A 56,530-nucleotide genomic window follows, 5' to 3' on the forward strand; every position below is an offset into this window, starting at 1 on the left:
CGCGCCGTGGCGTCTCCTCGGACGCCGAACGTTCGGGTACTGCGTTGTTCCTTCGGGCTTGTTGCGTTCGGCGCCCTGCGGGGAGCGCCCCGGCACGTCCCCTCCTGGCACCGTGTTTCGCGTCGCGGGGCTGGGGTCGTCGAGTGCCCCTGTCGGGTGGGCGGGGGCGTCCGTCATGCCCTCTCCTCGGACGGCGCCAGGGCCCACCACGCGGCCAGGCCCAGGATGATTCCGGTGAGGACGGTCGAGGGGCCGCCGATGTCGGCGTAGAGGAAGTCGACCGTCTGCCAGGTTGCGAGGCCTACTGCCGCCAGGCCGCAGTCCGCTGCTGTTGTGGAGGATTTGGTCAGTCTGCGTAGAGCCGCCAGGAGGATCGCCGCCCAGCCGGCCAGGAATGCGGTGAGGCCGATCAGGCCCTGTTCGCTGAGGATCAGGAGATACATGTTGTGCGGGGAGAGCAGGGCTTGTTTGTGGAAGGTCTGGCCCGCTCCCGCGGTGTCGCTGCCTGAGGAGAGAGCGATCGACGCGTGAGCGTCACGGTGGGCGGGGAAGCCCTTGATGCCTACTCCGGTGGCGGGGCGCTCCTGCCACATGCTCACCGCGGCGGTCCACATCGTGTAGCGGTCGGTGACCGAACGGTCGGGCGCTTCGGTCACCTCCGTGATGCTGGTGAGGCGTTTGGAGATCATCTCGGAGCCGATGCCGAAGCCGCCTACGAGGATGACCGAGGCTGCTGTGAGGGTGGTCAGGGCTCGTACTGCCTGGCGCCGGCCCGTGAGGAAGATCATGGCAAAGGCTGCGGCGAGGGTGGCGATCCAGGCTCCTCGGCTGAAGGAGAGCGCCAGGGGGATGGTCAGCGCTGCTGCTGTGGCGATCGCGCAGGGGCGCAGGCATGGGTGAGCGTTCTCGGGTGGGCGCAGTGCGAGGGCCAGGGCCGCCAGGAGGCCGTAGGAGACCACCGTGGCCATTCCCATGACGTCGGTGGCGCCGAAGGTGCCTACTGCTCTGATGTCCTCGCCCATGTACGACGCGCCTGTGTTGGTCGCGTACTGGTAGACCCCTGTGGCTCCTTGGGTTACGGCGAGGGCGATCAGCGCTGTGGTGATGATGCGGAAGTGGTTGGGGGTGCGGAGGAGGAGGACCACCGCTGTGGGGACCAGGACGAAGACCTGGAGGTAGCGGACGAATCCGGTGAGGGCGGCTGTGGGGTCCGTGGCTGTTGCCGTCGCCACGGCGATGGCAACGGCGGGCAGGCCCAGGACCAGCGCGGCGGCGGGGGTCAGTGGGCGTCGGCGTCTGTGCAGCACCTGGGCGAGGGCTGTGAGCACCAGGGCGCAGGAGGCGAGGTCCGCCGGTGTGACGTTCGCGGAGGTGTCTGCTCCTGCGGTTTGGATCGGCGCTGCCAGCAGCAGCACCGTCGCGATCAGGGGCAGGAGGGGCAGTCGGTCGACGCGCAGGTGCGGTAGCGGTGTGGTCCACACGGCCGTCATGCTCAGCTGCCTCCGAGCCGGAACAGGGAAGCGGCGGTGCGCATGAGGATGCACACGTCCTGCCAGAGCGACCAGGTCTCGATGTAGAGGTTGTCGAAGCGGGCGCGGTCCTCGATCGAGGTGTCGCCGCGCAGTCCGTTCACCTGGGCCAGGCCGGTGATGCCCACGGGCATGCGGTGGCGGGCCTGGTAGCCGGGGTAGGCGTGGCTGAATTTCGACACGAAGTACGGGCGTTCCGGGCGGGGGCCCACCAGGCTCATGTCGCCGCGCAGGACGTTCCAGAGCTGGGGAAGTTCGTCCAGAGACGTACGGCGGAGGATGTTGCCCGTGGCGCTCATACGGCGGTCCATGGCCACGCTCCAGCGCGTGGCGGACTCGTGCTCGTCGGCCGGGCTGAGCGTACGGAATTTGAGCAGCGTGAAGGGGCGGCCGTCGCGGCCGATGCGCTCCTGGCGGAAGATGACGCCGGGCCCGTCGGAGAGACGTACGGCCAGGGCGCAGGCCGCCATCACCGGCGCTGCCGCGAGCAGGGCCACCACGGCGACAAAGGCGTCCATCGCTCTCTTGGCCGCGTGTGCCACTGGTCTGTGGAGTCGGGTGTGGAGCGGTTGTACGGCGAAACCCCAGAGGTGGTCGGGGTGGTGCGGCGGGGTATGGCCGTCCACCCGCCAGAGGCGGCAGTCGTGCTCAGTGAGGAGCGCGACGAGCGCTGTCGCGTCGGGGACCTGCTCGGGCGGGTGGGTGAAGACGGCGTGGCGTACGGAGTTCTGGATGACCGCGCGGCTGACGTCCTCAAGGGTGGCGAGGACAGGGAGTGTTTCGGTACGGGTGGCGTCCGTGGGTGAGGCGTCGATTCTGCCGACCGGGCGCAGTCCGTACTCGGGCCGGTCGTGCAGGGCCGCCGTGACCTGCTGGGCCACCGGGTTGTGGCCGACGATCAGTGCCGTCTGCGGGCGGCGGGCCGCCGTCCTTCGGCGGGTCCGGTAGACCAGGGCGCGGGAGGTACAGGTGAGGGTTGTCTGTGTGGCGGTCGCGAGGGCGATCGTTGCATAGGTGACTGTGTGCTCCGGGGCGTACGCGTCGAGGGCCTCTGCTGTGGCGTACCACTGGATCAGGGCGAGGACGAGGAGTGGGGGGAGTTCGGTCAGCGCTGACGGGGACAGACGTGCGCCGTAAAGGCCGCGGTACGTGTGCAGCGCCAGCATGAGTGTCGCGAGCGGGGCGAACACCATGGCCGGCCACGGCATCAGGGCCAGGGTGAGCGCCAACGCGAGGGCATCGGCGGCAAGGAGGCCCGCGACGGGGCCGCGCCGGCGGATGCTCCGTGGGGCGAGGGGTACGGGGCGGCGGCCGGTGGCGGTGCGTGGCGGGTGGACGGATGGAGCCGTGAGCGGTACGGCCGTGGCCTGGGCGGTGTTGGGCGCGAACGCACTCTCCGTCGTCATCGCTCGGTGCCCCTCCTCGTCATGGGTCGGTGCAGGCTGAGAAGTTCCCGATAGAGGCCACAGACAGCTGCGGCGGTATCCCGTACGTCGCGGGTCGACCGGGTGTGGCTTTGCGCCGCACGGCCCAGGGCGTCCCGGAGACCGGGGTTGTTCAGCAGCTGGGTGAGCGCCGCCCCCAGGGCCGCCGGGTCCTCGGGCGGTACGAGGCAGTGGGCTTCGTGGCCGGGCGGCAGGCTCTCTCTGGCTCCGGCGACGTCGGTGAGCACGACCGGCCTGCCGCAGGCCATGGCTTCGAGCGGAGCAAGGGCCATGCCTTCCCAGCGGGACGGGAGGACCACGATGTCGGCCGCGTGGAACCAGGGGCGGGGGTCGCGGATCGCGCCGGCGAAGAGCACGCCCGGGGGCGGGTTCGACATCAGCCGGTCGCGGTCCGGGCCGTCGCCGACCAGGACCAGCGTGGCGCCGGGTACCGCCGGGGCGACCTGTTGCCAGGCCCGCAGCAGAATGTCCTGGCCCTTCTGGCGGCACAGGCGGCCTACGCAGAGCACCAGCGGGGTTCCGGCGGCCATCCCGGTCAGCAGGGGCAGGGCGGCGCGGGCGGGGGCCCGGCTCGCGCCTTCGTCGGGGCGGAAGTGGCGGAGGTCGATGCCGTTGCGGATCACCGACCAGCGGGCGGCGATGCCGGCCTCCTCGCCTGTTTTGCGTTCGGTCTCGCTGACGCACAGGGTCCTTGAGCTCCAACGGGTCCCGTACTGCTCCCATTTGAGGGCGAGTGCCGCCTCGCGGCCCTGAACGGCTTCGAAGGACCAGGCGTGCGGCTGGAACACCGTCGGCACCCGGCCGCGTACGGCAAGCCTGCCCGCGAGCCCGGCCTTGGCGCTGTGGGCGTGCACGACATGAGGGCGGCTCTGGCGGATCAGCCTTGCCGCGGTCATGACTTCGCCGGCCAGGGTGGGACCGGGAGCGCGTACGGCAGGCCAGGTGTGTACGTACGCTCCCGCCTCGGCAGCCTCAGTGGCCAGCGCTCCGCCCGGCGGGCAGGCGACAACGGTTCGAAGGCCCTCGCGCGTCTGCGCTCTGACGAGATCGGTGACAACGCGCGCGACTCCCCCTTCCACCGGTTGAACAAGGTGAAAAACCGTCAGTTGGCTCTGCCCGGCCCAACTTCTTTGCAGCACGTGCGGCTCCTGACCGAGAAAGCAACCGCGGATTTCGGCTGTGAAACAACGCGACAAAAGCAGGAGTGAATTTTGTCAGACAGCCAGTTGGAAAATCACGCTTGGACTCGCCTATTGGGCCGTTTGGAGCCTTTGCGACGGGGCAGTCCTTCGGCGGCATTGACTTGCATGACGGGCCTTCTCCGCTTTTGCGGAAATAACCCATCGGGTGATCGCGCCGCAGAATTACTCTCCGGTAATTCGCTGCTGGCCTCAGGCCCTAGGCGACGTCGCTGAGGCCCACCAGACGCAGCAGCATCAGCAGGTCCTGGCGGGCGCCGCACAGCCGCAGCCGGCAGCCGGCCCTGCGGGCGGTGAGCCGCAGGCGGGCCAGGGCCTCGACGGCGGTGAGATCCGGGTGGGTCAGACCGGTGACGTCACAGATGACCTCGGTGGCCCCGGAGTCGTACAGCAGGTTGTCGAGTTCGTCGCACAGACGAGGGACGTCGGCAGGGTTCACCCGGCCGACGACGACGAGAACGGTCGGCATCGTGGCATCCACATCAGGGAGACCGGGGCCACGGGCGTAACTCATCGGTGGACGACGTGACGAGAAGAGCGGGACCGGTCCCGCTCTTCTCGTTCACGTCCTTACGTGTCAGGCGATACGGCCCAGCACGATCGGGTTCGGGGTGAACTCGGTGCCATCGGGGGCCGTGAGGACCCCGCCGTTCAGTGCTTCGAGGGCGTACTCGAACTTCTCCGGGGTGTCCGTGTGCAGGGTCATCAGGCGCTGGCCCGCGGTGACCTTGTCGCCCGGCTTGGCGTGGAGTTCGATGCCCGCGCCCGCCTGGACCTGGTCCTCCTTGCGCGCGCGGCCGGCGCCGAGGCGCCAGGCGGCGACGCCCACGGCGTACGCGTCGAGGGTGGTGAGGACGCCGGACTCCGAGGCGTGGACCACGTGCTGCTCGCGGGCGACCGGGAGGGCCGCGTCCGGGTCGCCGCCCTGGGCCGCGATCATGCGGCGCCAGACGTCCATCGCGGAGCCGTCGGCGAGTGCCTTGGCCGGGTCGGCGTCCTTCAGGCCGGCCGCGTCGAGCATCTCGCGGGCGAGCGCCAGGGTGAGCTCGACGACGTCGGACGGGCCGCCGCCGGCGAGGACCTCGACCGACTCGCGGACTTCGAGGGCGTTGCCCGCGGTGAGGCCCAGCGGGGTGGCCATGTCGGTGAGCAGGGCCACCGTGCGTACGCCGTGGTCGGTGCCCAGGCCGACCATGGTGGCGGCGAGCTCGCGGGCGTCCTCGATGTTCTTCATGAAGGCCCCGGAGCCGACCTTCACGTCCAGGACGAGCGAGCCCGTACCCTCGGCGATCTTCTTCGACATGATGGAGGAGGCGATCAGGGGGATCGCCTCGACCGTGCCGGTGACGTCCCGGAGTGCGTACAGCTTCTTGTCGGCCGGGGCCAGGCCGTCGCCCGCCGCGCAGATGACCGCGCCGGTGGATTCGAGGACGTTCAGCATCTCCTCGTTGGAGAGCAGCGCGCGCCAGCCGGGGATCGACTCCAGCTTGTCGAGCGTGCCGCCGGTGTGGCCAAGGCCCCGGCCCGAGAGCTGCGGCACGGCCGCGCCGCAGGCGGCGACCAGGGGTGCCAGGGGCAGCGTGATCTTGTCGCCCACACCGCCGGTGGAGTGCTTGTCGGCGGTGGGGCGAGAGAGCTGGGCGAAGTTCATGCGCTCGCCCGAGTTGATCATCGCTGCGGTCCAGCGGGCGATCTCAACACGGTTCATGCCGTTGAGCAGGATCGCCATCGCGAGCGCTGACATCTGCTCGTCGGCGACCTCACCGCGCGTGTAGGCGTCGATGACCCAGTCGATCTGCTCGGGGCTCAGTTCGCCCTTGTCGCGCTTGGTCCGGATGACGGAGATGACGTCCATGGGGTTATCGGGTTCCTTCCGGGGTGCCGGGCGCCAGGCGCTGGGGGCCGAAGGCGTCGGGGAGCATGTCGGCGAGCGTGCGGATGCCGGCCGATGTGTCGAGCAGAAGCGTGGGGCCCCCGAATTCGTACAGCAGCTGGCGGCAGCGGCCGCACGGCATCAGGTTCTCGCCCCGGCCGTCGACGCAGGTGAAGTGCGTCAGGCGGCCGCCACCGGTCGCGTTGAGCTGCGAGACGAGGCCGCATTCGGCGCAGAGGGAGAGGCCGTACGAGGCGTTCTCCACGTTGCAGCCGGTGACGATGCGGCCGGTGTCGACGAAGGCCGCGGCGCCGACCGGGAAGCCCGAATACGGGGCGTACGCACGGGACATGGCCTCGCGCGCCGCCTCCCGCAGGGCTTCCCAGTCGGCTGGAACCGCGGCGTCCGTCATTTGCCCTGGCCCTTCCGGTACGGCATGCCGTTCGCCTTGGGCATGCGCAGCCGCTGCGCGGAGAGCGCCAGGACGAGCAGCGTAGTGATGTACGGCGCGGCGTCCACGAACTGGCTCGGGACCTCGTCGGTGAGCGCGTACCAGGCGAAGAGGAGCACGGCGGCCACGGCGGAGATCGCCGCGGGCAGGTACTTCTTCTTGTACACCTGCCAGAACACGACGAGCAGCAGCAGGATCGCCAGCAGGAGCAGCATCGCGTGGACGTTCTCGGCGCCGCCGCGCAGCTTGAGGCTGTCGGTGAAGCCGAAGAGGCCCGCGCCGAGCGCCATTCCGCCCGGCATCCAGTTGCCGAAGATCATCGCGGCGAGACCGATGTAGCCGCGGCCGCCGGTCTGGCCCTCCTGGTAGATGCCGGTCGCGACGATGGCGAGGAAGGCGCCCGCGAGGCCGGCCAGGCCGCCGGAGACGACGACGGCGATGTACTTGTACTTGTAGACGTTCACGCCGAGGGACTCCGCGGCCATCGGGTTCTCACCGCAGGAGCGCAACCGCAGGCCGAACGCCGTACGCCACAGGATCCAGATGGTCGCCGGGATCAGGAGCAGCGCGAAGATGGTCAGCAGGGAGAGGTTCGTGAGCAGACCGCCGAGGACGCCGGCGACGTCCGAGATGAAGAACCAGTGTTTGCCCTGGATGTCCTGTAGCCAGTCGGACAGCCCTGGGATGGTGACCTTGGTGATCTCGTCGATGCGCGGGGACTGCTTGGAGGAGCCGCCCTCGACCTTGTCGAAGGTGAAGTTCGAGAGATAGCGGGTGGCGCCCACGGCCAGGATGTTGATGGCCACACCGGAGACGATGTGGTTCACGCCGAAGGTGACCGTGATGATCGCGTGCAGCAGACCGCCGATCGCGCCGCCGAGGATGCCGAAGGCGACACCCGTCCACGGGCCCCACTGGTAGCCGGCGTACGCGCCGAACCAGGTTCCCAGGATCATCATGCCTTCGAGGCCGATGTTGACGACGCCCGCGCGCTCGGCCCACAGGCCGCCGAGACCGGCGAGGCCGATCGGGATGGCGAGCTGGAGCGCGCCGGAGACCTGGCCGACCGAGGTCAGGTCGTCGGCGCCACTGATGATGCGGACCAGCGAGACCAGGGCGAGACCGCCCGCGATGATCAGCAGGACGACGGGTACGGACAGTTTGCGGCGGGCGCTCTTCTTCGGCGCCGCGCTCACGGCGGAGACAGTGCTGGTACTCATTACGCCGCCACCTCCTCACGGTTCTTGCGGGCGGCTGCGGCGAGCTCCTCGCCCACCTTCTGCTGCTGGCGGCGGAGCCCGTAGCGGCGGACGAGTTCGTAACTGACGACGACCGCGATCACGATCAGGCCCTGCATGATCGTGGCGATCTCCTTCTCGTAGCCGTACTGGTCGAGCGCGGCGGACGCCTTGTCCAGGAACGCGATCAGCAGTGCGCTGAAGAAGATGCCGACCGGGTTGTTGCGGCCGAGCAGGGCGATGGTGATGCCCGTGAAGCCGATTCCGGTCGGGAAGCTGAGGCTGTACGTGTGGGTGTCGCCCAGCAGCGTCGGCATACCGGCGAGACCGGCGACGCCGCCCGAGATCAGCATCGCGGTGAGGATCATCTTCTTGGCGTCGACACCGGAGGCCGCCGCGGCGCTCTCGCTGGCGCCGGTGGCGCGCAGGTCGAAGCCGAAGCGGGTGCGGTTGAGGATGAACCAGTAGACGACGCCGAGTGCGAAGGCGACGAACGTGAAGCCGTAGATCTCGCCGCCGTCACCCATGCTGACGCTCGGGAACCAGCCGGACTCCGCGATCTCACCCGTGGTGAGGTCGTTGGAACCCGGGAGCTGCACACCGAAGTTGTCGGTGAGGATGAGCCAGGCGATGAGGCTGGTGGCGATCGCGTTGAGCATGATCGTGGAGACGACCTCGCTCACCCCGCGCAGCGTCTTGAGCACACCCGCGATACCGGCCCAGAAGGCACCGGTCAGCATCGCGACGATCACGATCAACGCGATGTGCAGCGGACCCGGCAGCTCGACGGCGGCCCCGGCCAGGGCCGCCATCATCGCGGCGAGCCGGTACTGGCCGTCGACGCCGATGTTGAACAGGTTCATCCGGAAGCCGATGGCTACGGCGAGCGCCGCCAGGTAGTACGTGCCGGCCTGGTTCAGGATGAGCACCTGGATGTCGGCGTACTGCGCGCTCTCGACCATCAGCGTGTACGGCTCGAACGGGTCGCGGCCCGAGGCGAGCAGCACCACCGAGGTGAGCGCGATGGCGACGACCAGCGCGAGCACTGGGCCGGCGAGGCCCAGAATCAGCCGGTCCTTGTCGAATTTCTTCATCAGGCCTCGTCCTCCGGGGCGTGCTCCAGATGACCGCTGGCGGCGCCGGTCATGGCCGAGCCCAGCTCCTCCGGGGTGATGGTGGCCGGGTCGGCGTCCGCGACCAGGCGGCCGCGGTACATGACCCGCAGGGTGTCGGAGAGCCCGATGAGCTCGTCCAGGTCGGCGGAGATCAGCAGTACGGCCAGTCCCTCGCGGCGTGCCTCGCGGATCTGGTCCCAGATCTGCGCCTGCGCGCCGACGTCCACGCCGCGCGTGGGGTGCGCGGCGATGAGCAGCTTGGGGGCGTGGCTCATCTCGCGGCCGACGATCAGCTTCTGCTGGTTGCCGCCGGACAGGGAGGCCGCGGTGACCTCGATACCGGGCGTACGGACGTCGTACTCGCGCACGATCCGCTCGGTGTCGGTGCGGGCCGCCTTCAGGTCGAGCAGCCCGCGCTTGGAGTTGGGCTCCTCGGTGACGTGGCCGAGGATGCGGTTCTCCCACAGCGGTGCTTCGAGCAGCAGGCCGTGCCGGTGGCGGTCCTCGGGGATGTAGCCGATGCCGCGCTCGCGGCGCTTGCGGGTGGGCGCGCGCGAGATGTCGGTGTCGTCGAGGGTGATGACACCGCCGTCGGGGGTGCGCAGACCCATGATCGTCTCGACGAGCTCCGCCTGGCCGTTGCCCTCGACACCCGCGATGCCGAGGACTTCGCCCTTGTGGATGGTGAAGTCGATCCCGGCCAGCACCTCGCGTACGGCGCCGTCGGGGTCGATGGCGTTCAGGTGGAGGTCCTGGATGCGGAGCATCGGTACGTCGGTGACCGTCGACTCGCGGGTCTCGGGCGACGGGAGCTCACTGCCGACCATCAGCTCGGCGAGCTGCTTGGTGGTGGTGTTCGCCGGGTCGGCGGTGCCCACGGTGGTGCCGCGCCTGATGACGGTGATGTCGTCGGCGACCGACAGGACCTCGCCCAGCTTGTGCGAGATGAAGATGACCGTCAGGCCCTCGGACTTGAGCTCGCGGAGGTTGGCGAAGAGCGCGTCGACCTCCTGCGGGACCAGCACGGCGGTCGGCTCGTCGAGGATGAGGATGCGGGCGCCGCGGTAGAGGACCTTGAGGATCTCCACGCGCTGGCGGTCGGCCACGCCCAGGTTCTCGACCAGGGCGTCGGGGCGCACGTTCAGTCCGTACGCCTCCGAGATCTCCTTGATCTTGTTGCGGGCCTTGTTGCCGATGCCGTACAGCTTCTCGCCGCCGAGAACGACGTTCTCCAGGACGGTGAGGTTGTCGGCGAGCATGAAGTGCTGGTGCACCATGCCGATGCCGCGTGCGATGGCGTCGGCGGGGCTGTGGAAGGTGGCCTGCTCCCCGTCGATGGTGATGGTGCCCTCGTCCGGCTTCTGCATGCCGTAGAGGATCTTCATCAGGGTCGACTTTCCGGCACCGTTCTCACCGACGAGGGCGTGCACGGTGCCCTTGCGGATGGTGATGTCGATGTCGTGGTTGGCGACGACGCCGGGGAAGCGCTTGGTGATGCCGTGCAGTTCTACGGCGGGGGGCGGGCTGGACGCGTTGATGACGCACTCTCCTTGGCGGAAAGGAGCGGGAGGCAGGGAGGCTGGGGGCGCGGCGAAACTATCGTGCTGCGAGAGTGTCTACGCGCGTAGCACTGCCGAATATCAAAAAGACAGGGTTATACGGGGGCTATTTCGGATGCGGCCCGGGGGGCCGGAGAGGCGATGGAAACCGCCTCCCGGTCCCCCGGGTCTCGCGTCGTCGTGGCCGGCCGGCCTTACGGCGCGGTCTTGACCTTGATCTTGCCGGCGATGATGTCGGCCTTCGCCTTGTCCACGGCGGCGATGAGGTCCGTCATCTTCTTGTACTCCGGGTTGGAGTCGGACAGGCCGACGCCGCCCTCTTCGAGGCCGTAACGGATCTCACCGGACTGCGGCTTGCCGTCCTTGACCGACTTGATCAGGTTGTAGACCGCGTCGGAGACGTCCTTGGTGACCGAGGTCAGGATCTTGTCCTTGTACTTCGCCAGACCGGCCTGGGTGTACTGGTCCGAGTCGACGCCGATGGCCCACTTGCCCTTGGTGGCGGCCGCCTCGATGGAGCCGGAGCCCGCGAGGCCCGCGGCGTGGTAGATCACGTCGGCGCCCTTGTCGAGCTGGCCCTGGGCGGCGGCCTTGCCGAGGTCGGGCTTGGAGAAGCCGTCGAAGTTCGGCGGCTGCGTCAGGTACTGCTTGAGCACCTGGACCTTGGGGTCGGTGTCCTTGACGCCCTGGGCGAAGCCCGCCTCGAACTTCTTGATCAGCGGGACCTCGACACCACCGATGAAGCCGACCTTGTCGGTCTTGGTGGCCTTGGCGGCGGCGACGCCGGCGAGGTACGAACCCTGCTCCTCGTTGAAGACCATGTTCGCGATGTTCTTACCGGTCACCGAGGTGTCGTCGATGATGCCGAAGGTGATCTTCGGGAACTTCGGCGCGACCTTCTTGATGGCCGGGGCGTAGGCGAAGCCGACACCGATGACCGGGTTGTTCCCGGTACGGGCCAGCTCGGTGAGGCGCTGGACCTTGTCGGCGTCCGACTCGCCCTCGGAGGGCTCCTGGTCGTTGCCCTTGATGTCCAGGTCCTTCTCGGCCTTCGACAGACCGGCGTAGGCCGCGTCGTTGAAGGACTGGTCACCACGGCCGCCGATGTCGTACGCGATGGCGGCGCTGGGGTCCTTCGAGTCGGAGCCGGAGTCCGACGTCTTGCCACACGCGGTGGCGGAAAACGCGAGGGCTGTGGACGCGATGGCCACAGTGGCAATCCTGGTTACGCGGCGCAAGGGAGGGCTCCTTCGACCTGACCGAAGCGCCTCTTCCGGCGCTGGTTTCGCGGCGATCGTAACGCGCGTAGATGCCGGATAAGCGACCGTACGACAGCTGTTATCGGATCGTCGTGAACGGAAGGCGCTGTGGCTGATTACGAACGGTGTCCGTCAAGCAGCACGGCGGCGGTGAAGAGTTCGACTCCGGCCTCGATCGCGGCCTCATCCACGTCGAAATCACCACGATGCAGGTCACGCCGGGCCGTGTCACCCGGAGTGCGTACGCCGAGACGGGCCATCGCGCCGGGAACCTGCTCCAGGTACCAGGAGAAGTCCTCGCCGCCCAGGCTCTGCTCGGTGTCCTCGATTGCGTGCAATCCGCGCCTGGCGGTCATGGCGGCGACGAGCAGCTCGGTGACGTCGTGCTCGTTCACGACCGGCGGGACGCCGCGCACGTAGTTGATCACCGACTTGGCGCCGTGCAGGCTCGCGACCTCGTCGACGGCGGCATGGACCAGGTCCGGCGCCTCGTGCCAGGCCTGGAGGTCCAGGCAGCGGACGGTGCCGGCGAGGACGGCGCGCTGCGGGATGACGTTGCAGGCGTGGCCGGACTCGATGCGGCCCCAGGTCACCGCGAGGCCCGCGCGCGCGTCGACGCGACGGGCGATCAGCGCCGGGGCATCGGTGGCGACCCTGGCGACAGCCGTGACCAGGTCGGTGGTGAGGTGCGGGCGGGCGGTGTGGCCGCCGGGCCCGTCCAGCGTGATCTCGATCCGGTCGCAGGCCGAGGTGATCGGGCCCGTACGCAGACCGATGCGGCCCGCGTCGACCTTGGGGTCGCAGTGCACCGCGATGATCCTGCCGATGCCGTCGAGCCCACCGGCTTCGATCACACCGAGCGCGCCGCCGGGCATCATTTCCTCGGCCGGCTGGAAGATCAGCCGTACCGGATGCGTCAGCACGCCCTGGCGGTCCAGCTCGGCGAGGACCAGGCCGGTGCCGAGCACCACCGTGGTGTGTACGTCGTGGCCGCACGCGTGCGCGCGGTCCGGGACGGTGGAGCGGTACGGAATGTCCGTCTTGGTGTCCGGGATGGGGAGAGCGTCGATGTCGGCGCGCAGGGCCAGCATCGGGCGCACGCCGTCCCAGCCGGCCGCGCCGGTGCCGATGTCGCAGATGAGTCCAGTGCCGGAGGGCAGCACGCGCGGCGTGAGGCCTGCCTGCTCGAGGCGGGCCTTGATCGCGGCGGTGGTGCGGAATTCCTGGTTGCCGAGCTCCGGGTGCATGTGCAGGTCGCGACGGAAGGCGATCAGCTCACGGCGCAGGCTCTCGTGCAGCGTGCCGGGGAGCTGGGGCGGCGCCACCGGCAGTGCTGCTTCTTCGGACTCGCAGATCAGCTGGCTCATCCCTGAAAGAGTAGGCGTCTTATGGGGGTAACTAACCAGCGATCAACGAAATTTCAGCCGCATAGGGGAAAAGAAACGGGTTCCAAGGCGCATAACCGTCCCTCGGGGCGGGTAAGCTGCGCCGCCCCTCGCCCCCGTGCCGGCCTGGCGTTTTGCCCTCCAGCGGGTCCGTTCCGGGGCGCGCTCGGGCGCTGCCCGGGCGTGGGATTCGCGTGGGCAAGGTCACATACGTGACTAAGTAGACATTTGGCCCAGCGCGGGCAGGCGCTGGACGTCGCGCGCCGTGGTCGTGACGCCCGACAGGAAGCCCTGGGCGCGCGGCGAAGCCGTTTCCCGCAGCCACAGCGGGTTCACGTCGCAGACGGCGACCCGTACGCCCGTGCCCGCGAGGGCGAGGGGAAGGGTGTGTACGACGGTTGACGGGAAGCTGAGGATCAAGCGGCCGATCGGGCCGCGCCGGGCGATCAGCTCCAGCGGCAGGTCGGGGCGGACGATCTCCAGGCCCGTCTCGACGGCGAGGCGGTGCAGCTTGTCCGCGCTCTCGCGGCGGTGGGCGAAGTAGCGGGTGGCCCCGTGCGCGCGGGCCAGTGCGGTGACCGCCTCGACGTACCGGTCCGGGTCGACGACGCCGGTCTCGACCAGCGACGTACCGACGAGGTCGGCGCCGCGCGAGATGCGGGGCGGGCCGAAGCGGGCGCGCGTCCAGCCGAAGTCGTTGGCGGTGACGGTGATCCCCGGGGCCTCCCCCAGGGGCATCGCGGTAAAGACCTCTACGGTGCGGGTGCGGGTGCGGGTGCGAGTGGGCGTGCTCGACGGCGTGAGGCGGCGGCGCGCGATCGCCGAAACCGGCCCGAAGACCAGGTCGCGCGGCCCCCGGCGGCCCCCGCGCCGGTGCCAGCGCTCCAGGCGCTCGCCGCCGGTGAGCTGGGCGACGAACTCCATGGTGGCCGTGCCGTCGTCGACGACGACCAGGTCACGGGCGCTCGTGATCGTCAGCAGCAGCTGTACGTACCGCGAGAACGGGTCGCCGATCACTACGCGGCGCGCCCGGCGCAGGGCGGACGCCAGCCCGCCGATGGTCTGGAACGGCGCCCCCGCCCCGCCCCGGGCCTCCTCCCACCGCACCCGCATGCCTTCGTGGCGCGCGAGCTCCGCCATGCGCCGCAGCTGGCCGCGGGTCATGGGGTCGGTGGGTGACAGGACGACGACCGTGAGGTCGTTCGTCTTTGGATCAGCCTTCGCGTGGGCCCACTCCAGAACGTTCAGGAGCTGGACCGGGCTCTCCACGAAGGCGAGCGTCTCGGAGGCCTCGGTGGCGGGGGCGGCGGGGGTGCCGTTCACGGCGACTACGACCGTTCGTCCGTCGGGTCTGTCCGTCAGACCGCGACGGGCTCGCGGTCCGCGCCCTCGGCGACGACGCCCGCGACCCGGCGCAGCTTCTTCATCGGGCCGAGCTCGGACTCGTACACCTTCTTGACGCCGTCACCGAGCGAGGCCTCGATGGTGCGGATGTCACGGACCAGGCGGGTCAGGCCGCCCGGCTCGACGGAGGCGGCCTGGTCGGAGCCCCACATGGCGCGGTCGAGGGTGATGTGGCGCTCGACGAACGCGGCGCCGAGGGCGACGGCGGCCAGCGTCGTCTGGAGGCCGGTCTCGTGGCCGCTGTAGCCGATCGGGACGTTGGGGTACTCGGCCTGGAGCGTGTTGATCACGCGGAGGTTGAGCTCCTCGGCCTTGGCCGGGTACGTCGAAGTGGCGTGGCAGAGCAGGATGTTGCTGCTGCCCAGCACCTCCACGGCGTGGCGGATCTGCTGCGGCGTCGACATGCCGGTGGAGAGGATGACCGTGCGGCCGGTGGCACGCAGCGAGCGCAGCAGCTCGTCGTCCGTGAGGGACGCGGAGGCGACCTTGTGGGCCGGTACGTCGAACTTCTCCAGGAAGGCGACGGCCTCGGTGTCCCACGGGGAGGCGAACCAGTCGATGCCGCGCTTCTTGCAGTACTCGTCGATGGCGCGGTACTCGTCCTCGCCGAACTCGACGCGGTGGCGGTAGTCGATGTACGTCATCCGGCCCCACGGGGTGTCGCGCTCGATGTCCCACTGGTCGCGCGGCGTGCAGATCTCCGGGGTGCGCTTCTGGAACTTGACCGCGTCGCAGCCGGCGTCGGCGGCGGCGTCGATGAGCGCGAAGGCGTTCTCGATGTCGCCGTTGTGGTTGATGCCGATCTCGCCGGTGACGTAGACGGGGTGGCCGGGGCCCGCGGTCTTGGAACCGAGGGTGCGCAGACGGGAGTTGGTGCTCATGTGGTTCTTTTCCTTAGGGGGGAGGGGAGTTACGGGGTGGGGGTAAGGGAAGGGCCGGTAAGGGAGGGGCCGAGGATCCAGGCGGCGATCTCGCGGATCGCTCCGTCGCCGCCGGGGATGGTCGTGACGGCGCGGGCGGCGCCGCGGACCGTGTCGTGGGCGTTGGCGACCGCCACCGGCCAGCCCACGAGGGCCAGGCAGGAGAGGTCGTTGACGTCGTTGCCGGCGTAGAGCACCCGCTCGGGCGAGACGCCCTGCTCCTCGCACCACTGCTTGAGGGCGAGGTCCTTGCGGTCGATGCCGTGGAGCACGGGGATGCGCAGCTTGCGGGCCCGTGCGGCGACGACCGCGTTCTGTTCCGTGGACAGGATCAGCAGCTTGAGCCCCGCGTTGCGCAGGGCCGCGATGCCGAGCCCGTCGCCGCGGTGCACGGCGACGAGTTCGCGTCCTTCGGAGTCGATCAGCACCCGGTCGTCGGTCTGGGTACCGTCGAAGTCGATGACGACGGCGTCGATGTCGTCGCGGGTCGGAAGGTCGGTGGCCCGAAAATCCAGCAGCGGCGCGAGGGCGCGGGCGCGGGCCAGGTCGTGCGGGTCGTCGATCTCCAGGACACGGGCCGGGTCCGTGACGACGAGCGCGGTCCGCCCGAAGAAGCGGTGCCCGGCCTTCCGGAACCCGGCGGCGTCCATGGCGTACGCCGCCCCGGTCTCCAGGAAGTCCTGCGGCCGGTCCTGACGGCGGGGCCGGAAGCTCTTGTCGTGGTTGACACCAGCGGCTGTGTCCTCGGCGTCCCCTTCCCGCCACACGAAGCCGTGGAAGGGGGCCACCGTGTGGGCCGTGTCGGCGCCGTCCTCGACAACCGCCGCGCAGACGCCGTCGACGTCCTCGCTCGTCAGGAACGGGCTTGTGCACTGCACCAGCAGCACCACGTCCACCACCGCGCCGTGCAGCGCCTCGTGTGCGTCCAGGGCGTGCAGTACGGCCGCCTCGCTGGTCGCCGTGTCCCCCGCGATGTCCGCCGGGCGCAGCGCCACCTCGGCTCCCGCGGCGCGCGCCGCCGCCGCGATGGCGGGGTCGTCCGTGGAGACCACGACATCCGTGACCCGGCCGGCGCCCAGGCACGCCCGTACGGCGCGCGCCACCAGCGGCACGCCCCCGACCGGGGCGAGGTTCTTCGCCGGTACGCCCTTGGATCCGCCTCGGGCGGGGATCACGGCCAGTACGCGGCGTACGGGCTCGGTGTCGGTGTGGGTCTGCGGCCGGCTGCTCATAGTTCTCCCATGCGGCGGATTACGGGCGCCACGCGCTGCACGCCGTGGCGGTACGCCCCGCGTGCCGCCTCCCGTACGGCGTCGCGCAGGACGCGGCGTACGCCGGTGACGTCGGCGGTGGTCTGCGTGCCGTCGAGGCGGTGGCGGGCGAGGATGCCGGGGAGGTAGCCCGGCGCGGTGGCGGAGGTGTAGTAGGGGGCGATCGGCGGCAGGCCGGGGCGCTCCAGGAGTGCGGTGACCCGTTTGCGTACGGCGTCGAAGGCCGTCTCGTACGAGCCGTCCGCGGCCACGCCCTGCCTCGCCAGCCACTCCTCGTCCGCCCGCGGCCGGTGACCGGCGTCCAGCTGCTCCCAGGAGGCGAGGCACCCGGAGCCGAGGAAGTGGTGGTTGCCGAGGACCTCGCGCACGCCCAGGTCGGTGAGGACGGCGGTCGGGATGCGGCGGTGCAGGGACTCCAGGGCGGCGGTCGAGCTGACCGTGACGAGGAGGTCTGTGCGGTCCAGGACCTCGCCCATGTGCCCGTAGACGAGGCGGAAGTTGGGGGGCGGGCCGCCGTCGATACGGGCGGCCAGCTTCTGGTAGGGCAGTTCCTCGATGTGGGTGGTGTGCTCGCCCGGCTTGCTGCGGAGCTTGAGCAGCACCTCGCGGCCGGGGTGCACCCGGGCGTGCTGGACGAGGCGGCGCAGCAGGTACGAGCGGTCTGCGCGGGACTGCGGCACGGAGGGCTGGGCGGCGAAGACGACGGTGCGCGTGTCCGTCCCCGTGTAGCTGTCGCCGCCCAGGAACGGCAGCGCGGCCTCCGTAACCGCCGACGCGTCCGCGCCCACTCCCTCGTACACCGCGCGGAAACGTTCCGCGTCGTGCCGGGAGTTCGCGATGACGATGTCCGCGCCGTGGCGCAGCAGCAGCCCGTCGGCGAGCTTCTCGTAAACGACACCGACGTAACCGGTGCCGATGACGGGCCGGCGGTCGGTGTCCGGCCACAGCGGCGCGAGGCCGTGCAGCATCGCCTGTACGGCTCCCCCGACGAGAGCGAGCAGCACGACGTCATACGCCTCGTGCTCGATCTCGCCGATGAATTCCGCGGCGGTCACCTCGCGCACACCGTCGACCGGCACGCCGACCTCGGCGAGCTGGCGCGGTGTGGGGGTGGCCCGGCCGCGCAGCAGGAATCCGCCGATTTCGGCTTCCGGCGCGATACGGCGGGCGGTGAGGGCGCCCCATTTCCATCGCGTATCGGAATCGGCGATCACGGCGATCCGCAGGGCTTTGCTGGTACTTGCTGGCACATCGACGAAACTAGGGAGGCATTCCGATTGACGGCCCAACTCAGCCGCAACAAACGGTTAACAGCACATCGACGATCGGCGTCGGAGCCCGGAAAGCAGACGGGTTAACTATTCCGCCATTCTTCGTTCACCCGCCATCTCTCCGGCGGTCGCAACGAATGCCGCACTGCGCCCTAGCGTCACGCAGGTGGTCAAGCTCTCTGTCGTCGTGCCGTTCTTCAACGTGCAGACATACGCCCCAGACACCCTTCGAAGCCTCCGCGCGAACGCCCGCGAGGACTTCGAATTCATCCTCGTCGACGACTGTTCGACCGACGGAACGCCGGAGATCCTCCAGCGCGCCGAGCGCGAGCTCCCGGGGGCGGTCCTGGTCAGACACGAGACCAACGGCGGCCTGGCCACCGCCCGCAACACCGGACTCGACGCGGCGAGCGGCGAGTACCTGACGTTCCTGGACGGCGACGACTGGCTGGCCCCCGGCCACTACGCGCGCCTCCTGGCCACCATGGAGGAGCTGGGCTGCGACTTCGTCCGTACGGACCACGTGCAGTGCACCGGACGTACGCGTGCGGTCCACCGCGTCCCGCACGGCAAGCGCGGCGTCGTCATGTCACCGCGCGAGGCGATCCTGCCCGCCACCCGCTCCACCTCCGTCGACTACCCGTTCGCCTGGGCCGGCATGTACCACCGCAGGCTCGCGGACCGGGGGCTGCTGCACTTCACCGACGGCCTGCGCACAGCGGAGGACCGGCCGTGGATCTGGCGGCTGCACCGGGAGGCCGAGAGCTTCGCGGCGGTCGGCGCGCTCGGGGTCTTCTACCGGCGGGGTGTCGCGTCCTCGCTGACGCAGATCGGCGACGTACGTCAGCTCGATTTCATCCGGGCCTTCGATCAGGTCATCGAGGAAACGGCGAAGGATCCGGACGCGGACCGGCTTCTGCCGAAAGCGGTGCGTACGTACTGCGCCATCATTTCCCACCACTTGGGAAGTATTGAAAGGTTCGAACCGGCCGTGGCACGGAAATTGCGGACGATGAGTACGGCGGCCCTCAAGCGGATGCCGCAGGATTTCCTCAAGGACGCGCTGGATTCGATGGACATGGAGCGTTCGGGGCGGCTGCGCCGGCTGCGCCGCCGTCCCGTGGCCCCCGGCACGACCGCCGCGCCGGAGGTCGCTGCCTGATGCCCACGACTCAGATCTTCTTCGCCTCCACGCTGTACGGCGCCGCGACGCTCGCCGCCGCGATCGACAGCGACTGCTTCTCGCCGGCCGGCCGGCGGCTGCTCCTCGTCAGCAACAACACCACGACACCCGAGACGACGCCCGCCCTCGACGAGATGCCGGGCTTCGAGCGGCTGCGCGGCCGCTTCGACCGCGTGCTGTCCTGGAACGAGACCATCGCCCCCTTCCATCCCGGCGCCTGGTCGCCGCGCGTGGACGACATCCCGCTGTGGGAACGCCACTTGCGGCTGCTGTGGGGTCTGGGCGACGACACGGTGGAGCTGTTCGTCGAGTCCATCCAGGTCAACCCGGCGCTGGCACTCGCCCAGCTGTTCACGGACGCGCCGGTCGAGGTGTACGCCGACGGGCTGATGAGCTACGGCCCGACCCGCAACAAGATCGACCCGCTGATCGGCACGCGCGTACGCCGCCTCCTCCACCTGGACCTCGTGCCCGGCCTGACCCCGCTACTGCTGGGGGAATTCGACGTACCGCCGGAGCTCGTACCGACGGAGGCGTTCCTGAAGGTCCTTACGGAACTGTCCGACGGGGAGGAGGCGTTGGCGGTCCCCGCCGACTCGGCTCTCCTTCTCGGCCAGTACCTGTCCGCGCTGTCGATCCTCACCGCCGAGGAGGAGGAGAACCTCCACGTCACGATGTTGCGCGGGGCGGTCGAGCGGGGCCACCGGCAGATCGTCTTCAAGCCGCACCCCACGGCGCCGGTCCGCTGGTCACGCATGCTGGAGCGCGAGGCGCGGACGCTGGGGGTCGAACTCACCGTCCTGGACAGCCCGGTGCTGGCCGAGGTGCTGTATCAGCGGTTCCGGCCGGCGCTGGTGGTCGGGTGCTTCTCGACGGCGTTGCTGACGGCGAGCACGTTCTATGAGATCCCGGTGGCCCGCACCGGCACGGACGTTCTGCTGGAACGCCTCTCGCCGTACCAGAACAGCAACCGCGTCCCCGTCACGATCGTCGACGCGCTGGTCCCCGACCTGGCGGAGGACCGCACACGGACGCAGCCGGCCGACCTGGTGGGCCTCCTCCTGGCGGTCGGCTTCGCGATGCAGCCGCAGATCCGGGCCGACCTGCGGCCGGCGGCCGAGCGCTTTCTTTCCCGGCACCTGGACGGCCACACCTGGCGCTACTTCAAGCGCCGCCGCCTGACGACGCTCGCGCTGCCGGGCGCGATCCCGAAGCAGTTCGCGTTCATTCCGCGCAGTGCGGGGCTGCGGCGGGTGGTGCGCAGGGCGCGGTCCTTGAAGCGGGCGGCGCTCAAGCGGGCCGCACTGGGATGAGCACTGCCGAGGCCGTGCCGGCCGGGCCGCCGCGCATGCCGGACGGCGCGCGCGACGCCAGGCCGGCGACGTACGACAACAAACCCCCGCATCGCACCGAGCCGGCGCGCCACGCACGGCTCGGCGCACTGGACGGACTGCGGCTGGCCGCCGCCCTGATGGTCGCCGCGTACCACTACGGCGGCCGGGACGGTGACATCACCACGGCTTGGGGCTCCTCGCCCAAGGTCCAGTTCCCCACCGCCCACGAGTGGTTCGCCTACGGCTCGCTCGGGGTGCAGATCTTCTTCGTCATCAGCGGCTTCGTGATCTGTATGAGCGGCTGGGGCCGGCCGCTGCGCTCGTTCTTCGCGTCCCGCGTCTCGCGGCTCTTCCCAGCCTACTGGGCAGCCATAGTGCTGGTGACGGCGGTCTTCGCGCTGCCCTGGGTCGCGTACGAGGCGGTCTCGCCCAGCGATGCGCTGGTCAACCTCAGCATGCTGCAGCAGCCGGTCGGCGCCGACCGGGTGCTCGGCGTGTGCTGGACGCTCTGGGCGGAGCTGCGCTTCTACGCGCTGTTCGCTCTGTTCGTCGTGCTCCCGGGCGCCGGCAGACAGCGCGTTGTGCTCTTCTGCGCGGTGTGGACACTGGCCGCCGTCCTCGCGGACGCCGCGAACGAGCCGCTGCTCGACGTCGTCCTGATGCCCGAGTACGCGCCCTTCTTCATCGGCGGCGTAGGCCTCTATCTGCTGCACCGCGACCGCCGGGACGCCACCGCCTGGGGCATCGTCGCGCTGAGCTGGCTGCTCGGCCAGCACTACGCGGTGGCGCAGCTTTGGCACACGGACAGCCCGCACTTCTTCTCGTACCGCTCGGCGTCGCTGATTATCGCGGTGGTCACGGCCGGCTTCGTACTCGTCGGCGCGATAGCGCTGGGGTACTTCAGGTGGGCGAACTGGCGCTGGCTGACCGTGGCCGGCGCCTTGACGTATCCGTTCTATCTCGTGCACGAGCACCTGGGCTGGGTCGCGGTCGACGTGTTGCACCAGCGCCTGGGCCTGCCCTCGTACGCGACCTTCGGCCTGACGGTCGCCGGGATGCTGCTGCTGGCCCGGCTGCTGAACCGTTGCGTCGAAAAGCCGCTCACCCCGCTGCTGCGCAGATCGCTCGGCGCCAGGCGCTAGAGGGGAAAGCAGGAGAAGGGTGGGGCACCCCATGCACGGGGTGCCCCACCCTTCTGCCGTCATCAGCGAGCCGGGCGCCCCAGGATCACCCTCAGATCGGCGGCGTTCGCCTCGGTCACCTTCCACAGCTCCTGCTGCCGGCCGTGCACGTCGGCCACGGCTGCCGCATGGTCGTCGAGCAGGCCCAGCGCGCGCTCGGTGAGCACCGCGCCGAGGTTCTTGTCGTGTACGGAGATGCCCCACTCGGGCCGGTCGACGTCGGACAGGAAGTACGCCATCTTCGGGTGCGAGATGAGGCTGATGATCGGCGTACCGCAGCCGAACGGGATCATCCCGGCGTGGCCGCGCATCCCGATGACCAGCTTGGTGCGGGCGTACGTGTCCCTGATCGCGTCGTTGTCGAAGTCGTACATCGGGACGACCGGCAGCGAGACCCCGTGCTCGCGCCGCAGGTCGAAGGCGATCTCCTCGTCGTCGAGCGAGTGCGCCACGCACTTCACCTCGGCGTGGGCGCCGAGCGCCCGTACCGCCTTCGCCATCTCGGCGAGGAAGTGGCCGTAGTCGTGGCCGAAGCGCAGCCCCGCCCTGTCGTACGCCGCGTTGACCAGGACGGTGTTCTCGCGGTGGAGGGGGTCGGTCCAGCCGTCGACGAGCTGGCGGGTGACGGTGGTGGGGCAGGGCTGGAAGCGCACCTTGTCGTGCAGCTCGGCGGGGAGAAGCGCCCGTACCTTGTCGATCGAGCCGTGGTTGCGGAGGCCGAAGAACGAGGCGCGCTCGACGAGGGCGCGCAGGGCGGTGTTGAAGCGGCCGGCGCGGTAGGACTGACCGTCAAAGGCGTTGAAGCCGACGGCGTACACCATGACGGGTACGTCGATGCGGTTCAGCAGCGCGTCGGGGACGTTCCACTGCCAGGCGCTGTTGCCGTTGGGCGCGGTGTCGGGGATGAACAGCCCGCCGCCGCCGATGACCAGGCCGCGCCGGGCGTTGACGCGCTCCAGGGCGGCCTCGTCGAAGAGGCGGTGAGCGTGGACGGAGTGCCATTTCCGCGGCCCGGGGTCGGCGTCGAATGCGAGCCGCACGCTTTCGGGCAGCAGCTTGTCACCGGCGTTGCCCTGCTGCTCCATGTAGAAGGCGACGTGCGCCAACTGCTCACCGGGCACGCCGGCTTCTGGAGCCTGCGGATGCTGTGTACGGCGCTGCATGAGCCGGTTGGCCCGGTGGGTCGGATCGACGCGCAGCCCGTCGAGCGCGTGCTGCTGCGCCGCCTCGTCGTCGCCGTGGATCCAGGCGATCTGAGCCAGCCGGCCGAAGGCGGTGGCGGCCCGGTTCGGGGCGGCGGTGGCCAGCAGCAGCTGCGCCCGGGCCTCGTCGTAACGCGACACACTCATCAGCGCGTGGCCCAGCACCTCGTGCGGCCAGGCCGAGTCGAGCGGGATGCGTACGCGCCCGAGCAGATCCACCGCTTCCTGGTACTCGCCCGCCGCGATGTGAGCGGCGGCGACCTTGCGGGCGCTTTCGACATCGCCGGTGCGCTCGACGTGCGGGGTGCCGAAGTGGACGAGCAGGTCGTGGTGCATGCCCTTGCCCTGCGCCAGGTACGCGGCGTAGAACTGCGCGTCGGACAGCTCGAACTCACGCCAGCGGTCCTCGGCCTTGCCGTACCCCGCCTCGCCGCCCTGCCAGGGCTTGTGGCGCCCGGTGAAGTGCAGAATCGCCGTGTCGTCGGGCACCGGGAGGTCGCCGGACAGCCGCCGCTTGACGAAGTTGTAGCGGGCGTCGAGCTGGACGAAGTCCCCGTCGAGTACGGCGTTGAGGATGCCCTGGTCGTGCTTGTCGAGCTCGTAGTCCCCGCTGCGTCCTGTCGCGTCGATGCGAGAGCAGAATTCATCGCTCAGGTACTCGCGCTGGATGACGAGCAGCCCGCTGTTGAGCTTGTGCTGCCCGTAGAAGAACTGCGGTACGGCGGCCAGCCCTTCCCGCAGCCTCAGCAGCTCGCCCAAATCCCCCAGCACCACCATGTCGGTGTCGAGGGTGATCACAGTGTCGTAGTCGCGAATGCGGAAGACGTCGAGGATGAAGTAGGCCTTGCGGACCAGATAGTTGTCCTGGTCGCCCTTGGCGTACGAGTCGTAGCGCGCCGCATCGACGCGGCGCAGCTCGATGCGCGGGTGCAGGGCCCGTATCCGGGCGACGGACGACGGCTTCAGATCGTCGTGCAGGACGATGAAGTCCTCGCACAGCCCGGGATTCGACAGGGCGAGGCTGCGCAGCAGCACAAGAAAGCCGGGCAGGTAGTTCTCGTCGACGAAGCTGGCGAAGGCGATGCGGCGCTTGCCGGTGAGCGCGTTGGCGCCAGGGCTGGTGGATGTCATCGCAGGGAGATCCTCATGTCGCTGACGCTCTGGGCGCGTTCCATGACCCACGCCTTTTCGCTGGTGTATTCGTGCACGGAGGTGATGGGCATCCGCATCGCCTCCTGAAGGCGGTAGGCGCCGCTCTCGTAGAAGTCGAAGCCGATGAGGTCGAGCGTCGGGCTGACGTCCAGGAAGTCGAGCAGCCACAGCATGTTGAAGCCGCTGGTGGGGATGGAGGACCACACGTCCGATCCCACCTTGCCGACATTGCGCAGCGGCCAGCGCAGCGACTCGTCGCCGAGGTACTTCTGGGCTCCGGGCACGAGCCGGTTGCGCAGCGAGTGCTTCCAGTCGCCGGAGACGCCACCGAAGACGAGCCGCGTCGTGACCGGCCGCTCCCAGTTGAAGCCGTGCTTGTGGATGGTGGCGTGGATGTCGGTGCGGCTGCCGGTCGCCGCCGCGTCGATCTTGTACGAGTTGAAGCGGACGACGAGGTCGTACGCGTCGATCTCACTCCCCAGCGAGCTGCGCCCCACCCGCTGGGAGTTGGCTATAAGACAGATCGACTTGCCGGCGATCTGATTCCGGAACTCCCCCAGGGCGATCCACTCCACCCCGCCGAACGCCGGGTCGGCGACGGGCCCCCTCATGCGATTCCTGCGCTGCTCGGCGTAGAGCGTAATGACCTCGCGCAGCCCTGCCGCTTCGCCCCCATTGATGCCGATCCGCAGTTCGAGATACTGGCCGACAGCCTCCTGGAGATCCTGAACAGGGCTCCCGCTCCGCTCCATGGCGAGCAGCGCACCGACGAGCCGCGCCTCGCCCTGCGACCACTCGCCACGCGCGTGCAGCGCGAGCCCTTCGGCCCAGACATCGGTGGCGGGCCCGGCGGAGTACTCCCTCGCCTCGGGGCACTCGCGCTCCAGCAGCCGCAGCAGCTCGTCCTGCCGCTGCCCACCGGCCCGCATGCCGGCGATCTTGGGTGCGACGCCGAAGCCGTCGTCGTCCGTCAGCGCGAGGTATCGCTCGTACGCCTCGATGGTGGCGGCCTCGTCCCCGATGGCCTCCAGCGTCCGGGCGCGCAGCCGCCAGCCGGCCCGCGATTTTGCCCGCCGGGTCAGCACGGTGTCGCTGATGAGCAGCGCCAGCCTCAGCTCGTCGTCGTACCCGCACTCCAGAGCCTTATTGCCAACAGCAAGCAGCGCGTCGAGCAGCTCACCGCTCAGCGCGTCGGCGGGACCACCCGCGCCCTTGGCGGCACGCCGGATCAGGGCGGTGGCGCCGGAGGCGGCGGTTACGAGCGCCGGTTCCTGGGCCATTGCCTGCGCGGCGAGCAACTGCCGCAGCTTCTCGGCAAGTTCCGTACGCCGGCGATCCAGCCCGGCGACAAGCTTGCCGCTGTGCACGGCGCAGGCGCGCAGGCACTCGTCGAGCCCGGTCGGCTTGATCCCAGCAGATGACTCATGAGGTGACTGGCCGTCCGGCGCGCCGGTGGGGTTCTCCCCGTCGCGCGGTCTCGGCCATCGGTTGCGGGCCTTCGTCATGATGCTCCAAGGTCTTTCCGCCCCGCTGACAGGTGGCGGGTCCGCGTCACCTTAGGAACCCAGCACGACCCCGGGGTGAACTCCCCTCGTCGGCCCGGAAAACGCCAGGCCCCTACTCCCGCCCTGTTACCCGTACGTCAGAACCAGGGCCGCTCGCCGTGCGCCGGCAGGGGCCGCAGGGTCGGCCAGCGGGTCAGAAGGCGGGTGGCCAGGGTGTCGCTCAGGCGGCCGAGCAGGTGCAGGTGGTCGTGGGTGCGGGTTACGTCGGCCACCGCGCTCAGCCGGTGGAGCAGGCGTTCGCGGGCGGAGACGTAACCCCAGTCGAAGTCCTCCGCGGGGATGCGGGCGAAGTGGTCGGCGGTCTCGCGTTCGGCGCGCTGGACGAGGGCGTCGCCGCGGATCAGCCAGCCTGCGCAGGCGTCGGCGAGGTCGCCGGGGACGTCCGTGCCGGTGAGAGCAAGCCAGGTGGACCGGTAGATGTCCTCGACCTCCGTGAGCGGGGTGCCGGTCACCGACATGGCGCACCAGCAGGTCGGGAAGCCGATGCGGAAGTACGCCAGTTCGACGAGGCCGTTGCCCAGTGATGCCTGCTCGAAGTCGATGAAGCGGAGGCCGTCGGCGGTGCGCAGGTCGTTGCCGGGGCAGGGGTCTCCGTGGAGGAGGGCGTGGTGGGAGGTCGGGTCCAGGCGGTCGATCAGGTCCGCGAGGTCGTTCGGGAGGCCTGGTGGGACGGTTACGTCGAGGGCCTTCGCCAGGGCGAGGAAGGAGTCGGCGTCGGCCGCGGTCGGCCCCGACCAGGCGGGGAGCGTGCCGCTGTCGGCCGGGCCGGTGAGCGCGTGGAGCCGGGCCAGGGACTCGGCGTACCCGGGCATCCAGTCGTCGACGGCTCCCTGATCGTCCAGGTACTCCAGGACCATCACGCGGGCCGCCGGATCGACCGCGAGCAGTTCGGGGGCGACGGCCGGCCGGCCCGCCCGCGCTGCGAGCCGCAGGGCGGCGACCTCGCGGGCGTACCGCGCGTCCTCGTCGGACCCCACTCCGCCTCCGTCGGCGATCTGCTTGACGATCACCCGGTCGCCCCCGCGCAGACCGACCCGCCACACGCGGGAGCGCGGACTGCTCTCCAGAAGAGTGGCTTCGGCGGGCGTACCGACCACGGAACGCAACTCTTCACTCAGCGGCACCTGGATCGACATGACGCCCAGCGTAGAGGGCGCGCCGCACAACACCGTTGACCTCAAGGCCACTTGAGGTCCTACGGTCGTCCTCATCAGCCGGGCAAGAAGGGTGAGGACACAGCCATGGAGTACTCGCACGACGACGCAGGGCTCGCGCACCAGCCGATCGGCTACTGGAGCTGGGCCGCCCACAATTCGGTCGTCACCCACATCCGGACCGCCCTCGCGGAACTCGGCCTCAGTCAGCCCCAGTGGTGGGTCCTCAATCAGCTCGTCGACCATCCGGAAGGCAGGCCGCGCACGGATGTGGTTGCCGTCCTGGAGGGCTACCTGAGCGTGGGGGGCGTCCTGGAGGACGAGATCGACGCCCTCGCCGCCAGGAAACTGATCACGCAGGACGGCGACAAGCGCCTCCGGTTCACCGACGAGGGACGGGCACTCCAGAAGACCACCGCCGCACGCCAGGAGGTCCTGCGCGCGGAGATCCACGCCGGCATCACGGATGAGGAGTACGTACGTACCCTCAAGGTCCTCCAGCGCATGATCCACAACACTGCCGGCCAGGCCTGGCATCACTGACACCCCACTCGGACACCCCACTCGACCGCGGCCTCACGGGGACGGAGGCAACCGGGCCTTGAGGCGGGCCAGGAGTTCCTCGACGAAGGCCTCCAGGTGGGGCGGGCGGGGGCCGGGGCGTGTGGCGCAGAACCAGATGCGGGTCAGCGGCCGTGCGCCGATGGTGACCAGCGCGAGGCCGTGCGAGGACACGTACGGGGCGGCCACCCAGTTCGGCAGCACCGTCACGCCCTGGCCGCCGGCCACCATCTCGACCACCAGGTCCGTGACCACGGGCATGGTGGTGATCCGCGCGGGCCGCGACTGTGCGGGGATCGGCAGCGGGAACGACGGAATGCGGTTCTGGTCGTAGACGTCGTAGAGGACCAGCTCCACGCCGTCGAAGTCCCGGGCGGTCAGGTACTTGCGGGAGGCCCACGGATGCCCGGCGGGGACAACTGCCACCATCTCGTCCTCGAACAGCGGGGTCAGGGTCACCCGGTCCGTCTGCCCGTCCAGCTTGGTGACCAGTGCGACATCCACCCGGTCGGCGAGCAGGGCGGAGATCGGATCGTCGTCGGGGACAGTCTCGATCCGTACGTCGGCGTCCGGCACACGCTCCCGGAAGGCACGCAGTACGGGCGGCAGCCACGGGAAGGTGGTGCTGCACTGGGCGGTGAAACGGACCCGCCGGGCCCGCCCGTCCCGGATGTCCTTCAAGTCGCGGGCAGCAGACTCCAGTTCGCCGAAAATGTGATGGGCGGCGGCCAGCATCCGGCGACCCGCGGCGTTCGGCACCAGGCGTCGGCCCTGCCGGTCGAAGAGCCGCATGCCGAGGCGGTCCTCCAGCCGGGTCAGCCGCTGGCTGAGGGCGGGCTGGCTGACGTAGAGCCGTTCGGCGGCGGCGGTCAGCGAGCCGACGTCGGCGGTGGCGTGCAGGAGTTCCAGGTCACGCAGGTCCACATCCATAAGCGTGGATTATTACATGCTCCAATTTCCGTCGTGGTGTTATGAGTTGAGGGCTCGTACGTTTCTGGTGTCACCCAGAAGAACCGATCCGCCACGAAAGGCACTTGAAGCAATGAACGACACCAGTACCGACACCAGCACCCGCACCACCGCCCTGGTCACCGGCTCCTCCAGCGGCATCGGCCTGGACATCGCCCGAGCCTTCCTGGCGAGCGGCGCCAACGTCGTGCTCAACGGCAGAGACACCGACCGCGTCGCCAAGGCCGCCGCCGGCCTCGGCCATCCGGACCGGACCGCGTGGGTCGCGGGCAGCATCGCCGCACCCGAGACCGGGGAGTCCCTGGTGCGCGTCGCACTGGAGCGCTTCGGGGGCCTCGACGTACTGGTCAACAACGCCGGAACGTTCGCCTCCAAGCCCTTCACCGAGGTCACCGAGGACGAGCTCGACGGCTACCTGACCGGCAATCTCAAGGGCACCTACTTCACCACCCAGGCCGTGGTACGGGCGCTGCGCGACCAGGGCCGGGGCGGCAGCATCGTCAACATCGGCACCACGCTGGTGGACCACGCCCTTGCCGGCTTCCCGGCCTCCGCACCCGTGGTAAGCAAGGCCGGAGTGCACGCGCTGACGACGAGCCTGGCCGCCGAACTCGCAGCCGACGGCATCCGCGTCAACCTCGTGACGGCCGGCATCGTCCGCACCCCGCTGCACGAAGGCTCCGATGTGGACTCCTTCGGCGGGCTCGCGCTGCTGGGCCGGGTCGGCGAGGTCTCCGAGATCTCCGAAGCGGTGCTCTACCTCGCGGACGCCGCCTTCGTCACAGGCCACGCCCTGCGCGTGGACGGCGGCCACGTCACCGGCCGCCACTGACCGCCACTGACCGGAGGCTTCAGACGCTGCTGAACGACAGCTTCGCCGCGAAGCCCAGGAACAGGGCCCCCGCCGCCGACGTCGCGCCCGCCGACAGGCGCTTGCGGCGGCGGAAGGTGGCGGCCAGGTGGGTGCCGCCGAAGATCAGGGCGGAGAGGTAGAGCACGCTCGCGATCTGGGCGAGGGTGCCCAGCAGTACGAAGGAAAGGGCGGGGTGGGCGTACGCAGGGTCCACGAACTGAACGAAGAAGGAGATGAAGAAGAGGATCGCCTTCGGGTTGAGCAGGCTGATCATGAGCGCCCGGCGGTACGGACGCTCGGCGGCCGGAGCCGCCTCGGCGTCGGCGGTCCCGGCATCCGTGCGCTCGTTGCGGCTGCGCCACATCGACCAGGCCGCGCGCATCATGCCGATCGCGAGATACGTCAGGTAGCCGGCGCCCGCGTACTTCACGATCCCGAAGAGCAGCGCGTTCCCCTGAAGCAGCGAGGCGACCCCGGCGGCGGACAGCACCATCAGGACCGCGTCGCCGCACCACACGCCGGCGGCGGCCGTATAGCCCGTGCGTATGCCGCGTCGCGCCGCGACGGACAGGACGTAGAGGGAATTCGGACCCGGCAGAAGAATGATCAGGACGAGCCCGACGAGATAGGTCGGCAGATCGGTGACACCCAGCATGGGCGGAGTGTCGCATGCACGTGCGACTTCTTGCTCGTGCGTTTCGCATGGCAGACGGCGCGGCGGGCCATTCAGCAGCTGTCCAGCAGCGTGTCCACAGGCAGCTCGAGGCTGACGCCGACGGACTCAGGAACGGGGACCTGCTGGCCCCGTTCGTACCGCTGCGGGGCCGGGTACTTGCCGTTCTCCGGGTCGCGGTAGAGCAGCACCTCGCCGTGCTTGCGGTCGGCGACGATGTAGACGGGGACGCCGGCCTCGGCATAGCTCTCGACCTTGGTGCCGAGGTCGTCGGTCCAGTTCGAAGAGGTCACTTCGACCACCAGCCGGAAGACGTTCGGCGCGTAGCAGTTCTTCTGGACCAGGGCGTCGCAGAAATCCTCGTCGACCACGGAGAAGTCGGGGATCGCGTAGTCGTCGGGCAAGTGGGGGAGCCAGAGCCCGATTCCCTGGACATACTCCAGCCCGGACCTTTCGATTCCTGCCCGGTCGAACGCCCTGCCCAGCTTGGTCAACGACAGTGCGTGCGCACCGTCCGGTGGCGGTGTCACGATGAGCCTCCCCTGGAGAATCTCCACGCGGTGCCCAGGCAGTGCACGGGAGAGCAGGTCGGCGGCTTCGCCCAACGTCAGCTCGTGTTGCATGACAGCCACGGCATCCTCCTTGTCGGGTTCACTCTCCACCGAGAGTAACCGGGGGCACCGACACTCCACCCCCGATCACTCGCTCGGGTGACCCGCCGGCTCAGAACGCGTTCGTCGGGACGTACGTCCCCCAAACCTCCCGCAGCGCGTTGCAGACCTCCCCGACCGTCGCCCGCGCCCGCAGTGCGTCCTTCATCGGGTACAGGACGTTGTCCGTGCCCTCCGCCGCCTTCTTCAGCTCCACCAGCGCCGCGTCCACCGCCGCCTGGTCGCGCTCGGCCCGCAGCTTGGCCAGCCGCTCCGCCTGCTGGGCCTCGATCGCGGGGTCGACGCGCAGTGGCTCGTACGGCTCCTCCGTCTCCAGCTGGAAACGGTTCACGCCGACCACGACGCGCTCGCCGCTGTCCGTCTCCAGCGCGATGCGGTAGGCGCTGCGCTCGATCTCGTTCTTCTGGAAGCCACGCTCGATCGCGTTGACCGCGCCGCCCATGTCCTCGACCTTCTCCATCAGCTCGATGGCGGCGGCCTCGACCTCGTCGGTCATCTTCTCGACGACGTACGAGCCGGCGAACGGGTCGACGGTGGCCGTGACGTCCGTCTCGTACGCCAGGACCTGCTGCGTGCGCAGCGCGAGCCGGGCGCTCTTGTCGGTCGGGAGGGCGATCGCCTCGTCGAAGGAGTTGGTGTGCAGGGACTGCGTGCCGCCGAGGACGGCCGCCAGGCCCTGGACGGCGACGCGCACCAGGTTGACCTCCGGCTGCTGCGCCGTCAGCTGCACGCCCGCCGTCTGCGTGTGGAAGCGCAGCATCAGGGACTTCGGGTTCTTCGCGCCGAACTCGTCGCGCATGACCTTCGCCCAGATCCGGCGCGCGGCACGGAACTTGGCGACCTCTTCGAGGATCGTCGTACGCGAGACGAAGAAGAAGGACAGGCGCGGCGCGAAGTCGTCGACGTCCATGCCCGCCGCGACGGCCGTACGGACGTACTCGATGCCGTCCGCGAGCGTGAACGCGATCTCCTGCGCGGGCGAGGCACCGGCCTCGGCCATGTGATAGCCGGAGATCGAGATCGTGTTCCACTTCGGGATCTCGGTCTTGCAGTACTTGAAGATGTCCGCGATCAGGCGCAGCGACGGCTTGGGCGGGAAGATGTACGTCCCGCGCGCGATGTACTCCTTCAGCACGTCGTTCTGGATCGTGCCGGTGAGCTTGTCGGCCGGTACGCCCTGCTCCTCGCCCACCAGCTGGTACATGAGCAGGAGGAGAGCAGCCGGCGCGTTGATCGTCATCGACGTCGAGACCTTGTCCAGCGGGATGCCGCCGAACAGGACGCGCATGTCGTCGATCGAGTCGATCGCGACGCCGACCTTGCCGACCTCGCCGCTCGCGATCGCCGCGTCGCTGTCGTGGCCCATCTGGGTCGGCAGGTCGAATGCGACCGACAGGCCCATCGTGCCGTTGGCGATCAGCTGCTTGTAGCGGGCGTTGGACTCGGTCGCGGTACCGAAGCCGGCGTACTGGCGCATCGTCCATGGCCGGCCCGTGTACATCGACGGGTACACGCCACGCGTGAAGGGGTACTTGCCGGGCTCGCCCAGCTTCTCCGCGGGGTCCCAGCCCTCCAGGGCGTCCGGCCCGTACACCGGCTCAATAGGCAGTCCCGACTCCGACTCGCGCGCCATCTGCTGTGCCTCCCGCTGAACGTACTGGCTGGTAATGAACCGACCCTCGCGACGGACTGTAGCGGCGAGCGTGCGACGGGTGGAGAGCCGCAGGCTGGGACCTTGCTCACAACGTCGCTGTTGGTCGCTGTTCATCGCTGTTCCCATGATGCGGGGGCTTTCGCAACCGGGCAGAGCGGGAAACAGTCCATAGGGACATACGAGATGCCCGGGGGGCGGGGATGGACGAGAACCAGCGGAACAACAGGGCCGTGCGCAGAGCGGTGGCGTTGACGGCGGTTGCGGTTGTGGCCGTGACAGCGGGGTGTACGGCGCAGGCGAGCGGGGCGGGAGCGGGAGCGGCGACGAGCGTGACGAAGCCGGCGGCTCCCGCTTCCGCGCATGAGGCCGCGATCGCGTCGCCCTCGGCAGGGGCGTCCGGCAACTCCGGGAAAGCGTCGCCGGACACAGCCGTCCCCGCCGAGACCCAGTCACAAACGCCCGAGCCCAAGGCCACGCCCACGCCCAAGCCGCCGGCACCCAAGGTCCTCATGGCGAGCGGAGCCGAAGGCTCACAGGTACGCGAGCTCCAGGCCCGCCTGCGCCAGATCGGCCACTTCAACCGCACCCCCACCGGCCACTACGCCTCGGTCACCGCCGCCGCGGTCTCCTCGTTCCAGAACAAGCGCGGCCTGCCCCGCACGGGCGCCACCGACACCGTCACCTGGGACAGGCTCCTCGGAATGACCAGGAAGCCGACGCGCGCCGAGCTGCACCCGACGACCGCCAACCCGGTCGCCAAGCCCGACCCGCGTTGCATGAGCGGCCGGGTCCTGTGCATCAGCAAGACCAGCCGCACGCTGTCCTGGATGGTCGAGGGGCGGGTCGTCTCGGCGATGGATGTGCGGTTCGGATCGCAGTACACGCCCACCCGCGAGGGATCGTTCAACGTGTACTGGAAGTCCCGGCACCACGTCTCGACGCTGTACGACAGCCCCATGCCGTACGCCCTGTTCTTCAGCGGCGGGCAGGCTGTCCACTACTCGTCGGACTTCGCGGCCCGCGGCTACAGCGGTGCGTCGCACGGCTGCGTCAACGTCCGGGACGAGGGGAAGATCGCGAGCTTGTTCTCGCAGGTGCGCAACGGCGACAAGGTCGTCATCTACTGGTAGATGACGAGGGAGTGGAGAAAGTGGCGCGGGCGGGACCGGGGGAACGTGTCCCGCCCGCGCCTGTTGCGCGGAGCCGAAGGTACGGGGGGAACCCCGGCTCGTCGCGCTGCCGATGACCAGTCGGCTCACTATCTACTGCGTCACCCGCTCGAAAAACGTCACACCTGCGTGGGCGCGGAAACAAAAGCGCAGGTCAGTGCAGGTCAGTGCAGGTCAGTGCGGCTGCGGGGAGGCTCCGACAGTGGCGGACGGCTCGACGGTCGGGGAGGGCGGCAGGGTGTAGGAGATGGGCGGTACAGCGCGGCTGATCCCGCCAGGGGCGTCTTGGCCCCCGTCGCTCCCGTCGCCCTTGCCGTCGCCCTTGTCGTCGTCCTTGTCGCCGCCGTCGCCGTTTCCGCCGCCGCTGCTGCCGTCGCCTTCGCCGCCGCCTTGTTTGCCCCCGGCCCCGGTCCCGTCGGCGGAGCCGTCCAGCACGCGGTCGCAGAAGCGCTCCACGCGGTCGGCGCCCTTGGCCGCCGCTTCCAGGCGTCGCTCACGGTCGGGGGTGAGGTTGCCGGCGCGGTAGTCCTGGCAGGCCTTGGCCGTCTTGCGGTACCAGTCACCGGTCCCGGAACCCGGACCGGAACCGTCGCCCGGTGCCGTTCCCGGTGGGCCGTCGCCGGTCCAGCCCGGGTAGGTGGGGAGCAGGCCGGTGTCCGACCCCGGCGAGGACTCGTGCGTACCGCCGGTTTCGCCGTCGCCGGCCCCGTTGCCGTTCCCGCCGCCGGGCGTCTCGTGCTCGCCGCCGGTAGTGCCGGTGGCGCCCGGTGTGGGCTCGCCCGTGTCGCCCGGTTCACCCGTGGTGGACCCGGAGGTGAGCGGCTGGGGCGTCGCGGCCGCGGACACGGTGGACGCCGGCGCGGGGTCGCCGCCGCGCCCGAAGGGGCTCGGCAGTACGCCCGTGCCCGCCGCCACCGCGACGCCGCCGAGCGCGAACCCGGCGAGCGCCCCGGCCAGCCCGAGGCGTACGGGACGTGCCCAGCGCACGGGGACGGAGACCTTGCGTCCGATACGTACCGTGGAAGTGGAAAAGGTGTCGGGGGCCGCGGCCCTGGCCTTGCGGAACGCCGCCAGCGCGGCTGCCTCGCCGGGGAGTTCGCCCGCCTCGTGGCCGCCGGCCCGGGCCACGCCGTCGAGGGCGGCGGAGAGGCGCTCGGCCTGGGCGCGTGCGTGGTCGCCGACAGGCCCAACGGGTTCTCCGCGCAGCAGTCGCTCCGCCGCGTCCTTGTCGAGCCACTCGTAACGCTCGTCGGCCATCACATGTCCTTCTGCGTCCGCACGCCGGAATGCGTCACACCGGCGGACGTCGCCCGGCCCGGTCGCGGGCCTCGCTGGGGCGGTACGGCGCCGAGTTCCGGCCTCCCGTCGGCCGGGCCCGCCGACGTACCGCTGCTACTGCTGTCGCTGTCTTCGCCGCCGACGCTGCCACTGCCGCTGCCGCCGGCGTCCGCCGCGTTCAGCAGCTCGGCCAGCCGCTTCAGGCCGCGGTGCGCGGCGGTCCGTACGGCGCCGGGGCGCTTGCCCAGGGTCTCGGCGGCGCTCTTCGCGTCGAGCCCGACGACGACGCGCAGGACGACGGCCTCGGCCTGGTCCTGCGGGAGCTGGGCGATGAGCGCGAGGGTGTCGCCGGTGGCGAGGGCTTCCATTGCCTCGTCGGCGGTGTCGCAGGCGCCGGGCTTGGCGGCGAGTTCCGTCTCGTCGCCGCCTATGGCGGGGCGGCGGCCGCGCATGCGGATGTGATCCAGGGCACGGTTGCGCGCTATGCGCGCGGCCCAGCCCCTGAACCGGTCGGCGTCGCCGCTGAACCGGTCGAGGTCCCGGGCTATCTGGAGCCACGACTCGGAGGCGACGTCCTCTGCCTCCGGGTCGCCGACCAGCGTTCGTATGTAGCCCAACAGCCGCGGGTGCACGGCGCGGTACACAGTACGGAAGGCGTTCTCGTCCCCGTCCTGTGCCGCGAGCACCGCGGCGGTCAGCTCCGCGTCGTCCCCCAGCACTCCCTCAACCTGTCCCAAGTCGCAGCTGGTCACCACTGCCGCGCAGCCCCGCGCGAGTCAGCACGCTACGACGTTCGAAGGGGTCACGTCCACGTCTTGCACAACGCGCGACGACGCACTGACAGAGAGCGAGCGGTGTGACAGAAAACGCATCCACGGCGCTGAGAGTAGTACGGGCCGCCGCACGGTCCGCGGACGGCGGCCGGGGCCTCTCCTGTGGGGGGTGGCGGCCCCGGTCGTCGTCCCATTCCACCGCTCTGACGCGGCAATACCCAGGGCGCGGGGCCTCTGCATGACCAACCCGTGACCAACGCGCATCCGGGCGTTCACCCGACGGAGGCGCGGTTCTGGAGGGGGTCGTCCCAGCACGCGTCCCATTCGTAGCGCCAGGTGTCCGGTTCACGGGAGAGGCACACCCTCCGGCGAAAGATGATGCGGCCGAGGGCATCGTGTTCGTAGCGGATTTGTCCCGCGCGATTGATGGTCGTGCCGGGTCTTCTGGCGCAGGGTGATACGCCCGGCGGCGTCGTGTTCGTAGCGGATCGCGCCGGCGCGGGTGATGCGGGTGCCCTCGTACGTGCGCGATCCCCGTGCTTCGGCTCCTGGGTGGGCGTCGGGCCAGCTGGCGTCGGTCTGGTTGCCGGCTGCGTCGTAGGCATAGGACTCCGACCAGGTGGCGGCACGCGGCCGGTGGTGTCGAGGCCGTAGTGGCGGGTGCCGCCGAGGTGTTCGTCGATGCGAGTGACGTAGCCGTCGGGGCGGTAGGTGTACGCGCGATGTTGGACCAGACGGTCGGCGGGACCGTTGACGGTCTGGGCAGTGAGGCGGCCGACGGTGTCGTAGGCGTTGGTGAAGGTCACCTCGCCCAGGCGGCGGGAGGCTTTGCGGCCGGTGGTGTCGTGGGTGAACGTGAGGATGTGGCCGTGGGTGGTGAGGGCCGTCGGGTTGCCCAATACGTCGTACGCCCACGTGCTTTCCGTGCCGGTGGGTGTCGTCCGGCTCGTGCGGCGCCCCAGCTCGTCGTAGCTGTGCCTGAGAATACGGCCGTTGACGGATTCCGAGATGAGTCGGCTCTGGCGGTCGCGCAGCAGTATTACGGTCGCGTCGTCGTTGGTGGCCTGGGCCAGTTGGTCGGTGAAGTCGTACTCGTACGTCGTCGCCTTGCCGTCGGTGTAGCCGTAGCGGAGGATCTCCTGGTCGGTGCCGTCCGGCGCGGCGCCCGCCAGGTGCAGAGCGGTGACCCTTCCGTCGTTCGTGGTGAGCTTCAGGTGGTAGCCGCCGTGGTGCACGATCGACGTAGGGGCACCTGTCTCGTCGTACTCGAAGGTGATCCATCGGCCGTTGCGGTCGTCGATCTGGGCCAGGAGCGCCAGCTCCCCGTCCGGGTGGTCGACGAAGTGGCGGACCTGGCCGGATTCCGGGTCGGTGATGGTGTAGCCGTCGTCCACACGGTCCAGGGGCCAGCGACGCCCGTGCGTCGGCATGACGGGAACACCTGGCGCGGGGTGAGGGTAGGCGAGCAGGCTGCCCCCGTCGCAGCTGAACACCACGCCTTCCGCGTCGATTTCCAAACTTTGACGACGGCTGCGCGCAAAGGCCGAGGACCGCCCTCCGACGCACCAGCCGCGACTACCGCCGACCGCTGTCGGCTCTCGGTCTCACGCGATCAACCCGGACAAATCCCGAGCATGCAATGACCCTGGGTTATCCCCCACCCCTGGAAAGCCGCCCCACAGGCGCCATACTGCGATATGGTGTTGGTATGGCTACCAAGAAGGTCACTATCACTCTCGATGAATCCTTGGTCGAGGCCCTGGCAGGCGCCGCCGAGGAAGAGGGGATCCCGCTCTCCCGACTCGTCGCCGGAGCGGCCGAGCGGGAGCTGCGCCTGCGGGCCGGCCGGGCCGTGGTTCAGGAGTGGCAGGCGGAGCACGGCGCCTTCACCCCGGGGGAGCTCGCCGCAGCACGCGCCGACATGGCCGCCGCCGATGCCGAGTACCTCAGCAGCACGGGGGAATCGGCCGCGTGAACATCCCCTACCTGTACGACGCCGGTGCGCTGATCGCCATCGACAACAACGACCGGCACATGTGGGCCCGCCACAGTCTGGCCCTGGAGGACGGGCGGGACATCCACGTGCCCGCCGTCGTCGTCAGCCAGGCATGGCGGGACTCCCGCCGCCAGGTCAGGCTCGGCAAGTTCCTCGCCGCGCGCCGCGTCGTACCCGTGGGCCTCGAAACTGCCAAGGCCGCAGGCATCCTCTGTGGCAAGGCCCGCACCGCCGACATCGTCGACGCCACCGTCGTGGTCATGGCAGCCAGCCTCGGCGCCATCATCTGGACCTCCGACCCGGACGACATCCGCGACCTCATCGACGCCCAGGACATCAAGCCCGCTCCCGTCATCCGCACAGTCTGACCTCCGAGCGGACCCTCAGGGACGTCGGCCACACGCCCGGGGAGAGCTCTGCCCAGCCCATCCGTGACCCTTCTCAACGCCAGGTCAGGTCACCTACGGCCCACTCTCCAGGGTCAGTACCAAGTCAGCACAGGACCAGGAAAAGCCCGGAATCAGCCGGAGAAAACAGGAAGGGCCAGACCCGAAGATCTGGCCTCTGACCTGGGGTTTCTTAACCTGACCAGCCACTTCGGCCGATCAAGGAATCAGGCACTACACGTTGAAGCGGAACGTCGAGCACAGAGCTGCCACCTGCGAAAACGTCGTTTTGACGCCAGACCATGCCAGCACGATCCCAGCACGGTAGCGGCATCCCAGCACCAGAGGTCTCAGACCCTGGCAAGCGAGGGTGTCGATGGGGCGGCGCTGCACCTCGGCGAGCCCGACGAGCTCCTCGAAGCGGTGCGCGTCAACCAGCGACTCCGCATGCGCAGCACGTACGCGGTCCCCTGGGTGGCGAGCTCGACGCCGTACGCCTCCGCGCGGTGCTCGGCGAGGAGCGCCCGCAGCCGCGAGACATGGCCCTGGAGCACGGTCTTGGCGTGGATCGGCGGCTCGTCCTCCCACAGCGCGTCCATCAACTGGGTGACGTTCACGGCGGTGTTGGGGCGCAGCAGCATCGCCAGCCGGCTGGACCGCTTGGCGGGCCCCAGACCGACGTCCCCGTTCTCCGTGACCACGGCAACGGAGCCGAGCAGCCGGAACTCCACCTGATACCTCCGCGATCCTCTTCCCGGCCTCCCTGCTTCACCGGCAGTCGAGGATACGCGGGGCACGGGTCACGGGGGCACACACCGCGGGGCGCGAAGGCGGCCGGAAAGCGCGCCGGGGCGAGGGGCGGGGATCTGGACGGTGACCGGTTTCACCGACACTGGGGCCGGTCGGCGAATCCGGTCACCGTCAGGCGTCACTCGCCCAGGAGTCGGGCGGTACGGGCGTCGAGTTCCTCGCGGACCATGCGGGCGTGCTCGGCGCGAGCCTTGTAGCGGGCGTGGCCCAGCCGGGCCTTGTCCTCCTCGGCCCGTACCTCGGCCGCGTACCGCCGGACCTCGTGGTCGATGGCGGCGACCTTGCGCTGCACGTCCTGGTCCTCCAGGTGGATGCGCTGGTTGGCCTCGCGCCGCTCGCCGAGCCTGCGGTCGTACTCGGACGGGCCGCTCATCAGCTTGGCGAGCACCGGCATGGCGTCGACCAGGAGCAGCACGGCGTGCAGCAGGAACATCATGAAGAGCGCGAAACCGTCGGACCAGGCCACCGTGGACAAAGCTTCGGCGCGCAGCAGCAGTCCGTCGTGCTGCTGCGACTTCTCCCGCTCGTCGACCTTGGCGTCGATCGCCTTCTTGACGTCCGTGCGGTAGGCGGCGCCGGTGTTGATCAGCTGCTCGGACAGGACGTTGCCCTTGGCGACGAGTTCGGCGCGCTTCGCCTCGTACTCGGCGACCTTGCTCGTCTGCTTGTACGCGCTGGTGTCGGCGCGGGCGCGCTCGCAGGTCTCGGTGGTGTCCCAGCCGTTGCCGCGCCAGATCCACCGGTCCTTGGCGCACTCGCGGCGTTCGGTGGCCAGTTTCTTGTCGAGGGCGTCGTTGTAGGTCTTGATCTGCTGGTCGAGGCTGGCGACGGCGGTGGTGTTGTCGGCGATGTCCTCCCTGATCGAGGCCGGCGCGCCCTTCACCGTCAGATGGAAGTCGCCGCACTCCGCGCGGCTCGTCGTGTCCTTGCCGTCGAGGGGGTTGCAGGCGGTGAGGCTGCCCCGGAAGTCGGCGAGGTCGCGCTCCCTGGTGACCGCCATCTCCTGGCGTATCTCCCGGTCGAAGATCTGGAACAGCAGCGGCTCGGCGATGGTGAGCCCGAGCACCACGGAGAGGAACAGCCGGGGCACCAGCATGCGGACCGCCCGTCCGCCGGTGTAGCCGTGGGTGCTGGAGACCAGCCAGCTGTCCAGGGCCAGCACAATCCACGCCCACACCACGCCGACGACGACCGCCACCGCGACCGGCGTGCCCTCGCGGATCGTGCTGATCGCCATGGCCATGGAGGCCCCGCCGAGCAGCGCGCTGTCGGAGGAACCGGCTCCGGAGTTCGCTCCGGAGGAGGACGGGGACGGGGACGGGGGCGTGGACGGGGTCGCGGGCGACTCGGGGGCGGGGCGGGGATCGGCGGTGCCGTTCGCCTCGTCGGTCAACTGCCGGGGCTCGCCGGACACGCCGTCTCCTTCCCCACCGCTTCCGTGACTCTCCGTCGGCCGATCCGTGGACCTCACGTGTGCACCCCCGTCTCCCCGTCCACTCCGCTCACTTGGAGATGCCGAAGACGACGTTCCCGTGGATGACGGTTCCGTACAGGTTGGTGGTGGCGGAGTCGCCTCCGCTCTCGGCGGGCGTGGCGGGCGCGGTGGGCTCACCGGAGCCCGCCGCGGAACCGGAACCGGAACCGGAGTCCGCGCCGGAACCGGAGCCGACACCACCGAGGTCCAGAGCGTGGACGTCGTACCCCGGCACCCACAGCCAGGCCCGGCCCCAGTACTCCTTCTTCTCGACGACGACCTCGCGGAACTCCTCCGGCCGGAAGTTGGTGTACCCCTGGGCGACGAGCTCCGTGAAGACCGGTGCGGTCAGCGCGACGGCGAGCGCGGCGTCCGGGGCCTCGGCGAGGGCCCGGTGCAGGGGATCGCTCTCCAGGATGCGGGAGACCTCGACGGGCCCGGGGCCCACGAAGCCGTTGGGGGCCTCGGAGGCCGGACCGAAGTGCACGGCGGCGCGCAGCGCGAGCCGCGCGCCGGGCACCCGGCCGCGGTTGTGGGCGCGCAGCCTGGCGTCCAGCCCGCGCATGAACGGCTCGACGAGCGCCTGCTCGTCGGAACCTGTCGGGAGCACCGCGAACTCGGAGTCTCCGGCGGCCTGCCGTACCCAGGAGGCGCGGTCGAGCCCGGCCGCCTCGGCCGCCTCGGAGAGGAGCCGGGGCAACACTGTCTGAATCTCGCGCTGTCGCGCGGTGTCCGCGCTGCCGTATCCTCGCGCGTCGACGGCGAGCAGAAGCCGCCTGTCGAACACACCCATCGCACCTACGGACATCTCGTCCTCCTCGTCCGTCACATCGGGAAGGACAGCATGCCGCACCTCCAACTCGCTTGCGAATCAGGAGAGTTACGAGGCGCAAGGCGATGCGGCATGCTACTCCCGGACCGTTGCCCATCCCCGTGGGACACCGGTCGCCCTGCCAGTCGTACACCGGAACCGGGCACCCGCACCCCGTGGAAGTACGGGATCTCGCGCAGTCGCCCAATCCCGTAGAAGTGCCTGGTCCGCCCGGCGCGTCGGCGGCTCAATGGAACTCCGCCCGAGCCGCGTTGGAGGTTCCCGTGACATCCGCCCCGCCCACCGCCCCCACGGCGGCGCCCGCCCCCTCCGAGGGCGCGCTCGTCCCCGCCTCGCACACGATGCTGCCCGTCCTGCAGACGGCACACCAGCACGCCGACGCCAAGGCCGGCATCCTCTCCGCCGTGCAGGCGGCGCTCGTCGGGACGGCGGGCGCGTGGAGCGAGGCGGCGCTCGACGGCTGGCGGCGTGGCGGCCCGCTCGGCTGGACGGCGGGGGTGCTGCTGGTCCTCTTCGCCTGCGGCCTCTTCGGCGGCGCGGCCTCGCTCGCGCTGGCGCTCCGGCCGCGCGTCTGGCGGCCCACCGGCCCCAACGACTACAGCTTCGTCCGCCTGGCCGCCGCCTCGGACCCGTCGCCGCTCACCGCCCCCGTACCCACGTCGTCCGACGAGGACGAGCGGCAGCTGCGCGCGATGATCCGCTTCCTCTCCGACGTGGCCCTGCGGAAGTACTGCTGTGTGACGGCCGCCGTGGTGTGCACCGCGGTGATGGGAACCACCGCCGGGCTCTGTCTGCTGCTACGGCCGCTCCTCGGCTGACCCCCGGGGCCGGCGCGGGGCGGGCGGCACCACGGGCTCGGCGAGTTCGGCCACCCTGGCGAGCCGGGCGAGGTCGTGCACGGTGGTCGTCCGGTATCCGGTGCCGAGCAGCCCCTCGTCCCGCAGCTCGCGCAACCCCTTGTGCACGGTGGTCTCGGCGGCGCCGGTGAGCGCGGCGAGTTCGGGCTGGGTGAGATGGAAGCCGATCACATGACCACCGCCCGACTCGGGCCGCCCGTACGCCACGGCGAGCTCCACCAGAAGCCGGGCGAGGCGCACCTTGACCGGATAGCCCCGGAACTCGAGCCGCCGCCGGTTGGCCCAGCGCAGCCGGTCGGCCACGATCCGGGTCAGCGCCATCGCCACCTCGGGCCGCCGCAGCATGAGCCCGTGCAGGGCCCCGGGCCCGATCACCCGCGCCCGCAACGGCCCACAGGCCATCACCCCGGCCGACCGCGGCGCGCCGTCGAGCGCGGCCATCTCCCCCACACTGTCGCCCCCGACCCGGACGGCGAGCAGTGACTCCTGCCCGTTCTCCACGGTCGCGGTGACCTTGGCGAACCCGCTGAGAATCACGTACAGATGCCGATCCGTGGCGCCCTCGGTGAGCAGCACACCCCCGGACCCGAGCGTCAACTCCGATCCCAGCCCCAGCAATTCGGCCCGCGCGGGATCGGACAACACCCCGAGCAGACTCCGACCCGGCCATCCCCACTCCCCACCCGGCCCCACGCCCACCCCTCCACTCTCCACCCCTCATATCCCCCACCCGCCCAGGCTAGGCCCTCCCCGCACGAAGACGCCCACCCGCGTGGACGGGGTGCCCCTCGACCTCACTCGAAACCCAAAGGCCGCCCGCCCCGCTCCCAGCGGTTCGGACGGCCTTCGTCGGTCGGCGCGGAGGGTCAGCGGGGCAGACTTGAAGCGGAATATATCCGGCCCGTTTCTGGCCTGCGACAGAGCCCCATCCGAGCCTCTGACCAGGCATTTCACCGTTTGATTACGTTGGCCTCCGCCGGGCGCGCGGTCAGTAGTGGTAACGAGCCGCGAGGATGACGATCTCCTTGTCCGTGACCAGGTAGACAAGGCGGTGCTCGTCGTCGATCCTCCTCGACCACGCCCCGGGCAGCCAGAAACACCTAGATAGGGGCCGATCTAGGTGGTAAGCGAGAACCTCTACCCAGACGACAAAATGCCTGTTCAGAGGCCCTTTATGGCTCAGGCAGGCCAGGGGTGGCGGCCCCGGTCGTCCTTCCAAGACCTGCGGCGGCCCTATCTTCCGGATCTTCCCGACGGCCCCTGACTGCCTTCACGGCCTGCTGGAATCACTCTCGCCGTTGCCCTGGGTGCCGTTCCCGCTCTGACGGCCGTCGTTGCCGTCTTCTTCCTTGCCGGCGGGCTGCGTGGGATCCGCACCGGGATTCCCCGGATCCGCCGCCGCGTCGTCGCCCGGCTTCGCCGGGGGCTCCCCCGGCGTCCCGGGCTCCGCGCCCGGCTTCGAGGCGTTCAAGCCTTTGGGTGCCTTCGTAGAGCCCTTGCCGCCAGTACCCCGGCCCGGCTGCTGCTTGTCGGCCATCAGCAAGCGCTCGCAGTACGCCTCCACCGTCAGCCCGGCGTCCGCGGCGTCCGCCGTCAGCTGCTCGGAAGCCGCACCGCGGCCGGAGGCCGAGCGACCGTGGGACACGAGGTACGCGACGCAGTGCGCCACGGCGTCCTGCGCCCGCGCCGGGCGCGCCGGCCCCGAGCGGGTGACCTCGGCCGAAGGAAGGCGCGCCGTGCCCTCCTCTGCCGCCCCTGCCGCGCTTCCCGGCGCCGCGCCGGGCGTGGCCGGGGCGCTGCTGTGGGCCCCGGTCGCCACGGCGGCGGCCCCGCCGCCGCCCGAACCACCGTCGCCGATCCCGAACGGCCCCGGGATCGCTCCCGTGCCGACCGCGAGAGCCACGCCGCCCAGCGTCACCGTTGCCGCGGCCGAGGCGAACGCCGCCCTGACCGGCAACACGCCGCGCCACCGCCGGGACGGCCGCCAGTCGTCGCGCCTGCGCGCCTGCCACCAGCGCCCCGGGCCGGCGTGCACGCCGGAGTCGCGCGCCTCCCGGTACGCGGCGAGCGCCGCCTGCGCGTCCGCCTCGCCGGGGCGAGGCGCGGATCGGCGTACGGCGGCCAGCAACGCCTCGACCTCCGGCGTGACCGCCTCCTCACCCACCGCTTCCCATTTCCCGGCCCCGGCCCGCTGTCGCGTCCGCGCCCGTCTCCGTACCCGTCTCATGTGTCACGTCTCATGTCTCATCTCTCAGCGTGCGCGGCGCCGCAGACGTCACAACGCCCGTCCGGCTCCCGGCAGCCAGCTGCTCGGCCAGCCGCTTGAGCCCGCGGTACGCGGAAGTCCGTACGGACCCGCTGCGCTTGCCCAGCACCCGAGCCGCCGCGGGCCCGTCGAGCCCGACGACCACGCGCAGCAGCACCGCCTCCGCCTGCTCGCGCGGCAGCGTGGCGATCATTTCCAGCGCCTGACCGGTCGACAGCGCTTCGAGCGCGTCGTCGGCGGTGTTCTGCCGGCCGGGAAGGTCCAGTACGTCCTGCTCGATCAGCGAGGTAAGGGGTCTTCGCTTCCGCTTGCGCAGGTGGTCGAGTGCGCGGTGGCGGGCGATCGTCGCCGTCCAGCCGCGGAATCCCGCCCCGTCGCCGCGGAATCGCCCCAGGTCCCGGGCGATCTCCAGCCACGCCTCGGACGTCACGTCCTCGGCGTCTTCCCCCACCAGCCCCCGCACGTAACCAAGCAGTCCTGGATGCACAAGCCGGTACGCCGCAGCGAACCCGCTCTCGTCCCCCTGCTGGGCCCGCTCGACGGCAGCACCCAGCTCCGCGTCGTACGCCTGTGTACGACGCCGCTCCCCGCCCCTGACCACACGACCCTCTTCGTACCGACTCGGCACTGGTCACCGTGCCCGTGCCCCCTGGGGAGCCAGGCCCCCCATTGCTCTGCGCCGGAAGCCACAGAAACGTCACAGCTTCTTTGCCGTGCCCGGCTCAGGCTTCCATCAGAAGGTCACCCGGAAGGTCACCCCTCACGCCTGGCAGACGGCCTTACGGGCCCGGCCGTGAAGCAGCAGATAGAACCGCTGCACCGACTCCTCGGAACCGGCCTCGAACCGGTTGACGACCTTCCCGAGCGGGTTCCACACCCGCCCGTCAGGCATCCGCACCCCGACGGACTGCCGGAAGAGCTCACGCTGTTCGTCCCCGAAGTCGACCCAACGCCCACCCGCCCTGCGGACGATGACCTCACCGGTGTACGCACCGAGCCCGCGCAGCACCGCGTCGATCTGCGCACGCTCGGGCGCGTTGCGCCGCAGTCCGTCGACGACGAGGTCCACGAGCCGCAGGCTGGCCACGGAGTAGTCGAGCGGCAGCCGATTGCGCACGGTGAGCTGCTCGACGAACTCGGCGGCGTACCCACGCATGCCGGTCGCACCGGGCAGCTGCGACTCCCCCTCCCCCACGCGCTCAACCATGTACTCACGCTCCTCCGGCTCAGCCGATCAACGCCTTCCACTGACCAAGCGACGGGAGCCTCAGGAACATCACGCGAACCACCATGTGTTGGTTGTCACGGCCCCAGATCCGAAAATTCTGCGATTGCCGTACAACCCTCACGGGGTTTCGAGCGTCAGATAGCGCACCGTACGGGCCCCGGACTCGTTCCTACTGGCGACCGAACCCGACCTGCGCGACCGCTCGCTGTACCACTCAGTGCTAGCAGCCGTCGCGGCCGGCAACACCACCAGCGGCGGCATCGCGAGCACAGTCGGCCGCAAGGCCACCGACATCTCGCTCCCGCTCACCGTGCTGAAGCGGTGCGGGCTCTCACCGCCGAACCGGACGCGTTCCGCAAGAACCGCGCCATGTACCGCGTCGCCGAGCCGCTGATCGCCTTCCACCACGCCGTCGTACGCCCTGAATCGGCCCTGCTCGCCCGCAGGCGCGGCACGGCCGGGGTCTGGGAGTGCAGCCAGGCCACCTTCCTGAGTCAGTTCGTCGGTCCGCACTTCGAGCGTCTGTGCCGCGAGTGAGTCGAATGGCACGCCGACCCCGAAACATTCGGCGGCATGCCGATCGGCGTCGCCGCGGGACCGTTCCCGCCCTGCGGCCCGCACGAGCCACGAGGTCGACGTTGTCGTGCACGGCGCGGTGGGGCAGGACCGGGGCATCCTGCTCTCGGTCGGCGAGGCGAAGTGGCACAAGGTGATGGACGTACGCCATCTCGAACGCCTGCGCCACGTCCTGCACTTGCTGGCGGCCCGGGGCGTGGACACGACGCACGCCAGACCGGCCTGCTACAGCGGCGTGGGGTTCACTCCGGAACTTCGGGCGGCGGGCGAGCGTGGAGAGGTGGTGCTGGTGGATCTGGAGCGGCTGTACGACGGCCAGTAGTGTGTCACCCTCCCATTTGCGCCTTGAGGTGCCCGATCACCTCGTTGAACTCCTTGGTCGGCGAGAAGTCGATGTACTCGCAGTCCTCAAGGGCCTCCGGCACGTGGCCGGGCGCCCAGTAGAAGGCCTGCCCCGCCTCGTAGATGTCCTCGCCGTCCTTGGTCCGCATCTTCAGCCGCCCCTTGAAAAGGTATCCCCAGTGAGGGCACTGACACAGGTCATCGGGCAGGCCCTTGGCCAGCGGCCCCATGTCCGTACCCTTGGGAAACCGCGCGAAAGCGACGGTCATGTCGCCCCCGACCTCCTGCATACGCAGCTCTACTCCGCCCCCTTCGATCGCGACAGGAGCGTCATTCCGGGTCGTTGCCTGCATGAGTCCTCCAGGGCGAGACGGTTGCGGGGCTCGGACGGTCCACCTCCTCCCAGTCTGTCCCCGACCGCACGGCCGTGCGACACGGAGGAGAACGCCGCACACCGGACGCCGGACGCCGGGCGCTCACGTGCCCACCTCCCACACGACCTCCCCCTCCTGCCGACGCTCGGTGGGCGAGAGCCCGGCCGCCGCGGCAACGGCGGCGGACGCGTGGTGGTCAGGATGGATATGGGCGACGGCGGTACGTACGAACGCGCCCCGCGCAAGCCACGCCACCAGCCCGGACGCGGCCTCCGACCCGATGCCGCGCCCCTGCCACGGCGTCCCGACGACCCACGCGATCTCGGCGCCGGACGCACTGACGGTGGCCTGAACCGTACCCACAGGCACCCCTCGTCCCGAAGCCGGATGACCCAGTTGCACCAGGAGACGCCGGGATCGGCCGCCCCGGCCACCCACCGCACGTACCGCTCCCGCAACTCCCGCGACGACGCCGGAGCGCCGCCGATGAAGGCGTGCAGTCCGGGGTCGGACAGTACGACGGCCATCTCCTCGGCGTACGCGACCCGCAGCGGCAAAAGGTCCAGCCGCGCGGTGGTAATGACTTCGGCCAGGACTGAACTCATGGCACCTGCCTTCCACAGTCATGAACGGTGGAGGCAGACCCACTCAATGCCGAACACGGACTGACTGCCGGTTTGCTCATCGACTCAGCCGGATGAGCCCCTGCTGCGATGAGCGGCCGCGGGCTCTCCAAAGGCGTATCACGTCAGGTGGAGCTTGAGCTGTTGGTTATGTTCCGAATGGTCTACCACGACTCCAGTGATTGATTCGCCCACCTCGGGCCAGATCAACACCGAATCGTCGTCGTCACGTTTATGCATCCCAGCCACATCCGCTACGGCACCGTACCGTCGCACACCTTCAATTGAAATGAAGATGCCAAACGAAGCGACACGTTCAACAGCGCCGGCGACCTCGGCCCCGAAAGGGAACTCCTGCTTGACGGCGTCCCATTCATAATTCACCATCTGCTCACATCCCTTCGTACGACCGCACGTCCACGTACGTGCGTGCGTCTCGCGCCCGCCAATGGCGGCACACCTTAGCCTGCCGACACGAAGGGCGAGCCCCCCAGCAAGGACACACCGAGTCAAGGTCGTCCGGGCCTGAGGGCCGGCCCTGGATCAGAAGCCGAGCAACTGCAACTTCCGGCCGAAGACCACCCGCACGGCTCGCGGCCTCGTGCTCCGTGCGCCAGTCGGACTCACCCATCAGCCCATGAGTAGTCCCAGAACAACGAGTCGAAGTCTTCGACCTTGAGCAGAACCTCCAACCCCATGTCCCGCGGCAACAGACAGCCACGGGCCCAGGTGAAGTCGTCGGCCCCCATTCTGATCTCGACCTCTTCCGTGTCGTCGGAGATCTTGAGATTCCAGAATGACGCGTCACGCCCCATGGTCACGACGGAGAATTCGGGTTCGACTGAGACGATGAGGCACTCCTCTTCACAGTCGTTCCACGTAAAAATGGCCGATGCGCCGTCCGGGAGGCTGCGATACATCTCCCGTACTTCGTCGAGCCCTATCGATCTCACACTGCGCGCCGGATCCCAGGTTTCGAGCCGTATTGTCACGAGCGCCGTGGTCAGCGCGAACTCAGTCGCTGCTCCCGACTCCTCCACGGCATCCGCATCAGCGTCCATCAAGATCACCAACCTCCCGCTCGCCGCCGCCGCCCGCTCCTCAGTCGGCCACGATTACCCGCGATTTTGCTGGCCCGCCCGCGACTGACAGCAAATCGGCGTTCGGGCCTGCGAGCCGAAATTCGTGGACGTTGACGTCAGCGTTGCCGTCAGGCGTTTCTACGGCAGGAGGGTGAGCGCGGGAACGTGCTTGGGTTTGACGACGGTGAAGTGGCGGCGGTCAAGGGTGGCGATGCGGTCCGCCTTGAAGCGCTCCGCGATGGCGATGACGGAGGCATCGACCGCTCCGAGGGGAAAGTCGGCGTACTGGATGACGAGCTCGCTGAGGCGGTGCAGGTCGTCCTTGGTCAGTTCGACGAGTTCGAAGGTTCCCAGGGCGACTTGTTCGATGAAGGCGGCCTCGACCCTGGGCCAGCGTTCCAGGCTCCAGCTGACCTCGGCAAAGACCGGGCCGGGCAGGAGTCGTCGGCCCTGGAGGCGGGTGAAAAAGTCCACGCAACGTACATGGTGCTTGTCGTCGGCATTGAAAGCCGACAGGAGCGGGCCGGTGTCCAGGACGGTTGGTGCGATCACTCGGCGACGTCCAGGCGGCGTTCCATCCGCTCGCGGATGTAGTGGTCGTGGTTCTCGCCGAAGTCGGCCGGCGCGTGGATGCTACCGAAGAGCGCCAGGAGGCCGGGCGGCACCTCGCCCCCATCGTATTCACTCTTGTCCTGCTCGTCAGCATGGTCAGGCAGCGCTTCGGCGAGTTCCTCGTCCTGGCTGATGATCAGCCGCAGCCGCCGCACCTGGGGCGGGCTGAGATGCTCCAGCGCGTACCGGATGTCCTCGTAGTCGCGTGCTGCCGTCATGCCACAAGTCTGGCACGGGCACAGCCGCTCTGTCCTGGCTCTTCGGCCTGCTGATGCTGAGTCTGCCAGGGTGCTCGGGCGGGGTTGGGTTGACCTGGGCCGGAGTCCTGTCCGGTGTGAGGCCGGGCGCTCCGGGGGCCATACGCTCATCCGCCGACGGGGCAGGCCGGTGCCTCCCCGCGTCTGTGCCCCCCGTGGCCCCCGGCACCAGCACGTCACGCCCGAGCAGAAGCCGAGTTCCTGCGGCAGGTGTTCCCAGGTGATGCGCTGGAACACCAGCCGGTCCGGATGCCGCTTGCATCCCGGATGCCGGGTCCTGCGCTCCACCTTGGGCAGCAGCGGCTCGATCATCGCCCACAGCTCGTCGTCGACTTCCCACGGCTTCGGCCGCGCCACCCAGCACCCCCAGGTCACCAGTCCCCGAGTGGTCCAATCACCTCGAAGATCATTTCGTTAGGAGTTCTTACCGTAATCGGGAAGCCAGAATCCCAGCCTGCAGTGCCACGCTTCATGCGTCCTTGCTGGCGCGCCCCACAACCTTGATCGACGACTCGTGGACGGGCAATAGTCAAGACTTGTGGATGAGCTGTGTAGCTCGTGTCGTTCCCTGGACTGCGTGATGTTGGTTCGGGTGGTGCTGGAGCCCGGTGTGTCCCGGCTCAGCCCTTGACCGGTTCCACGTGAATGGGCTCAGCTCCGCCCAGGTAGAGCATGCACCCCGCGTCCTCCATGTCGACGTCCATCCTCTCCGGTGGGACGACGTAGATTCCTGCGGTGGGTGCGGGAGCCCAGCCGAGGCTGCGTGGAGGGTCGTACTCCTCGTAGTGCCCCACGTAGAGTCGGGTCGGCGGGATCGACACGGTGCAAACGCCTCCAACACGGAGGGCGGAAGCTACCGGTTCGAGACGATATGGACTCCATTCCTGATGGGAATCGCCGTGCGGGAGGGCGACTTGCCCGTTCCATCGGAAACTAGAGGAATTGTCGATCGCTCCCCACGGCCATTCCAGAGTGATGTAGCGATCTACCGTGACCACCCGAGCGATTGCCGGCTCACAGGAGACGATCACTTCGTCGCCGTTCCGAGGAACCATGTCTGATCACCTTTGTTCCGGTCATGGGATGGAGAGGAATGGTCAAGACCTATGGACTGGACAGCCCACCGGCAGTGTGGGGAGACAGGCCAGATTCTGGACTCATCCTCCCGCTCAGGCGGCCTGCTCCTGGCGCTCGACCAGAACCCCATTCTCGAACCTGACGCCGGCCCGGACCAGGGGCACCAGGTGTGCTCCGGTGATCGCCCGCCAGCGGGCCTGCCCGGACTCCACCAGCTTGAACACCATCGCTAGAGCCGCGGCCGGGCTGCCCGCGCCGCGGGTGACCTTGGTGCGCAGCTTGACCGTGGAGAACGTGGACTCGATGGGGTTGGTGGTCCTCAGGTGGATCCAGTGCTGGCGGGGAAGCCGTAGAACGCGAGCAGTTCCTCGGCGTCGTCGGCGATCTTCGCGACGGCCTTGGGGCCGGGTACGGGTTTGCTGGGAGACGGGGACGGTATCCGGTCGGCTGATCTGGGGCTGGCGTTCGGGGGTTACCGTCTGAGTGTTGCCGCAGAACGGAGTTCATCGTGACGCAGAGCATCGAGGAGCACATCGGGGCTCGGGTCGCCCGTATCCGTAAGCAGCGGGGGCTGACGCAGCAGGGGCTAGCGATGCGCGCCAATGTCTCCAAGTCGCTGCTGTCGAAGGTCGAGTGCGGGCAGAAGCCCGCTTCTCCGGCCTTGATCGCTGCATGCGCCCGCGCACTGGGTGTCTCTACGTCCGATCTACTGGGGCAGCCTTACGCGGAGGAGCTGCGGCGTGACCGGATGGACGCGTTGATACAGCCGATCCGTGAGGGCATGGAGAACTGGGATGTGGCACTGAACTGGGAGACGGCACCCCGTCCGGCCGCACTCATCCGGGCCGATGTCCAACAGGCCCTCGTCCGGCGCCGTCAGGCCGAGTACACGGACATGGTGCGGGACTTGCCCGGCTTGATTGACGAGTCGGTTCAGGCTGTCCACCTCGGTACCGGCGAAGAGCAGCGGCTGGCGTACGAGTGTCTGGCTGGGACGTTCCGCTGTGTGTTCACCGTGGCGTGGAACTTCGGCTATATCGACCTCGCCACAGTCGCGCTGGACCGGTTGGCGTGGACTGCGCCGCGTGCCGATGAGCCGGGCCTGGCGGCTATGCACGCCTATCTCCGTGCGCAGACCACCATGTCATCCGGACGGTACGACATCGGGGTTCGCGTGATCGACCGGGCTCTGCGGGAGCTTGAAGGCCAGGAAGCGCGTCGGCCAGCGGGCATCGAGGCTATGCGGGGCGTGATGCATCTGCGTGCCGCGGTGATCGCGGGACGGATGAAGGACCGGGAACATGCGGATGTGCGTCTGGCCGAGGCCCGTGCCATCGGTCTCAGGACGGGTGAGCTGCCCGACTACGGAGTGACCTGGGGGCCGGTGAACGTCGGAGTCCACGCCGTGGCGATTGCCTCCGAGATGGACGATTTCGGGCGCGCGGTCGAACTCGCCGAGGATGTACGGATCCCGCGTGGCTGGACCCGCTCCCGAGCCGGGCATCACTGGATGGATCTGGGACGCGCGCACGTCTGGGCGGACCATCCTGAGCAGGCGCTGGACTGCTTGCAGCGCGCCCGGCGGATCGCGCCGCAGCAGACGCGCTACCACCCGACGGTGCGGGAGACGGTGCTGGCGCTCAAGCGGCGTGAGCGGGCCCGAAATAGCTCGCTGTCCCAGTACGCGGAGTGGGTCGGGATCTAGCAGTTTCCGGGGCCGGGAAGTTGCACGGTTCGGTGCAACTGCCTTGCACCGCCAGTCGGCAGGCTGACATTCAGTCAGTACCCCCGCGACCGGGCGAACGGTCCGGGGGCGTGGCCAACGCCGATTGGAGCGTCAACATGCCGCACTGTATCGCCCATATCTTCGAGCCGCTGTGGCGACTTGCATGGCCCGCTGAGGGCCGCCATCGCAGAGCCGACCGCCGGTCCTCCGCAGCCAGCACCGGCACACCAACCGCGCGCCTGCCGCACGTACCCATGCCGCCGTTGCGGGGCGAAGGGATCGGGATCGTCCGCCCGCACCTGGTCGCGCATGAGCGGCAGGAGGCAAGGCGGCAGCGGATTCGGCGGCGTGCGTTGTGGCTGGCGGTGCACGGCATCGACGTCGGTTCCCGGCTGATCCACGGTGTGGAGGTAACAGCGTGATGAGCCTGACCGATGAACTGCGCCTCCTTCCGTGGGCGGGGCCGGAAGGGAAGCCGTGCTACCTGTCCAGCGACGGGGCCGGGTTCATGTCGCGCCTCGCCGACAACATGGAAGCGGCTCAACTCGGCCTGGCCGGTGAACTCATCGAGGAAGCGCAGCAGGTCCTTGCTGACCGTGCGTGGACACCCGGTGAACTTCACCTGCTGACGGTCCAGTTGACCGAGGCGCTGGCGAATGCGCACCGCATCGCGGTGAGCCGTGGCGCACGCCTGCCCATGCCCGCCTTCGAAGACTCTGATGCCCTCGACGACGACGTGATGTGACCTTGGCGTTCGCCCCCGTCCGACGCGGCTGACCTGCCAACTCGACCCCAGCGCGATGCGCACTTGACAAAAACAGAGAGTCCCCGGAGGAATCACTTTTCTCCGGGGACTCCTGCGTTCCGGCGCTCGTCTCAGTTGGCGTCGCGGCCTTCGGCGCCGCCGCCCTCCAGGCGCTCGATGGAGGAGTTGGCAAACCATGCTTCCCCGTCCGGCAGGACGTAATAGACCCTGCCTGGCTCGACGCCGAAGGCCCCCTACAAACCTGGCACGAGGTGGCCGTGGTGGTTCCGCGACAGCTGATAAAGGACGGTTCCTGATGTGGTCTGGAGGGCGAGGGCCGGATCTGCCTGGAACGCGACGTATTGTCGTCACCGCCGTGAAGGACGGCCCACCCGGCGGACTTCGCGGGGCTGGGCCACGGAGAAACTCAGCACATCTGGTACAGATCAGCCGCACCCCCGAACGACGACCGCCCCCGGAAGTCCCCGGGGGCGGTCGCGCGCGTCGCTAGGGGGATGGCTCAGCCGTCAAGCCCCAGCACTTGGGGGTCATCACTCGGGAAGTTCTTCGGCATGCCCGGCACATGGATGGTGCGCCGATACACGCCGACCAGGAATTCCACGGCGCCGACCGGGAACTCCGACCAGTCGCCGTTGTCGCCGCGGACGACCACCGGCCATGCGTCCGGGTCCGCGGGGCTCGTCCTCCAGTAGAAGCAGTCCCCCGAATAGGACTCCGCCCAGCTGATTAGGCCTCCCGGCTGCGGGTAGGGAACGTAGTCCTCGGTGTCGCCCATCTCGTACAGATCCTGAAGGATCTCGTCCTCCCTGGACTCGGACGCCCATGACGCCTCGGCGCCGGGCCGGGGAACGGACACCTTCAGGAAGTCGTCGATGACCATGATCGGATACGCCTCCGTCAGGGAGCGGAAGTCCGAGGGCAGCGCCGTCCCGAGGTCCGCCTCGAGGGCGGTCCAGTCCACGCTGCGCCCGACTGTCACACGCCACTGCGTCATCGACGGGAGCGCTGCCTCCAGCTCCTCGATCCTCAGCATGTCGTCTGCCATTCCGTGATGTTCTTGACCGTCACGTTGTCGAACAATACTCCATTCTCGGTGCGGGCGGACATGGTAATACTGTCCGGCATTCCCTCGGCGTGGCTGTGGTTGACCTTTCCTGTGTATTGCACCCAGTTCCCTGCTGCGAGCTGCTTTTCCATCTTGATCTCGCAGCGCCGCATGCCGCTCTTGTTCATGCGGGAGAACCCGGTGAACAGGTTCTCGTTGACCCAGTCGCCGCCCACCTTGTCGCCGACGATATGCGTGCGGTCAAAGATGTTCCCTTTCCCCGACCTGGGGGTGTTCTGCGCGGGGTCCGGGAATCCGTACACGTTCACCGCGCCCGTGTCTCTATCCGCGAGCGGGGCCTTGAGGTCGCTCGGGCAGATCAGCGCCGTCGCGCCTTGGGCACGGCCCTCGCCGTCCAGCTCCTCGTACTGGAACCGGGACGACTTCGGCTCGGAGTCACAGCGCTCCTCCTCGTCGTCGCTGTCCGTGTCGCCGCCCGGACGCCCCCTGGGGGCAGGGGCGGGCGTCGGCTCGTCATCTTGGCCCGCCTCTGCGGCGGCCTCGTCGATGGCTTGGCCGGCCTCCTGGGCCGCCGTGACCACTGCCGCGGTCGTGACCGTGGCCACCACCGCTACGGCGATGACCTCGATGACGGGGATTGCGACCAGGATGAGCGGGAAGAAGTGACCGTCGACCTCGACGTTGCTCACCGGGTTGCCGCCGGTGAAGGCGTAGCGGTTACCAGTGAAGGGGTCGGACCCGAGCCGCATATCGGCTAGAGCGCCGTTGTACATGTCCCGCGAGGTGAAGCGGTTCAGGCCCGGGCTGTAGTCGCGGAAGCCCATGTCGTAGGTTCCGCTGGCGGCGTCCCAGCGCTTCGCGTTGAAGCGGTAGGAGTTGTGCATCTCCTTTTCGGGCTGGGCGGCATCGGGCTTGTCGATGCCGGTGAACTCGGAGGTGTCGTTGCTGCCGTAGGCCGTGTACCCGTAGGTCGAAGCGGTGTTGCCGTTCTTGTCGGTGAGGGTCTCGGTGTCGGTGTGGCCGTTGTAGCCGTAGACGCCCAGGTCTTCGGTGCCGTCGCTGTTGCGCTTGATCTGCGACAGCCGCTCGCCCCACGGGCTGTACTGGTACGACTTGGTGATCTCACCGGCGACGCGCTCATCGAGCATCTCCTCGGACATGCCGAGGTAGTTGAAGTCGGTGGTCTTGGTGCCCTCCGTCTTGGCCGTGGTGCGGTCCAACGGGTCGTAGACGTACTTGGTGCTCTTCGACGTGCCGTCGGGCTCCACCTTGGTGTGCTCGACGACGTGGTCGAATCCGTCGTACGTGTTGTCCGCCAGGACCTTGCCACCGGAGGTCACGTTGTCCATGCGGCCGTAGGCGTCGTAGTTGTACGTCTGGAGGACGCCGCCGGTGGTCGCATTCAGCAGTCGGTTGCGGTCGTAGGTGAAGGTGGTCGACGTGCCCTTCATGTTCTGGCTGATGACGTTGGCGTTGTCGTCGTGGACGTACGTCTCCGTGCCGGCGCCGCTGCCCGTCTTGGTCAGCTTCGCGAGCCGGTTGGCCGGATCGTAGGTGTAGTCCGTGGTCGAGTCGAGGTACGCCGAGTGGTTGTCGGCGTTCATCTTCTTCGAGACGTCCTGCGACTTGTTGCCGTTGGCGTCGTAGGCGTACGTGTGCGAGGCGACCAGCGTGGTGGCGTCGGCCTTCTTCTCGACCGTGCTCTTGAGGTTCCCGTTCAGGTAGTAGCCGTAGTCGACCGTGTTCTTGTTTGCCTTGGTCTCCCTCAGCCGCTCGCCGCGGTCGTTGTAGGTGTACTCGGTGACCTTCGGGGCGGCGTCCGCAGCACTCTTGCCGACCTGGACCGTCTTGACGAGGTCCCGCAAGTCGTAGGTGTACTGCGAATACTGGTCGGGGTGAGTGACGGTCTCCGGCTGGCCGTTCGCGTTGTACGCGTAGGAGGTGGACTTCTTCTCCTGGCCGGCGAGCGCCTCGGTGACCTTCTGGACCTGGTTGAGGCCGTCGTAGGTCATCGTGTACGCGTCGACCATGGTGCCTGACGATGTGTCATCGATCGACGTTGTGTTGCCGTTGGCGTCGTAGGCGTAGGCGAACGACTTGCGCTCCGTGCCCGCGGACGGTGCGTCCGTGCGGCTCTTCAGCGACCCGTCGGGGTAGTACGTCCAGCCCATCGTCCGTGACGCCGTACCACCGGCTGAGGTCAGCGTCCGCGAGGCCTGCTGCCCCATCGCGTCGTAGTCGTACGTCGTGCGGATGTCCCACGAATCGACGCTGGTCTTGGACCAGCCGTTGTCCCAGTAGGTGTAGTCGGTGTCGTTGCGTACCGTCTGGCCTTCCGACGGCGGTGCCGACACCTTCTTGACCCGTCCCACTTCGTCGTACACGGTCTGCGTGTACACGTTCGGGCTGTTGTAGCGGGTGTCCGCCGGGTCGTACGGCATGTACGCCTTGACCGGCCGGTTGAGCTTGTCGAACTCGGTACGGGTGGCGAAGTCCTCCGTGCTGGCGGTGTTCACACCGCGGGGAGAGACGACCTTGGTGCGGTTACCGGCCTGGTCGTACTCGAACTTGGTCGTACGGACCGTGGTCCCCAGGTAGGGAACCCGCTGCTCGACTACCGCGCCCCGCTCGTCGTAGACGGTCTCGGTCTTGTTGCGCTCCGGGTCCGTCGTCTCCGTGGGCTTTGAGTCCCGGTCGTAGCCGATGGTGGTGTACTTGCCGGCGGCGTCCGTGGCCTTGACGACCCGGTGGTTCAGGTCATAGGCGGTCTTGGACGTGTAGTCCGTCGTGTCGGCAGTGGCGTTCTTCTTGGGGTCGCTGACCGTGACCAGGTTGCCGACGTTGTCGTACTCGTAGGAGACCTTGTCGCCCGTCGAGTTCAGCACCGAG

The 56,530-nt window shown here is 69.3% G+C and carries 53 protein-coding genes and 5 pseudogenes (1 of these 58 cut by a window edge); 14 read left to right on the forward strand and 44 right to left on the reverse strand.

Going from position 1 to position 56,530, the window contains the following annotated elements:
* Positions 1-173: 173 nt before the first annotated feature.
* The 15 genes from J7E89_RS11015 to J7E89_RS11085 all read right to left on the reverse strand — a co-directional run bounded on the left by J7E89_RS11015 (position 174) and on the right by J7E89_RS11085 (position 17,898).
* Complete coding sequence (locus J7E89_RS11015; protein WP_214972025.1) at positions 174-1,490, reverse strand: O-antigen ligase; 1,317 nt, start codon at positions 1,488-1,490, stop codon at positions 174-176.
* A gap of 2 nt (positions 1,491-1,492) precedes the next feature.
* On the reverse strand, positions 1,493-2,935 hold the full coding sequence (locus J7E89_RS11020; RefSeq protein WP_214972035.1) for an exopolysaccharide biosynthesis polyprenyl glycosylphosphotransferase: 1,443 nt from the start codon (positions 2,933-2,935) through the stop codon (positions 1,493-1,495).
* A complete protein-coding gene (locus J7E89_RS11025) occupies positions 2,932-4,113 on the reverse strand; it encodes a glycosyltransferase (RefSeq protein ID WP_214972038.1) in 1,182 nt (393 codons plus the stop codon). The genes J7E89_RS11020 and J7E89_RS11025 overlap by 4 nt, the downstream gene beginning before the upstream one ends.
* 259 nt (positions 4,114-4,372) lie before the next feature.
* Positions 4,373-4,642, reverse strand: a complete 270-nt coding sequence (locus J7E89_RS11030; protein WP_251060387.1) for an STAS domain-containing protein — start codon at positions 4,640-4,642, stop codon at positions 4,373-4,375.
* Between the two features lie 108 nt (positions 4,643-4,750).
* A complete protein-coding gene (locus J7E89_RS11035; RefSeq protein ID WP_214972048.1) occupies positions 4,751-6,028 on the reverse strand; it encodes a thymidine phosphorylase in 1,278 nt (425 codons plus the stop codon).
* Positions 6,029-6,032: 4 nt separating this feature from the next.
* Entirely contained in the window at positions 6,033-6,458 is a 426-nt protein-coding gene (locus tag J7E89_RS11040) for a cytidine deaminase (RefSeq protein ID WP_214972051.1), read from the reverse strand.
* Positions 6,455-7,717 carry an ABC transporter permease gene (locus J7E89_RS11045; RefSeq protein ID WP_214972053.1) on the reverse strand — a complete coding sequence of 421 codons (1,263 nt, stop codon included), beginning with the start codon at positions 7,715-7,717 and terminating at the stop codon, positions 6,455-6,457. Before J7E89_RS11045 ends, J7E89_RS11040 begins: the two co-directional genes overlap by 4 nt.
* Entirely contained in the window at positions 7,717-8,829 is a 1,113-nt protein-coding gene (locus tag J7E89_RS11050) for an ABC transporter permease (RefSeq protein WP_214972055.1), read from the reverse strand. Before J7E89_RS11050 ends, J7E89_RS11045 begins: the two co-directional genes overlap by 1 nt.
* Positions 8,829-10,355: an ABC transporter ATP-binding protein gene (locus tag J7E89_RS11055; RefSeq protein WP_214972364.1), complete on the reverse strand. Its 1,527-nt coding sequence runs from the start codon at positions 10,353-10,355 to the stop codon at positions 8,829-8,831. Before J7E89_RS11055 ends, J7E89_RS11050 begins: the two co-directional genes overlap by 1 nt.
* A gap of 248 nt (positions 10,356-10,603) precedes the next feature.
* Positions 10,604-11,647, reverse strand: coding sequence for a BMP family protein (locus J7E89_RS11060; protein WP_214972058.1), 1,044 nt, complete (start codon positions 11,645-11,647; stop codon positions 10,604-10,606).
* A 137-nt stretch (positions 11,648-11,784) separates the two neighbouring features.
* The gene (locus J7E89_RS11065; protein WP_214972061.1) at positions 11,785-13,035 is read right to left on the reverse strand and encodes an amidohydrolase; all 1,251 of its coding nucleotides are present in this window, start codon (positions 13,033-13,035) and stop codon (positions 11,785-11,787) included.
* A gap of 234 nt (positions 13,036-13,269) precedes the next feature.
* Entirely contained in the window at positions 13,270-14,376 is a 1,107-nt protein-coding gene (locus J7E89_RS11070) for a hypothetical protein (RefSeq protein WP_214972064.1), read from the reverse strand.
* 35 nt (positions 14,377-14,411) lie between these two features.
* Positions 14,412-15,338: an N-acetylneuraminate synthase family protein gene (locus J7E89_RS11075; RefSeq protein WP_214972066.1), complete on the reverse strand. Its 927-nt coding sequence runs from the start codon at positions 15,336-15,338 to the stop codon at positions 14,412-14,414.
* A gap of 29 nt (positions 15,339-15,367) precedes the next feature.
* Positions 15,368-16,609 carry an acylneuraminate cytidylyltransferase gene (locus J7E89_RS11080; protein ID WP_214972070.1) on the reverse strand — a complete coding sequence of 414 codons (1,242 nt, stop codon included), beginning with the start codon at positions 16,607-16,609 and terminating at the stop codon, positions 15,368-15,370.
* Positions 16,606-17,898 (reverse strand): DUF6716 putative glycosyltransferase, encoded by a 1,293-nt coding sequence (locus J7E89_RS11085; protein WP_214972073.1) that lies wholly within the window; start codon positions 17,896-17,898, stop codon positions 16,606-16,608. Before J7E89_RS11085 ends, J7E89_RS11080 begins: the two co-directional genes overlap by 4 nt.
* A 187-nt stretch (positions 17,899-18,085) precedes the next feature.
* Here J7E89_RS11085 and J7E89_RS11090 point away from each other — a divergent pair, with 187 nt between their 5' ends.
* The 3 genes from J7E89_RS11090 to J7E89_RS11100 are packed head-to-tail and all read left to right on the forward strand — an operon-like array spanning position 18,086 to position 21,578.
* Entirely contained in the window at positions 18,086-19,081 is a 996-nt protein-coding gene (locus J7E89_RS11090) for a glycosyltransferase family 2 protein (protein ID WP_214972076.1), read from the forward strand.
* On the forward strand, positions 19,081-20,415 hold the full coding sequence (locus tag J7E89_RS11095; RefSeq protein WP_214972078.1) for an alpha-2,8-polysialyltransferase family protein: 1,335 nt from the start codon (positions 19,081-19,083) through the stop codon (positions 20,413-20,415). The genes J7E89_RS11090 and J7E89_RS11095 overlap by 1 nt, the downstream gene beginning before the upstream one ends.
* A complete protein-coding gene (locus J7E89_RS11100) occupies positions 20,412-21,578 on the forward strand; it encodes an acyltransferase (RefSeq protein WP_251060389.1) in 1,167 nt (388 codons plus the stop codon). The genes J7E89_RS11095 and J7E89_RS11100 overlap by 4 nt, the downstream gene beginning before the upstream one ends.
* Before the next feature lie 62 nt (positions 21,579-21,640).
* On the opposite strand, the gene J7E89_RS11105 is transcribed toward J7E89_RS11100, so the two are convergent.
* The 3 genes from J7E89_RS11105 to J7E89_RS11115 all read right to left on the reverse strand — a co-directional run bounded on the left by J7E89_RS11105 (position 21,641) and on the right by J7E89_RS11115 (position 26,672).
* Positions 21,641-23,950 (reverse strand): glycosyltransferase, encoded by a 2,310-nt coding sequence (locus J7E89_RS11105; RefSeq protein ID WP_214972081.1) that lies wholly within the window; start codon positions 23,948-23,950, stop codon positions 21,641-21,643.
* Complete coding sequence (locus J7E89_RS11110) at positions 23,947-25,476, reverse strand: glycosyltransferase family 29 protein (protein ID WP_214972083.1); 1,530 nt, start codon at positions 25,474-25,476, stop codon at positions 23,947-23,949. The genes J7E89_RS11105 and J7E89_RS11110 overlap by 4 nt, the downstream gene beginning before the upstream one ends.
* Before the next feature lie 137 nt (positions 25,477-25,613).
* On the reverse strand, positions 25,614-26,672 hold the full coding sequence (locus tag J7E89_RS11115; protein WP_214972086.1) for a phosphotransferase: 1,059 nt from the start codon (positions 26,670-26,672) through the stop codon (positions 25,614-25,616).
* Positions 26,673-26,777: 105 nt separating this feature from the next.
* On the opposite strand from J7E89_RS11115, the gene J7E89_RS11120 reads away from it, so the two are divergent.
* Positions 26,778-27,233, forward strand: a complete 456-nt coding sequence (locus J7E89_RS11120) for a MarR family winged helix-turn-helix transcriptional regulator (RefSeq protein WP_214972088.1) — start codon at positions 26,778-26,780, stop codon at positions 27,231-27,233.
* Between the two features lie 33 nt (positions 27,234-27,266).
* Here the strand turns inward: J7E89_RS11120 and J7E89_RS11125 are convergent, their stop codons facing one another.
* The gene (locus J7E89_RS11125; RefSeq protein ID WP_214972090.1) at positions 27,267-28,181 is read right to left on the reverse strand and encodes a LysR family transcriptional regulator; all 915 of its coding nucleotides are present in this window, start codon (positions 28,179-28,181) and stop codon (positions 27,267-27,269) included.
* 112 nt (positions 28,182-28,293) lie between these two features.
* Here J7E89_RS11125 and J7E89_RS11130 point away from each other — a divergent pair, with 112 nt between their 5' ends.
* The gene (locus J7E89_RS11130; RefSeq protein WP_214972092.1) at positions 28,294-29,052 is read left to right on the forward strand and encodes an SDR family NAD(P)-dependent oxidoreductase; all 759 of its coding nucleotides are present in this window, start codon (positions 28,294-28,296) and stop codon (positions 29,050-29,052) included.
* A gap of 19 nt (positions 29,053-29,071) precedes the next feature.
* Here J7E89_RS11130 and leuE read toward each other — a convergent pair whose 3' ends face one another.
* The 3 genes from leuE to J7E89_RS11145 form a co-directional block, all read right to left on the reverse strand.
* Positions 29,072-29,728, reverse strand: coding sequence for a leucine efflux protein LeuE (gene leuE, locus J7E89_RS11135; protein ID WP_214972095.1), 657 nt, complete (start codon positions 29,726-29,728; stop codon positions 29,072-29,074).
* Between the two features lie 71 nt (positions 29,729-29,799).
* Positions 29,800-30,369: a Uma2 family endonuclease gene (locus J7E89_RS11140; RefSeq protein WP_214972368.1), complete on the reverse strand. Its 570-nt coding sequence runs from the start codon at positions 30,367-30,369 to the stop codon at positions 29,800-29,802.
* 100 nt (positions 30,370-30,469) lie between these two features.
* On the reverse strand, positions 30,470-32,050 hold the full coding sequence (locus J7E89_RS11145) for a methylmalonyl-CoA mutase (RefSeq protein WP_214972099.1): 1,581 nt from the start codon (positions 32,048-32,050) through the stop codon (positions 30,470-30,472).
* 221 nt (positions 32,051-32,271) lie between these two features.
* Between J7E89_RS11145 and J7E89_RS11150 the strand changes: the two genes are divergently transcribed.
* Complete coding sequence (locus J7E89_RS11150; protein WP_214972102.1) at positions 32,272-33,201, forward strand: L,D-transpeptidase family protein; 930 nt, start codon at positions 32,272-32,274, stop codon at positions 33,199-33,201.
* A 213-nt stretch (positions 33,202-33,414) separates the two neighbouring features.
* On the opposite strand, the gene J7E89_RS11155 is transcribed toward J7E89_RS11150, so the two are convergent.
* From J7E89_RS11155 to J7E89_RS11165, 3 genes are all read right to left on the reverse strand, one after another.
* Entirely contained in the window at positions 33,415-34,497 is a 1,083-nt protein-coding gene (locus J7E89_RS11155; RefSeq protein ID WP_214972104.1) for a hypothetical protein, read from the reverse strand.
* On the reverse strand, positions 34,497-35,237 hold the full coding sequence (locus tag J7E89_RS11160; protein WP_214972371.1) for an RNA polymerase sigma factor: 741 nt from the start codon (positions 35,235-35,237) through the stop codon (positions 34,497-34,499). Before J7E89_RS11160 ends, J7E89_RS11155 begins: the two co-directional genes overlap by 1 nt.
* A 326-nt stretch (positions 35,238-35,563) precedes the next feature.
* Complete coding sequence (locus J7E89_RS11165) at positions 35,564-36,721, reverse strand: hypothetical protein (RefSeq protein ID WP_308315431.1); 1,158 nt, start codon at positions 36,719-36,721, stop codon at positions 35,564-35,566.
* A 278-nt stretch (positions 36,722-36,999) separates the two neighbouring features.
* Between J7E89_RS11165 and J7E89_RS11170 the strand changes: the two genes are divergently transcribed.
* A complete protein-coding gene (locus J7E89_RS11170) occupies positions 37,000-37,266 on the forward strand; it encodes a hypothetical protein (protein WP_214972107.1) in 267 nt (88 codons plus the stop codon).
* Entirely contained in the window at positions 37,263-37,655 is a 393-nt protein-coding gene (locus J7E89_RS11175) for a PIN domain-containing protein (RefSeq protein ID WP_214972108.1), read from the forward strand. The genes J7E89_RS11170 and J7E89_RS11175 overlap by 4 nt, the downstream gene beginning before the upstream one ends.
* 384 nt (positions 37,656-38,039) lie before the next feature.
* On the opposite strand, the pseudogene J7E89_RS40735 reads toward J7E89_RS11175, so the two are convergent.
* The 3 genes and pseudogenes from J7E89_RS40735 to J7E89_RS11190 form a co-directional block, all read right to left on the reverse strand.
* A pseudogene (locus J7E89_RS40735) lies at positions 38,040-38,404 on the reverse strand (AfsR family transcriptional regulator); the annotation flags it as partial.
* 197 nt (positions 38,405-38,601) lie between these two features.
* Complete coding sequence (locus tag J7E89_RS11185; protein WP_214972110.1) at positions 38,602-39,897, reverse strand: DUF4407 domain-containing protein; 1,296 nt, start codon at positions 39,895-39,897, stop codon at positions 38,602-38,604.
* 88 nt (positions 39,898-39,985) lie between these two features.
* The gene (locus tag J7E89_RS11190; RefSeq protein WP_214972119.1) at positions 39,986-40,786 is read right to left on the reverse strand and encodes a hypothetical protein; all 801 of its coding nucleotides are present in this window, start codon (positions 40,784-40,786) and stop codon (positions 39,986-39,988) included.
* Between the two features lie 266 nt (positions 40,787-41,052).
* Here J7E89_RS11190 and J7E89_RS11195 point away from each other — a divergent pair, with 266 nt between their 5' ends.
* Positions 41,053-41,607, forward strand: coding sequence for a Pycsar system effector family protein (locus J7E89_RS11195; protein WP_308315432.1), 555 nt, complete (start codon positions 41,053-41,055; stop codon positions 41,605-41,607).
* On the opposite strand, the gene J7E89_RS11200 is transcribed toward J7E89_RS11195, so the two are convergent.
* The 5 genes and pseudogenes from J7E89_RS11200 to J7E89_RS11220 form a co-directional block, all read right to left on the reverse strand.
* Entirely contained in the window at positions 41,587-42,291 is a 705-nt protein-coding gene (locus J7E89_RS11200; protein WP_308315433.1) for a Crp/Fnr family transcriptional regulator, read from the reverse strand. The genes J7E89_RS11195 and J7E89_RS11200 overlap by 21 nt on opposite strands.
* Positions 42,292-42,634: 343 nt before the next feature.
* A pseudogene (locus J7E89_RS11205) lies at positions 42,635-42,736 on the reverse strand (Txe/YoeB family addiction module toxin); the annotation flags it as partial.
* A gap of 180 nt (positions 42,737-42,916) precedes the next feature.
* On the reverse strand, positions 42,917-43,810 hold the full coding sequence (locus tag J7E89_RS11210) for a hypothetical protein (protein WP_214972122.1): 894 nt from the start codon (positions 43,808-43,810) through the stop codon (positions 42,917-42,919).
* Positions 43,811-43,883: 73 nt separating this feature from the next.
* Positions 43,884-44,513 (reverse strand): RNA polymerase sigma factor, encoded by a 630-nt coding sequence (locus J7E89_RS11215; RefSeq protein WP_214972125.1) that lies wholly within the window; start codon positions 44,511-44,513, stop codon positions 43,884-43,886.
* Between the two features lie 159 nt (positions 44,514-44,672).
* A complete protein-coding gene (locus J7E89_RS11220; RefSeq protein ID WP_251060391.1) occupies positions 44,673-45,119 on the reverse strand; it encodes a hypothetical protein in 447 nt (148 codons plus the stop codon).
* Positions 45,120-45,461: 342 nt separating this feature from the next.
* Here J7E89_RS11220 and J7E89_RS11225 point away from each other — a divergent pair, with 342 nt between their 5' ends.
* Together J7E89_RS11225 and J7E89_RS11230 are read left to right on the forward strand one after the other, a co-directional pair.
* Positions 45,462-45,677 carry a hypothetical protein gene (locus J7E89_RS11225; RefSeq protein ID WP_214972127.1) on the forward strand — a complete coding sequence of 72 codons (216 nt, stop codon included), beginning with the start codon at positions 45,462-45,464 and terminating at the stop codon, positions 45,675-45,677.
* 106 nt (positions 45,678-45,783) lie between these two features.
* Positions 45,784-46,038 carry a hypothetical protein gene (locus J7E89_RS11230; protein WP_214972129.1) on the forward strand — a complete coding sequence of 85 codons (255 nt, stop codon included), beginning with the start codon at positions 45,784-45,786 and terminating at the stop codon, positions 46,036-46,038.
* A 4-nt stretch (positions 46,039-46,042) separates the two neighbouring features.
* Here J7E89_RS11230 and J7E89_RS11235 read toward each other — a convergent pair whose 3' ends face one another.
* From J7E89_RS11235 to J7E89_RS40745, 9 genes and pseudogenes are all read right to left on the reverse strand, one after another.
* The gene (locus tag J7E89_RS11235; protein ID WP_214972130.1) at positions 46,043-46,411 is read right to left on the reverse strand and encodes a hypothetical protein; all 369 of its coding nucleotides are present in this window, start codon (positions 46,409-46,411) and stop codon (positions 46,043-46,045) included.
* A gap of 123 nt (positions 46,412-46,534) precedes the next feature.
* Positions 46,535-47,037: pseudogene (locus tag J7E89_RS11240) on the reverse strand (GNAT family N-acetyltransferase).
* 138 nt (positions 47,038-47,175) lie between these two features.
* Positions 47,176-47,442, reverse strand: a complete 267-nt coding sequence (locus tag J7E89_RS11245) for a hypothetical protein (RefSeq protein WP_214972132.1) — start codon at positions 47,440-47,442, stop codon at positions 47,176-47,178.
* 236 nt (positions 47,443-47,678) lie between these two features.
* Positions 47,679-48,116, reverse strand: coding sequence for a hypothetical protein (locus J7E89_RS11250; protein ID WP_214972134.1), 438 nt, complete (start codon positions 48,114-48,116; stop codon positions 47,679-47,681).
* A gap of 159 nt (positions 48,117-48,275) precedes the next feature.
* Positions 48,276-48,689: a PIN domain-containing protein gene (locus J7E89_RS11255; protein WP_308315434.1), complete on the reverse strand. Its 414-nt coding sequence runs from the start codon at positions 48,687-48,689 to the stop codon at positions 48,276-48,278.
* Positions 48,686-48,967: a hypothetical protein gene (locus J7E89_RS11260; RefSeq protein WP_251060405.1), complete on the reverse strand. Its 282-nt coding sequence runs from the start codon at positions 48,965-48,967 to the stop codon at positions 48,686-48,688. The genes J7E89_RS11255 and J7E89_RS11260 overlap by 4 nt, the downstream gene beginning before the upstream one ends.
* A 201-nt stretch (positions 48,968-49,168) precedes the next feature.
* Positions 49,169-49,363 (reverse strand): annotated as a pseudogene (locus J7E89_RS40740) (IS5/IS1182 family transposase); the annotation flags it as partial.
* Between the two features lie 263 nt (positions 49,364-49,626).
* On the reverse strand, positions 49,627-49,827 hold the full coding sequence (locus J7E89_RS11265; protein WP_214972137.1) for a hypothetical protein: 201 nt from the start codon (positions 49,825-49,827) through the stop codon (positions 49,627-49,629).
* Positions 49,828-50,175: 348 nt separating this feature from the next.
* A pseudogene (locus J7E89_RS40745) lies at positions 50,176-50,486 on the reverse strand (transposase); the annotation flags it as partial.
* Between the two features lie 105 nt (positions 50,487-50,591).
* Here J7E89_RS40745 and J7E89_RS11270 point away from each other — a divergent pair.
* The 3 genes from J7E89_RS11270 to J7E89_RS11280 all read left to right on the forward strand — a co-directional run bounded on the left by J7E89_RS11270 (position 50,592) and on the right by J7E89_RS11280 (position 52,554).
* The gene (locus J7E89_RS11270) at positions 50,592-51,788 is read left to right on the forward strand and encodes a helix-turn-helix domain-containing protein (protein WP_214972139.1); all 1,197 of its coding nucleotides are present in this window, start codon (positions 50,592-50,594) and stop codon (positions 51,786-51,788) included.
* A 110-nt stretch (positions 51,789-51,898) separates the two neighbouring features.
* The gene (locus J7E89_RS11275; RefSeq protein WP_214972404.1) at positions 51,899-52,231 is read left to right on the forward strand and encodes a hypothetical protein; all 333 of its coding nucleotides are present in this window, start codon (positions 51,899-51,901) and stop codon (positions 52,229-52,231) included.
* Positions 52,231-52,554: a hypothetical protein gene (locus J7E89_RS11280; protein WP_214972141.1), complete on the forward strand. Its 324-nt coding sequence runs from the start codon at positions 52,231-52,233 to the stop codon at positions 52,552-52,554. Before J7E89_RS11275 ends, J7E89_RS11280 begins: the two co-directional genes overlap by 1 nt.
* 520 nt (positions 52,555-53,074) lie before the next feature.
* On the opposite strand, the gene J7E89_RS40750 is transcribed toward J7E89_RS11280, so the two are convergent.
* Entirely contained in the window at positions 53,075-53,620 is a 546-nt protein-coding gene (locus J7E89_RS40750; RefSeq protein ID WP_251060392.1) for an SMI1/KNR4 family protein, read from the reverse strand.
* Positions 53,602-56,530: the 3' portion of a DNRLRE domain-containing protein gene (locus J7E89_RS11290; RefSeq protein ID WP_251060408.1), read on the reverse strand. The gene runs 4,277 nt beyond the window's last position; the window shows 2,929 of its 7,206 coding nt (coding positions 4,278-7,206); its start codon lies beyond the right edge, outside the window — the gene reads right to left on this strand; it ends in the stop codon at positions 53,602-53,604. The genes J7E89_RS40750 and J7E89_RS11290 overlap by 19 nt, the downstream gene beginning before the upstream one ends.

Origin of the sequence: Streptomyces sp. ISL-100 (assembly GCF_018614615.1) — a bacterium.
In the GTDB taxonomy this organism is placed as follows: Bacteria; Actinomycetota; Actinomycetes; order Streptomycetales; family Streptomycetaceae; genus Streptomyces.

Bases quoted from the DNA above. Each gene is read 5' to 3' on its own strand.
- J7E89_RS11165 (WP_308315431.1), bottom strand. From the start codon at position 36,721: ATGCCGACGCACGGGCGTCGCTGGCCCCTGGACCGTGTGGACGACGGC.
- J7E89_RS11245 (WP_214972132.1), bottom strand. From the start codon at position 47,442: ATGGTGAATTATGAATGGGACGCCGTCAAGCAGGAGTTCCCTTTCGGG.
- J7E89_RS11280 (WP_214972141.1), top strand. From the start codon at position 52,231: ATGAGCCTGACCGATGAACTGCGCCTCCTTCCGTGGGCGGGGCCGGAA.
- J7E89_RS11030 (WP_251060387.1), bottom strand. From the start codon at position 4,642: ATGCCGACCGTTCTCGTCGTCGTCGGCCGGGTGAACCCTGCCGACGTC.
- J7E89_RS11235 (WP_214972130.1), bottom strand. From the start codon at position 46,411: ATGCAGGCAACGACCCGGAATGACGCTCCTGTCGCGATCGAAGGGGGC.
- J7E89_RS11130 (WP_214972092.1), top strand. From the start codon at position 28,294: ATGAACGACACCAGTACCGACACCAGCACCCGCACCACCGCCCTGGTC.
- J7E89_RS11020 (WP_214972035.1), bottom strand. From the start codon at position 2,935: ATGACGACGGAGAGTGCGTTCGCGCCCAACACCGCCCAGGCCACGGCC.
- J7E89_RS11220 (WP_251060391.1), bottom strand. From the start codon at position 45,119: ATGGTTGAGCGCGTGGGGGAGGGGGAGTCGCAGCTGCCCGGTGCGACC.
- J7E89_RS11100 (WP_251060389.1), top strand. From the start codon at position 20,412: ATGAGCACTGCCGAGGCCGTGCCGGCCGGGCCGCCGCGCATGCCGGAC.
- J7E89_RS11170 (WP_214972107.1), top strand. From the start codon at position 37,000: ATGGCTACCAAGAAGGTCACTATCACTCTCGATGAATCCTTGGTCGAG.
- J7E89_RS11095 (WP_214972078.1), top strand. From the start codon at position 19,081: ATGCCCACGACTCAGATCTTCTTCGCCTCCACGCTGTACGGCGCCGCG.
- J7E89_RS40750 (WP_251060392.1), bottom strand. From the start codon at position 53,620: ATGGCAGACGACATGCTGAGGATCGAGGAGCTGGAGGCAGCGCTCCCG.
- J7E89_RS11050 (WP_214972055.1), bottom strand. From the start codon at position 8,829: ATGAAGAAATTCGACAAGGACCGGCTGATTCTGGGCCTCGCCGGCCCA.
- J7E89_RS11125 (WP_214972090.1), bottom strand. From the start codon at position 28,181: ATGGATGTGGACCTGCGTGACCTGGAACTCCTGCACGCCACCGCCGAC.
- J7E89_RS11115 (WP_214972086.1), bottom strand. From the start codon at position 26,672: ATGTCGATCCAGGTGCCGCTGAGTGAAGAGTTGCGTTCCGTGGTCGGT.
- J7E89_RS11075 (WP_214972066.1), bottom strand. From the start codon at position 15,338: ATGAGCACCAACTCCCGTCTGCGCACCCTCGGTTCCAAGACCGCGGGC.
- J7E89_RS11045 (WP_214972053.1), bottom strand. From the start codon at position 7,717: ATGAGTACCAGCACTGTCTCCGCCGTGAGCGCGGCGCCGAAGAAGAGC.
- J7E89_RS11155 (WP_214972104.1), bottom strand. From the start codon at position 34,497: ATGGCCGACGAGCGTTACGAGTGGCTCGACAAGGACGCGGCGGAGCGA.
- J7E89_RS11110 (WP_214972083.1), bottom strand. From the start codon at position 25,476: ATGACGAAGGCCCGCAACCGATGGCCGAGACCGCGCGACGGGGAGAAC.
- J7E89_RS11250 (WP_214972134.1), bottom strand. From the start codon at position 48,116: ATGGACGCTGATGCGGATGCCGTGGAGGAGTCGGGAGCAGCGACTGAG.
- J7E89_RS11140 (WP_214972368.1), bottom strand. From the start codon at position 30,369: ATGCAACACGAGCTGACGTTGGGCGAAGCCGCCGACCTGCTCTCCCGT.
- J7E89_RS11080 (WP_214972070.1), bottom strand. From the start codon at position 16,609: ATGAGCAGCCGGCCGCAGACCCACACCGACACCGAGCCCGTACGCCGC.
- J7E89_RS11260 (WP_251060405.1), bottom strand. From the start codon at position 48,967: ATGACGGCAGCACGCGACTACGAGGACATCCGGTACGCGCTGGAGCAT.
- J7E89_RS11105 (WP_214972081.1), bottom strand. From the start codon at position 23,950: ATGACATCCACCAGCCCTGGCGCCAACGCGCTCACCGGCAAGCGCCGC.
- J7E89_RS11035 (WP_214972048.1), bottom strand. From the start codon at position 6,028: ATGGACGTCATCTCCGTCATCCGGACCAAGCGCGACAAGGGCGAACTG.
- J7E89_RS11065 (WP_214972061.1), bottom strand. From the start codon at position 13,035: ATGAGCCAGCTGATCTGCGAGTCCGAAGAAGCAGCACTGCCGGTGGCG.
- J7E89_RS11040 (WP_214972051.1), bottom strand. From the start codon at position 6,458: ATGACGGACGCCGCGGTTCCAGCCGACTGGGAAGCCCTGCGGGAGGCG.
- J7E89_RS11120 (WP_214972088.1), top strand. From the start codon at position 26,778: ATGGAGTACTCGCACGACGACGCAGGGCTCGCGCACCAGCCGATCGGC.
- J7E89_RS11015 (WP_214972025.1), bottom strand. From the start codon at position 1,490: ATGACGGCCGTGTGGACCACACCGCTACCGCACCTGCGCGTCGACCGA.
- leuE (WP_214972095.1), bottom strand. From the start codon at position 29,728: ATGCTGGGTGTCACCGATCTGCCGACCTATCTCGTCGGGCTCGTCCTG.
- J7E89_RS11150 (WP_214972102.1), top strand. From the start codon at position 32,272: ATGGACGAGAACCAGCGGAACAACAGGGCCGTGCGCAGAGCGGTGGCG.
- J7E89_RS11145 (WP_214972099.1), bottom strand. From the start codon at position 32,050: ATGGCGCGCGAGTCGGAGTCGGGACTGCCTATTGAGCCGGTGTACGGG.